At 44.9% G+C, this 57,671-nt stretch carries 55 protein-coding genes (1 of these 55 running past the window's edge); 16 read left to right on the forward strand and 39 right to left on the reverse strand.

Features of this window, described 5'->3' with window-relative positions; genetic code table 11:
- Positions 1-122 precede the first annotated feature (122 nt).
- From K7887_RS20825 to K7887_RS20835, 3 genes are all read left to right on the forward strand, one after another.
- Positions 123-674, forward strand: a complete 552-nt coding sequence (locus K7887_RS20825; protein ID WP_223491511.1) for a DUF2529 domain-containing protein — start codon at positions 123-125, stop codon at positions 672-674.
- 333 nt (positions 675-1,007) lie between these two features.
- Positions 1,008-1,574: a GNAT family N-acetyltransferase gene (locus tag K7887_RS20830; protein WP_223491512.1), complete on the forward strand. Its 567-nt coding sequence runs from the start codon at positions 1,008-1,010 to the stop codon at positions 1,572-1,574.
- Positions 1,555-1,830, forward strand: a complete 276-nt coding sequence (locus K7887_RS20835) for a toxin-antitoxin system YwqK family antitoxin (protein ID WP_223491513.1) — start codon at positions 1,555-1,557, stop codon at positions 1,828-1,830. The genes K7887_RS20830 and K7887_RS20835 overlap by 20 nt, the downstream gene beginning before the upstream one ends.
- Before the next feature lie 52 nt (positions 1,831-1,882).
- Here the strand turns inward: K7887_RS20835 and K7887_RS20840 are convergent, their stop codons facing one another.
- The 9 genes from K7887_RS20840 to K7887_RS20880 form a co-directional block, all read right to left on the reverse strand.
- Positions 1,883-3,496, reverse strand: a complete 1,614-nt coding sequence (locus K7887_RS20840) for a CTP synthase (protein ID WP_223491514.1) — start codon at positions 3,494-3,496, stop codon at positions 1,883-1,885.
- 393 nt (positions 3,497-3,889) lie between these two features.
- Complete coding sequence (gene rpoE, locus K7887_RS20845) at positions 3,890-4,453, reverse strand: DNA-directed RNA polymerase subunit delta (RefSeq protein ID WP_223491515.1); 564 nt, start codon at positions 4,451-4,453, stop codon at positions 3,890-3,892.
- A gap of 275 nt (positions 4,454-4,728) precedes the next feature.
- Entirely contained in the window at positions 4,729-7,992 is a 3,264-nt protein-coding gene (gene icmF, locus K7887_RS20850) for a fused isobutyryl-CoA mutase/GTPase IcmF (protein ID WP_223491516.1), read from the reverse strand.
- Entirely contained in the window at positions 7,970-8,626 is a 657-nt protein-coding gene (locus K7887_RS20855; RefSeq protein WP_223493723.1) for a TetR/AcrR family transcriptional regulator, read from the reverse strand. Before K7887_RS20855 ends, icmF begins: the two co-directional genes overlap by 23 nt.
- A gap of 19 nt (positions 8,627-8,645) precedes the next feature.
- The gene (locus K7887_RS20860) at positions 8,646-9,785 is read right to left on the reverse strand and encodes an acyl-CoA dehydrogenase (RefSeq protein WP_223491517.1); all 1,140 of its coding nucleotides are present in this window, start codon (positions 9,783-9,785) and stop codon (positions 8,646-8,648) included.
- Positions 9,786-9,853: 68 nt separating this feature from the next.
- Complete coding sequence (locus K7887_RS20865; RefSeq protein WP_223491518.1) at positions 9,854-10,990, reverse strand: acyl-CoA dehydrogenase; 1,137 nt, start codon at positions 10,988-10,990, stop codon at positions 9,854-9,856.
- 60 nt (positions 10,991-11,050) lie between these two features.
- Complete coding sequence (locus K7887_RS20870) at positions 11,051-11,905, reverse strand: 3-hydroxybutyryl-CoA dehydrogenase (RefSeq protein ID WP_223491519.1); 855 nt, start codon at positions 11,903-11,905, stop codon at positions 11,051-11,053.
- A 31-nt stretch (positions 11,906-11,936) separates the two neighbouring features.
- Positions 11,937-13,115 (reverse strand): acetyl-CoA C-acetyltransferase, encoded by a 1,179-nt coding sequence (locus K7887_RS20875; RefSeq protein WP_223491520.1) that lies wholly within the window; start codon positions 13,113-13,115, stop codon positions 11,937-11,939.
- A 370-nt stretch (positions 13,116-13,485) separates the two neighbouring features.
- A complete protein-coding gene (locus K7887_RS20880; protein ID WP_223491521.1) occupies positions 13,486-15,603 on the reverse strand; it encodes a (Fe-S)-binding protein in 2,118 nt (705 codons plus the stop codon).
- A gap of 265 nt (positions 15,604-15,868) precedes the next feature.
- Between K7887_RS20880 and cls the strand changes: the two genes are divergently transcribed.
- Together cls and uvsE are read left to right on the forward strand one after the other, a co-directional pair.
- Entirely contained in the window at positions 15,869-17,074 is a 1,206-nt protein-coding gene (gene cls / locus K7887_RS20885) for a cardiolipin synthase (RefSeq protein WP_223491522.1), read from the forward strand.
- A gap of 36 nt (positions 17,075-17,110) precedes the next feature.
- Positions 17,111-18,064 (forward strand): UV DNA damage repair endonuclease UvsE, encoded by a 954-nt coding sequence (gene uvsE, locus K7887_RS20890; protein WP_223491523.1) that lies wholly within the window; start codon positions 17,111-17,113, stop codon positions 18,062-18,064.
- Positions 18,065-18,170: 106 nt separating this feature from the next.
- On the opposite strand, the gene K7887_RS20895 is transcribed toward uvsE, so the two are convergent.
- From K7887_RS20895 to speE, 5 genes are all read right to left on the reverse strand, one after another.
- Positions 18,171-18,347 (reverse strand): XapX domain-containing protein, encoded by a 177-nt coding sequence (locus tag K7887_RS20895; protein ID WP_010197488.1) that lies wholly within the window; start codon positions 18,345-18,347, stop codon positions 18,171-18,173.
- A 94-nt stretch (positions 18,348-18,441) separates the two neighbouring features.
- The gene (gene argS / locus K7887_RS20900; RefSeq protein WP_223491524.1) at positions 18,442-20,112 is read right to left on the reverse strand and encodes an arginine--tRNA ligase; all 1,671 of its coding nucleotides are present in this window, start codon (positions 20,110-20,112) and stop codon (positions 18,442-18,444) included.
- The gene (locus K7887_RS20905) at positions 20,109-20,564 is read right to left on the reverse strand and encodes a YwiB family protein (RefSeq protein WP_223491525.1); all 456 of its coding nucleotides are present in this window, start codon (positions 20,562-20,564) and stop codon (positions 20,109-20,111) included. Before K7887_RS20905 ends, argS begins: the two co-directional genes overlap by 4 nt.
- A 503-nt stretch (positions 20,565-21,067) precedes the next feature.
- Positions 21,068-21,940, reverse strand: a complete 873-nt coding sequence (gene speB / locus K7887_RS20910) for an agmatinase (protein ID WP_223491526.1) — start codon at positions 21,938-21,940, stop codon at positions 21,068-21,070.
- An 87-nt stretch (positions 21,941-22,027) separates the two neighbouring features.
- On the reverse strand, positions 22,028-22,855 hold the full coding sequence (speE, locus tag K7887_RS20915) for a spermidine synthase (RefSeq protein WP_223493724.1): 828 nt from the start codon (positions 22,853-22,855) through the stop codon (positions 22,028-22,030).
- 389 nt (positions 22,856-23,244) lie between these two features.
- Between speE and K7887_RS20920 the strand changes: the two genes are divergently transcribed.
- Complete coding sequence (locus tag K7887_RS20920; RefSeq protein ID WP_223491527.1) at positions 23,245-25,317, forward strand: transglycosylase domain-containing protein; 2,073 nt, start codon at positions 23,245-23,247, stop codon at positions 25,315-25,317.
- Positions 25,318-25,659: 342 nt separating this feature from the next.
- On the opposite strand, the gene K7887_RS20925 is transcribed toward K7887_RS20920, so the two are convergent.
- Entirely contained in the window at positions 25,660-26,175 is a 516-nt protein-coding gene (locus K7887_RS20925) for a YwhD family protein (RefSeq protein ID WP_223491528.1), read from the reverse strand.
- 82 nt (positions 26,176-26,257) lie between these two features.
- Here K7887_RS20925 and K7887_RS20930 point away from each other — a divergent pair, with 82 nt between their 5' ends.
- Positions 26,258-26,485: a 2-hydroxymuconate tautomerase gene (locus K7887_RS20930; protein ID WP_263290360.1), complete on the forward strand. Its 228-nt coding sequence runs from the start codon at positions 26,258-26,260 to the stop codon at positions 26,483-26,485.
- A 38-nt stretch (positions 26,486-26,523) separates the two neighbouring features.
- On the opposite strand, the gene K7887_RS20935 is transcribed toward K7887_RS20930, so the two are convergent.
- The 4 genes from K7887_RS20935 to K7887_RS20950 form a co-directional block, all read right to left on the reverse strand.
- Positions 26,524-27,807 carry a DUF2254 domain-containing protein gene (locus K7887_RS20935; protein WP_223491530.1) on the reverse strand — a complete coding sequence of 428 codons (1,284 nt, stop codon included), beginning with the start codon at positions 27,805-27,807 and terminating at the stop codon, positions 26,524-26,526.
- Positions 27,808-28,064: 257 nt separating this feature from the next.
- Complete coding sequence (locus tag K7887_RS20940; protein WP_223491531.1) at positions 28,065-28,571, reverse strand: YwgA family protein; 507 nt, start codon at positions 28,569-28,571, stop codon at positions 28,065-28,067.
- A 30-nt stretch (positions 28,572-28,601) separates the two neighbouring features.
- Positions 28,602-29,900 carry an HD domain-containing protein gene (locus K7887_RS20945; protein WP_223491532.1) on the reverse strand — a complete coding sequence of 433 codons (1,299 nt, stop codon included), beginning with the start codon at positions 29,898-29,900 and terminating at the stop codon, positions 28,602-28,604.
- Positions 29,901-30,096: 196 nt separating this feature from the next.
- Positions 30,097-30,321, reverse strand: a complete 225-nt coding sequence (locus tag K7887_RS20950; protein WP_010197511.1) for a YuzB family protein — start codon at positions 30,319-30,321, stop codon at positions 30,097-30,099.
- Positions 30,322-30,554: 233 nt separating this feature from the next.
- Between K7887_RS20950 and K7887_RS20955 the strand changes: the two genes are divergently transcribed.
- Entirely contained in the window at positions 30,555-31,316 is a 762-nt protein-coding gene (locus K7887_RS20955) for an RsfA family transcriptional regulator (RefSeq protein ID WP_223491533.1), read from the forward strand.
- Positions 31,317-31,419: 103 nt separating this feature from the next.
- On the opposite strand, the gene K7887_RS20960 is transcribed toward K7887_RS20955, so the two are convergent.
- Entirely contained in the window at positions 31,420-32,292 is an 873-nt protein-coding gene (locus K7887_RS20960; RefSeq protein ID WP_223491534.1) for an octanoyl-[GcvH]:protein N-octanoyltransferase, read from the reverse strand.
- A 144-nt stretch (positions 32,293-32,436) separates the two neighbouring features.
- Entirely contained in the window at positions 32,437-33,411 is a 975-nt protein-coding gene (gene pta / locus K7887_RS20965; protein ID WP_223491535.1) for a phosphate acetyltransferase, read from the reverse strand.
- 278 nt (positions 33,412-33,689) lie between these two features.
- Between pta and hemQ the strand changes: the two genes are divergently transcribed.
- Positions 33,690-34,433, forward strand: a complete 744-nt coding sequence (gene hemQ, locus K7887_RS20970) for a hydrogen peroxide-dependent heme synthase (protein WP_223491536.1) — start codon at positions 33,690-33,692, stop codon at positions 34,431-34,433.
- Between the two features lie 281 nt (positions 34,434-34,714).
- Positions 34,715-35,230, forward strand: a complete 516-nt coding sequence (gene gerQ / locus K7887_RS20975; RefSeq protein WP_317849226.1) for a spore coat protein GerQ — start codon at positions 34,715-34,717, stop codon at positions 35,228-35,230.
- Positions 35,231-35,374: 144 nt separating this feature from the next.
- Here gerQ and K7887_RS20980 read toward each other — a convergent pair whose 3' ends face one another.
- The 8 genes from K7887_RS20980 to K7887_RS21015 form a co-directional block, all read right to left on the reverse strand.
- The gene (locus tag K7887_RS20980; protein WP_223491537.1) at positions 35,375-35,743 is read right to left on the reverse strand and encodes a DUF423 domain-containing protein; all 369 of its coding nucleotides are present in this window, start codon (positions 35,741-35,743) and stop codon (positions 35,375-35,377) included.
- Positions 35,744-35,946: 203 nt separating this feature from the next.
- Entirely contained in the window at positions 35,947-36,246 is a 300-nt protein-coding gene (locus K7887_RS20985; RefSeq protein WP_010197523.1) for a hypothetical protein, read from the reverse strand.
- A 100-nt stretch (positions 36,247-36,346) separates the two neighbouring features.
- On the reverse strand, positions 36,347-36,691 hold the full coding sequence (locus K7887_RS20990) for a YwdI family protein (RefSeq protein WP_223491538.1): 345 nt from the start codon (positions 36,689-36,691) through the stop codon (positions 36,347-36,349).
- Between the two features lie 23 nt (positions 36,692-36,714).
- Positions 36,715-37,236, reverse strand: coding sequence for a DUF420 domain-containing protein (locus K7887_RS20995; protein WP_223491539.1), 522 nt, complete (start codon positions 37,234-37,236; stop codon positions 36,715-36,717).
- A 13-nt stretch (positions 37,237-37,249) separates the two neighbouring features.
- Positions 37,250-37,498, reverse strand: a complete 249-nt coding sequence (locus K7887_RS21000) for a hypothetical protein (RefSeq protein WP_317849227.1) — start codon at positions 37,496-37,498, stop codon at positions 37,250-37,252.
- A gap of 66 nt (positions 37,499-37,564) precedes the next feature.
- The gene (locus K7887_RS21005) at positions 37,565-39,265 is read right to left on the reverse strand and encodes a methyl-accepting chemotaxis protein (protein WP_223491540.1); all 1,701 of its coding nucleotides are present in this window, start codon (positions 39,263-39,265) and stop codon (positions 37,565-37,567) included.
- 178 nt (positions 39,266-39,443) lie between these two features.
- Positions 39,444-40,247: an ion transporter gene (locus K7887_RS21010; protein ID WP_223491541.1), complete on the reverse strand. Its 804-nt coding sequence runs from the start codon at positions 40,245-40,247 to the stop codon at positions 39,444-39,446.
- A gap of 27 nt (positions 40,248-40,274) precedes the next feature.
- Positions 40,275-40,946 carry a uracil-DNA glycosylase gene (locus K7887_RS21015; RefSeq protein WP_223491542.1) on the reverse strand — a complete coding sequence of 224 codons (672 nt, stop codon included), beginning with the start codon at positions 40,944-40,946 and terminating at the stop codon, positions 40,275-40,277.
- 351 nt (positions 40,947-41,297) lie between these two features.
- On the opposite strand from K7887_RS21015, the gene zwf reads away from it, so the two are divergent.
- Positions 41,298-42,779: a glucose-6-phosphate dehydrogenase gene (gene zwf, locus K7887_RS21020; protein ID WP_223491543.1), complete on the forward strand. Its 1,482-nt coding sequence runs from the start codon at positions 41,298-41,300 to the stop codon at positions 42,777-42,779.
- 55 nt (positions 42,780-42,834) lie between these two features.
- Positions 42,835-43,449 carry a cyclase family protein gene (locus K7887_RS21025; protein WP_223491544.1) on the forward strand — a complete coding sequence of 205 codons (615 nt, stop codon included), beginning with the start codon at positions 42,835-42,837 and terminating at the stop codon, positions 43,447-43,449.
- Between the two features lie 418 nt (positions 43,450-43,867).
- Here the strand turns inward: K7887_RS21025 and gndA are convergent, their stop codons facing one another.
- Together gndA and K7887_RS21035 are read right to left on the reverse strand one after the other, a co-directional pair.
- Entirely contained in the window at positions 43,868-45,277 is a 1,410-nt protein-coding gene (gndA, locus tag K7887_RS21030; RefSeq protein WP_223491545.1) for an NADP-dependent phosphogluconate dehydrogenase, read from the reverse strand.
- A gap of 139 nt (positions 45,278-45,416) precedes the next feature.
- Complete coding sequence (locus K7887_RS21035) at positions 45,417-46,061, reverse strand: DUF1836 domain-containing protein (RefSeq protein WP_223491546.1); 645 nt, start codon at positions 46,059-46,061, stop codon at positions 45,417-45,419.
- A 169-nt stretch (positions 46,062-46,230) separates the two neighbouring features.
- Between K7887_RS21035 and htpX the strand changes: the two genes are divergently transcribed.
- Complete coding sequence (htpX, locus tag K7887_RS21040; RefSeq protein WP_088019828.1) at positions 46,231-47,109, forward strand: protease HtpX; 879 nt, start codon at positions 46,231-46,233, stop codon at positions 47,107-47,109.
- A 50-nt stretch (positions 47,110-47,159) separates the two neighbouring features.
- On the opposite strand, the gene K7887_RS21045 is transcribed toward htpX, so the two are convergent.
- Positions 47,160-47,417 (reverse strand): GlsB/YeaQ/YmgE family stress response membrane protein, encoded by a 258-nt coding sequence (locus K7887_RS21045; RefSeq protein ID WP_223491547.1) that lies wholly within the window; start codon positions 47,415-47,417, stop codon positions 47,160-47,162.
- 160 nt (positions 47,418-47,577) lie between these two features.
- Between K7887_RS21045 and K7887_RS21050 the strand changes: the two genes are divergently transcribed.
- Complete coding sequence (locus K7887_RS21050) at positions 47,578-48,048, forward strand: SRPBCC family protein (protein WP_223491548.1); 471 nt, start codon at positions 47,578-47,580, stop codon at positions 48,046-48,048.
- A gap of 49 nt (positions 48,049-48,097) precedes the next feature.
- Complete coding sequence (locus K7887_RS21055) at positions 48,098-48,676, forward strand: VanZ family protein (protein ID WP_223491549.1); 579 nt, start codon at positions 48,098-48,100, stop codon at positions 48,674-48,676.
- 250 nt (positions 48,677-48,926) lie between these two features.
- On the opposite strand, the gene nfsA is transcribed toward K7887_RS21055, so the two are convergent.
- The 4 genes from nfsA to ccmA form a co-directional block, all read right to left on the reverse strand.
- Positions 48,927-49,676 carry an oxygen-insensitive NADPH nitroreductase gene (nfsA, locus tag K7887_RS21060; RefSeq protein ID WP_223491550.1) on the reverse strand — a complete coding sequence of 250 codons (750 nt, stop codon included), beginning with the start codon at positions 49,674-49,676 and terminating at the stop codon, positions 48,927-48,929.
- Between the two features lie 72 nt (positions 49,677-49,748).
- Positions 49,749-50,372: a TetR/AcrR family transcriptional regulator gene (locus K7887_RS21065; protein WP_223491551.1), complete on the reverse strand. Its 624-nt coding sequence runs from the start codon at positions 50,370-50,372 to the stop codon at positions 49,749-49,751.
- 24 nt (positions 50,373-50,396) lie between these two features.
- Positions 50,397-51,407 carry an ABC transporter permease gene (locus tag K7887_RS21070; RefSeq protein WP_223491552.1) on the reverse strand — a complete coding sequence of 337 codons (1,011 nt, stop codon included), beginning with the start codon at positions 51,405-51,407 and terminating at the stop codon, positions 50,397-50,399.
- On the reverse strand, positions 51,404-52,129 hold the full coding sequence (gene ccmA, locus K7887_RS21075; protein ID WP_223491553.1) for a heme ABC exporter ATP-binding protein CcmA: 726 nt from the start codon (positions 52,127-52,129) through the stop codon (positions 51,404-51,406). Before ccmA ends, K7887_RS21070 begins: the two co-directional genes overlap by 4 nt.
- Positions 52,130-52,278: 149 nt before the next feature.
- Between ccmA and K7887_RS21080 the strand changes: the two genes are divergently transcribed.
- Positions 52,279-53,637: a short-chain fatty acid transporter gene (locus K7887_RS21080; protein WP_223491554.1), complete on the forward strand. Its 1,359-nt coding sequence runs from the start codon at positions 52,279-52,281 to the stop codon at positions 53,635-53,637.
- Between the two features lie 131 nt (positions 53,638-53,768).
- Here K7887_RS21080 and K7887_RS21085 read toward each other — a convergent pair whose 3' ends face one another.
- The 3 genes from K7887_RS21085 to K7887_RS21095 all read right to left on the reverse strand — a co-directional run.
- Positions 53,769-55,220, reverse strand: a complete 1,452-nt coding sequence (locus K7887_RS21085; protein ID WP_223491555.1) for a sucrose-6-phosphate hydrolase — start codon at positions 55,218-55,220, stop codon at positions 53,769-53,771.
- Between the two features lie 15 nt (positions 55,221-55,235).
- Entirely contained in the window at positions 55,236-56,180 is a 945-nt protein-coding gene (locus K7887_RS21090; protein ID WP_223491556.1) for an aminoimidazole riboside kinase, read from the reverse strand.
- 180 nt (positions 56,181-56,360) lie between these two features.
- On the reverse strand, positions 56,361-57,671 hold the 3' portion of the coding sequence (locus tag K7887_RS21095) for a sucrose-specific PTS transporter subunit IIBC (RefSeq protein ID WP_223491557.1). The gene runs 75 nt beyond the window's last position; 1,311 of the gene's 1,386 nt are visible here — the last part of the coding sequence; the start codon falls outside the window, past its right edge; its stop codon occupies positions 56,361-56,363.

Raw genomic sequence — 57,671 nt, forward strand, 5'->3', positions numbered from 1 at the left:
AGACCCCCCTAGGATTTTTGCCTTTTGTGTCATACTGTCATTTATTATACTGGAGTTTTGGTGGAATGGAATGAGGCGATGGGTTTTGTTGAATAATTTATGTTATAGGAGTGTGATTTGGGATGTTGAAGATTTTTACGACTCAGTTGCAGGGTGTGTTTAATAGGATTGGTTCGAGTGAGGAGTTTGCATTTGAGGATGCGGCGAGATTGTTGGCGCAGGCGGTTGTCGGGGACGGGCGTGTTTATGTGCATGGTGTGAAGGAGATGAAAGCAGTCGAGGCAGAGGCCACTACTGGTGCGGAGCCGCTTATGAGCGCTACCCTTTTATCGGACCTGGACAGTTATCATGATCTGACAGATACGGACCGGGCATTGATTGTGTCACGCTTTTCCACAGATGAGGAAGCGATCAGTACAGCAAAAGCTTTGAAGGAACTGGGAATTGAGATTGTCGGGATTTCGACGGTGATGGAGCCTGAATTTGGAGGGTTTGCTGATGGGACGGAAACCCTTGTGTCCTTGTCTGATGTACATATCGACATGAAATTAAAGAAACCACTGATTCCCGGTGATGATGGAGAACGCTTTGCCTTCCCTTCCAGCATGGTTGCTCTTTATGTTTATCATGGGTTAGCTTTTACTTTGAAGGAGATTTTGGAAGAGCAGATGTAGGAGGACATATTTTATTTTTTGGGGGATAGCTGGTTTCTAAGATGACAGTATTCTTGTTTGTCCAGCTAATTTGGCGCCGTTCGGCTTCTACGATGACAGTTTCTCTGTTTCTCCAGCTGTTTTGGCGCCGTTCGGCTTCTACGATGACAATTTTCTTGTTTCTCCAGCAGTTTTGGCGCCATTCGGCCTCAACGGTGACAGAACCCCCTGTCCCCTCCCCTACTTTGGCACCGTTCGGCGTTTATAGTGCCCTGTTCCAAGTTAATCTTTGATAAATTTAAAGGATTTTACCCACATTTAGCAAAAGTAATTTTTCATGGGAGGTTTCGACGAGTGTTATATCAGAATTTAAAAATAGAAAAAGCGACAACGGAAGATGGGCCAAGCATAGTAGAGTTGTTGAAGAGCCGTGCTACCCATTTAAAAAGCAAGGGTTCTACGCAGTGGAGCTTCCTCCTTACAGGACAAGAAGATGCGGAAATTTTAGCGCTCGTTTCAAAGGGGTTATTTTATAAGGTGATCTTAAAGAGCAGCCACTTAGATGATGCAGCCCCACCTCTTGCAGCTACCTTTATGCTATCAGACACGCAAGAAGAGTGGGACGTTCACCTCTGGGGACAAGAGGACACCAGCAATACTGTTTATTTACATAAGCTTGCTGTTGCCATGCGGCACAAAGGCGAGGGCCTGGGTGACTATCTGGTGGACTGGATCAAGCAGCATGCAGAAGAGCTGGGCTATACAAAAATCCGGTTGGATTGTGTGGCTAGTGCAAAGCTAAGAAGCTTTTACGACAAGCATGGTTTTACCCTATTAAAAATAGTCGATGACCACTGTTTGTATGAATGGGAAGCTAGTAAAGCGAATAAGGAGGTTCAGGATGGAGAACGAAAAGTGTGATATAAAAGATGGCGTAAAAGAAAAGCCTTTAGAAGTGATTGACGGCTACACGATAAAGTACCATGCAAACGGCAAAACCATTTGGTCCAAGGGGAAAATGTCAGGCGATCAACCTGAAGGGTATTGGGAATGGTATCGTGCCGATGGGACCATCAAGCGGTCCGGGTATTTTGAGAACGGCGAACCTGTCGGGGAATGGATTACGTATGATAGCAAAGGTGAAAAATACAAAACCACTAATCGTGATAAAAAATAATAACCATTAAAAAAGCTCAGAGCCATTAAACTCTGAGCTTTTTTCTATAAAATTAAGCCATTACCTCAGCATTTTTCAAAGATGCTGCCACGAAGTCGCGGAATAGCGGTTGTGGGCGGTTTGGTCTGGAAGTGAATTCTGGGTGGAATTGGGATGCAAGGAACCATGGGTGGTCTTTGATCTCAATCACTTCTACAAGGCGGCCGTCAGGGCTTGTACCGGAGAAGATGAATCCGTGCTCTTCCATTTGTTGACGATATTGGTTGTTGAACTCGTAGCGGTGACGGTGGCGTTCGTAGACCACTTCGTCTGCGTAAGCTTTTTGTGCCAAGGAATCGTCGTTCAGCTTACAAGGGTATAGTCCAAGGCGCAATGTTCCACCAAGGTCCTCGATGTCTTTTTGCTCTGGTAAAAGGTCGATGATTGGGTATGGCGTTTCAGGGTTAAGCTCAGCAGAGTGCGCGCCTTCGAACCCAAGAACGTTACGTGCAAACTCAACAGAAGCAAGCTGCATGCCAAGGCAGATACCGAAGAATGGTACCTTTTTCTCACGCGCATAGCGAATCGCTTCAATCTTTCCTTCAACACCGCGGTCACCGAATCCACCAGGTACAAGGATTCCATCCGCACTTTGCAATAACTCGTCCACGTTTTCAGGTGTAACTTCTTCTGAGTTGATCCAGTTAATTTTTACATCTGCATCGTACTCGTATCCAGCATGACGCAATGCTTCTGCAACAGAAAGGTATGCATCTTGAAGTTCCACATATTTTCCGACAAGGGCGATCGTCGTTTTCTTGGAAAGGTTTTTCACCTTGTTCACAAGTGCCGTCCATTCTGTCATGTCCGCCTCGCCTTTTGTCTCAAGCTTCAGGTGGTCCACAACGATGTTGTCCATGTTTTGCGCTTGATAAGCTAATGGCACTTCGTAAAGCGTGTCCGCATCGATGGATTCGATAACTGCTTTCTCATCGATATCACAGAACAAGGCAATCTTGTCTTTCATATCTTGGGAGATCGGCATTTCGGAACGCAATACGATGATGTTTGGTTGAATTCCAAGACCGCGAAGTTCTTTTACACTGTGCTGTGTCGGCTTTGTTTTTAACTCGCCTGCCACGCGGATGTAAGGAACAAGCGTACAGTGAATGTACATTACATTGTCGCGACCGATGTCACTCTTGATTTGACGAATTGCTTCAAGGTATGGAAGAGACTCGATATCCCCTACTGTTCCACCGATTTCTGTGATAACGACGTCTGCATTTGTCTCACGGCCAGCACGGAAAACGCGCTCTTTGATTTCGTTTGTGATGTGAGGGATAACTTGAACCGTTCCGCCCAAATAGTCGCCGCGACGCTCTTTTTTCAGGACAGTGGAGTAGATTTTCCCTGTTGTCACGTTGGAATATTTGTTCAGGTTGATATCGATGAAACGCTCATAGTGACCTAAGTCCAAATCCGTTTCCGCACCGTCACCTGTTACAAATACCTCACCATGTTGATAAGGACTCATTGTACCCGGGTCCACGTTGATATATGGATCAAACTTCTGGATTGTCACGTCCAACCCACGATTTTTTAACAATCTACCTAAAGATGCAGCCGTAATCCCTTTACCTAAAGACGAAACTACTCCACCTGTTACGAAAATATACTTTGTCATGCTGTCTCCCCCTCGAAATAATTTTATTTGAAAATAATAATAAGTAACGGATATGCTTTTTAAGAGGCATTTAACATTTTTATCATTAGTCAAAAACACGAAATTCATTTACTAAAAAATGAAGCTGCCCCCAATTTCTCAGGTTCAGCATATGAATGTTTATTCACTAATAAAATAAAAAACGCCCCACTTGCCAGCATTTCTAGCAAGGGGAGCGTGTATATGTTCAACAAATTATACGTGTCCTTTTTTAAGGAGCCCAAAAAAGATTCTACCTAGTACAGGGTGAAAAGTCAAGGATTGAATTAACTTACGAATTTTCACTTTTTTTCGGGTATGCGTAAATAAAAAACACTCCCCGTTTATCGTCTGGGGAGTGTTTACTAGGGGCGATCAGAGTTTCTCTTCCTCATCCTCGTCCAATTCTTCGTCTTCTTCTTCATCGTCTTCAAGTTCGTACTCATCGTCTTCGATCAAGTCTTCTTCAAACTCTTCGTCATCATCTTCGTCTGCATCATCATCGGCATCGTCAAAGTCTTCCTCTTCAACTTCATCCTCTTCATAATCATCCAGATCGTCGAATTCTAATTCTTCTTCGTCCAACTCATCGAATTCGTCAGCGTCGATATCGTCCTCATCAACAGCCTTCTTCTTCTTCTTAGCCTTTGTCTTAACCTGAGGAGTTGTTTCTTCTTCTATTTGATCATAAGGATACCATGCACGAAGTCCCCATTGGTTTTCTCCAATACAAATGAAACGGCCGTCAATGTTCAGGTCCGTATAGAACTGAGACAACTTGCCCTTAAGATCTTCATCTGTAAAACCGGTGATTTTCTTGATCTCCGTAATTAATTCGCCAAAAGTCACAGACTGCTTCTGTTCGTTAAATAAAGCAGTAGCGATTTCGATCAATGACATCTCTTGTACTTCTTCTGCCGTTAAATGGTTTAATGCCAATGTCTGCACATCCTTTCTATATATGTAAAAAGACAATATTCATAGCAATTCCTAGAAAAATCCATACCACTCATTATAAACAAAATACCAATGTTTAATCCAGCATAAAATAAATCTTTCCCGCAAAAATAATAAAAAACGGGTGAAAAGGAGAAAAAAACTAAAAAAATTAAAAAAGGGGGTCAGACCCCCAAAGGTATTTCCCTCTCCGCGTCGAACTCTATAAAGTCGGCGGGAAATCTTTGATTCCCCGCCCTTTTCTTTAGCATTTCTTTTTACATGTTTCGTCTGAATTGGCCGCCGACTTCGTAGAGGGCTGTGGTGATTTGGCCGAGGCTTGCGACACGGACGGTTTCCATCAGTTCTTCAAAGATGTTGCCGCCGCTGATGGCCACTTGCTTCAACCTACCCAACGCTTCCTCCACTTCCGCGGAATTCCGCTCTTGGAACGCTGCAAGATTTCGGATCTGCGTTTGCTTCTCCTCTTCTGTCGAACGTGCAAGCTCGATATCATTCAAATCGTCCTCAGAAGGTGGGTTCGGATTTTTATACGTGTTCACTCCAATGATTGGAAGCTCACCTGTATGTTTTTTCATCTCATAATACATGGATTCATCCTGGATTTTCCCGCGCTGATACTGCGTCTCCATCGCACCAAGTACGCCACCGCGGTCATTCAAGCGTTCAAACTCCTGCAGCACCATTTCTTCCACAAGATCTGTCAGCTCCTCCACTACAAAAGCACCCTGCAATGGGTTCTCATTTTTCGCCAAGCCATGCTCTTTTGTGATGATCATCTGAATCGCCATCGCACGGCGCACAGATTCTTCTGTCGGCGTTGTGATCGCCTCATCATACGCATTTGTATGCAACGAGTTACAGTTGTCCTGCAGCGCCATCAAAGCCTGCAGCGTCGTACGGATATCGTTAAAGTCGATTTCCTGTGCGTGCAAGGAACGGCCGGACGTCTGAATATGATACTTCAACTTCTGACTGCGCTCGTTAGCTCCATATTTATTTTTCATGACCGTTGCCCAGATGCGGCGTGCCACACGACCGATCACCGTGTACTCTGCATCCAGTCCGTTACTGAAAAAGAACGACAAGTTCGGCGCAAAGTCATCAATTTTCATGCCGCGGCTCAAGTAGTACTCCACATACGTGAAGCCATTTGCCAGTGTGAACGCCAACTGTGTAATCGGATTCGCGCCCGCTTCGGCAATATGGTACCCAGAAATAGAAACCGAATAGTAGTTGCGCACTTTTTTATCGATAAAGTACTGCTGGATATCCCCCATCACTCTTAAAGCGAACTCCGTCGAGAAGATACACGTATTCTGGCCTTGGTCTTCTTTTAAAATATCCGCTTGCACCGTTCCACGTACCGTCTGCATCGTAACTGCACGAACTTCCGCAAACTCTTCTTCCGATAACATCCGGCCAAGCTCTTCTTCGCGCTTTTGCACTTGCTGATCGATGGCCGTGTTCATGAACATCGCCAAAATAACTGGTGCCGGTCCGTTGATCGTCATTGATACAGACGTGCTTGGTGCACACAAATCAAAACCTGCATATAACTTTTTCATGTCATCAAGGGTACAGATGCTCACGCCGCTGTTCCCGACTTTTCCGTAGATGTCCGGACGCTCTGCTGGATCTTCTCCGTACAATGTAACCGAATCGAACGCCGTACTTAAGCGCTTCGCATCGTCATCCTTACTTAAATAATGGAAGCGGCGGTTTGTGCGCTCAGGCGTCCCTTCCCCCGCGAACTGGCGTTTCGGATCTTCACCCTCACGCTTGAACGGGAACACACCGGCTGTGTAAGGGAATTCCCCTGGCACGTTCTCACGGTACACCCACTTCAAAATCTCCCCATAGTCCACATACTTCGGCAGGACCACTTTTGGAATCTTTAAGCCGGACAGGGTTTTCGTCGTAAGCTTTGTGATGATTTCCTTGTCGCGGATTTTTGTGACAAACTGGTCACCGGAGTATTTCTCTTTCTTCTCTTCCCAGCCTGCTAAAATTTTGCGGGAATCGCTAGTCAATTTTTCTTCGTATTCACGGCGCACCTCGGCAAGTGCCGCCACGAGCTCCTCGCTTAAAGAACCTCCGTTAGACGCACCAGCAGCTTCCATCGCCCCATCCAACTGGAACAATTTCCGCGCCAACTCTACCTGCTCAGCGGCCATCTTATGATAGTTACGGACCGTCTCGCTGATCTCGCGCAAATAATAGCGGCGGTCATTCGGAATGATCACATTCTGCTTTTCCACATCTTTGGACGTCGGCAGGCTGCTAGCGTAAGAAGAACCTGTCTTCTCATTCATCAACTCAAGCAACGCCGCAAAAAGCGTGTTTGTCCCGAGGTCATTGAACTGGCTCGCGATCGTACCGTACACCGGCATTTCATCCAATTCCTTATCCCATAAAAGACGGCTGCGCTGGTACTGCTTTTGCACCTGGCGCTTCGCATCCTCAGAGCCTTTTCGCTCATACTTGTTAATAACGATCAAATCGGCATAATCAATCATATCGATTTTTTCCAACTGAGACGGTGCCCCGAACTCACTTGTCATCACATACATCGAGATGTCACAGATCTCCGTAATCCCGGCATCCCCCTGCCCGATTCCGCTCGTCTCGACGATGATCAAGTCAAAACCAGCCGCCTTCGTGACAGCAATCGCATCTTGGATTGCCAAAGAAAGTTCAGAACGGGAACCACGGGTTGCCAAGGAACGCATATAAACACGAGGGTTGAAAATGGCGTTCATGCGGATTCTGTCACCAAGCAACGCCCCACCTGTCTTCTGCTTCGTCGGATCGATAGAAAGAATCGCCACCTTTTTACCCGGTACTTCGTTTATAAATCTGCGGATCAGTTCATCTGTGAGCGAGCTTTTCCCCGCTCCACCTGTACCCGTAATCCCAAGGACCGGCACAGTTTTCTGCATTTCTTTTACCTTAGCCAAGGCCGTTTGAGCCGTTGCTGCCACCTCTTCATCTGAAGTCACCTGCAGCTCGGATAAGGTGATCAATTTCGCAATTGCCTGATGGTTGTCGGCATCGAGACGCTCCACCTCGTCACCAAGGGATTTGACCGTCACAAAGTCACATTCCTTCAGCATCGAGTTAATCATGCCTTGCAGTCCGTGTTCGCGACCATCCTCCGGTGAAAAGATACGCGCGATCCCGTACGCATGCAGTTCTTTTATCTCAGAAGGAATGATGACTCCGCCGCCACCGCCGTAAATGCGGATGTGAGAGGCACCTTTCTCCTTCAGCAAATCATACATATATTTAAAATATTCGACATGTCCGCCCTGGTAAGAGGAAATCGCGATCCCCTGCACATCCTCCTGAATCGCTGCGTTCACGATTTCCTCAACGGAACGGTTGTGGCCAAGGTGAATGACCTCAGCACCGCTCGCCTGGATGATGCGGCGCATGATGTTGATTGAGGCATCATGCCCGTCAAATAGACTTGAAGCTGTTACAAAACGAATATGGTTAGTTGGACGATAAACTTCCATTTTTCACATTCTCCCCCTTTGTAAGTCCGTGCACTAAAAGTTCAATCTGGCCCTCGATATAGGCATCCAGCTCAAAGTGCCTGTGCAGCACCCAGCGCCGGAATCCCCACATCTGACCCTGTACGAAAATGTTATGGGCAACCAATTGAATCTGCTGTTCTCTCATGTCGATGTCCTCTGCGGTCATGCAGTTACGGATGACCTGCTCAAACATGGCCACCATCGCAAGCTCCTTGTTCAACACGTACGGAAGCGCATCTTTTGATAGGGACTTTGCCTCCTGATACATGACAAGGACCTCATCCTGCATTTCATCCATGACACGGAAGTAGTACCTTATCGCGGATTTCAAACTCTCCAGATTCCCCCGCTTCATGTCGAGTTCCTCCTGCAGGCGCTCCCCCACCTGGTCATAAATCCGGTCACAGACAAGGTAAAGGACATCTTCCTTCGTTCTGATATATTCATAGAGCGTGCCGATGCTGAAGCCGGCCTCTTTCGCAATTTCCCTTGTTGTCGTGCGGTGGAAGCCCTTCTCTTTGAAAAGGCTCACCGCCCCCTTGATCATCTGGTCGCGGCGCTTCTCGATCAGCCGCTCGTCTTTTACGGATGCATGTACTTGACGTTTTTTCATCATCCTGTCGTCCACCTACTTACTTAGTAAGCATTCTGGAGATTACGAGACGTTGAATTTCTTGCGTTCCTTCATAGATTTGCGTAATTTTCGCATCCCTCATATAGCGCTCAACCGGATAGTCCTTCGTGTAGCCGTAGCCACCGAATACTTGAACCGCTTCTGTTGTCACCTTCATCGCCGTGTCGCCCGCGAAAAGTTTGGACATCGCAGACTCCAAGCCATAGCTCAAGCCCTCGGATTCTCTCCACGCAGCCTGATACGTCAGCAATCTTGACGCTTCCACCGTAGTCGCCATATCTGCCAGTTTAAAAGAAACACCCTGCTGCGCCGCGATTGGCTTCCCGAACTGAACGCGCTCTTTTGCGTAAGCTACGGCTGCGTCTAGCGCACCTTGCGCAATCCCGACAGCCTGTGCAGCAATTCCGTTACGCCCGCCATCAAGCGTTGTCATCGCCACTTTGAAGCCTTCACCCTCCGCGCCTAACATGTTTTCTACCGGCACGCGGCAATCTTCAAAAATGATTTCCGTTGTAGGTGAAGAACGAATGCCTAGTTTCTTCTCTTTTTTCCCAACACTGAAACCTGGGAAGTCCGCTTCGACTATGAACGCGCTTGTTCCTTTATGCTTGCTTGTTGCATCTGTTACCGCAAACACCACATAGATGTCCGCAATCCCGCCGTTTGTGATGAAAATTTTAGAGCCGTTCAGGACATAATGGTCGCCGTCCAATTTCGCCGTTGTACGCATGCCGCCCGCATCAGATCCGGATCCTGGTTCAGTCAAGCCGTACCCGCCGATGCTTGTTCCTTGCGCAAGTGGCACCAAGTATTTCTGCTTTTGCTCCTCTGTTCCGTATTTATAGATCGGCCAGCTCGCTAAGGATGTGTGGGCTGAAAGCGTTACCCCTGTGGACGCACATACTCGTGAAAGTTCTTCGACCGCGATGCAATACGCCAAGTAATCACTGCCGATTCCGCCGTACTCTTCTGGAAAAGGAATCCCCGTTAAGCCAAGGTCCGCCATCTTTTTGAAAATTTCCATGTCAAAGCGCTCTTCCTCGTCACGCTCCGCTGCAGTCGGTTCCACTTCGTTCTTGGCAAAATCGCGTACCATTTTGCGAATCATTTCATGCTCTTCTGAAAGTTGAAAGTTCATATTTTTCATCCCCCGATGATTTAGTTTTTTTGTTTACTGTGTGGTTCGGGCAAATTCCAGCCGTCCCATCAATTCATCAAATGCTTCCCGATCACCAATCTCTGAATCTCGCTTGTGCCCTCATAAATCTCACAAACCTTCGCATCGCGGAAATAGCGCTCGACTGGATAATCCTTCGTATAGCCGTAACCGCCGAATACCTGAACCGCTTCAATCGCCACGTTCATCGCCGTCTGAGAGGCAAAAAGCTTCGCCATCGACGCTTCTTTTCCGCAAGGCTTGCCTAAAGCACGCAAGTTTGCCGCGCGGTAAGTCAACAATCTCGCACCTTCCACCGCAGTCGCCATGTCTGCAAGTTTAAAAGAAACACCCTGTTGTGCCGCGATTGGCTTGCCGAACTGGACGCGCTCTTTTGCATAGTTTGTTGCAGCCTGCACTGCCGCTTCCGCAATACCTAAGGACTGCGCCGCAATCCCAATACGGCCGACATCGAGATTCGCCATCGCGATTTTAAAGCCTTCCCCTTCCGCTCCTAGCAGGTTCGCCGCAGGAACCTTCGCATCTTCAAATGTCAGCTGAACTGTTTTTGAGCCGTGCAAGCCCATTTTGTGCTCATCTTTTCCAATGACGAATCCAGGAGTATCCTTTTCCACGATGAATGCGGAAACTCCCTTCGTTCCAAGCTCCGGATTGGTGGATGCGAAAACGATGTATGTGTCTGCTTCCCCGCCGTTTGTGATGAACACCTTCGCACCGTTCAGCACATAGTGGTCACCTTGTTTTACTGCACGCGTTTTCAAGCTTCCTGCATCAGATCCCGCACTCGGCTCCGTCAAACAGAACGCACCAAGATACTCACCAGTTGCAAGCTTTGTAACGTATTTTTGCTTCTGCTCTTCTGTGCCAAAATAAAGAATTGGATTCGTCCCAACGGAGGTGTGAACAGACAGGATCACCCCGACTGTCGCGCTCACGCGGGAAAGCTCATTGATTGCGATGATGTAGGAAGGAAAGTCCATTCCCGCTCCACCGTACTCTTCCGGAATGGTCATCCCCATCAAACCAAGGTCCGCCATTTTGCGCAAAATTTCACGTGGGAACTTTCCCTCTTCCATTTCTTCCACAAAAGGTGCAATTTCCGTTTCCGCGAAATCGCGCACCATTTTCCGGACCATTTCCTGCTCTTCTGTAAAACGTAAATTCATGCCATTTATCCCCTCTCCTGCTGTCGTGAAAAAATACCCCTTGTTGCCATCAGGCTACTCTTACGTCTCGTACGTATAAAATCCGCGGCCCGTTTTACGTCCCAGCCAGCCAGCTTTTACATATTTTCTAAGCAATGGACATGGACGGTATTTGTCATCGCCAAAACCTTCATGCAACGTTTCCATGATGTAAAGGCAAGTATCAAGCCCGATAAAATCGGCAAGCGTCAGCGGCCCCATCGGATGGTTCATGCCAAGCTTCATGACTTCATCAATCGCTTCCGGCGTTGCCACACCCTCGTAAACGGTGAAAATGGCTTCGTTAATCATTGGCATCAACACGCGGTTGGATACGAAGCCTGGGAAGTCGTTCACTTCCACCGGTACCTTGGAAAGCTTTTTCGTCATATCTTCAATCGCACCGTACACTTCGTCAGCCGTTTGCAGGCCGCGAATGATTTCGACAAGTTTCATGACAGGAACAGGATTCATGAAGTGCATCCCGATTACCTTTTCGGGTCTGCCTGTTGCTGCAGCGATTTCCGTGATTGGAAGCGACGATGTATTGGTCGCTAAAATGGTGTGAGCCGGAGCATGCTGGTCAAGCTCTGCGAAAATTTTCTTTTTGATGTCCATGTTTTCGACTGCCGCTTCAATGACGATGTCGACGTGTTTAGCGTCTTCAAGTGCCGTTGTTGTTTGCAGGCGACCAAGTACAGCCGCTTTCTCGTCTTCTGTCATGCGGCCTTTATCCACGGATCTGCCTAAATTTTTCGTAATGCCCGCAAGCCCGCGGTCCAAGAATTCCTGTTTCAAATCGTTCATATATACGTCATAGCCGGCCATCGCACAAACCTGCGCGATGCCTGAGCCCATCTGTCCTGCGCCGATCACCATTACTTTTTGAATTGTCATGTTCTGATTCCTCCTAAAAAGTTTCTCTCGCTTATACTTGGATCAAAATGGCATCGCCCTGTCCGCCGCCTGAGCAGATGGACGCAATGCCAAGACCGCCTCCGCGGCGTTTCAACTCATGAATCAACGACACGATGATACGTGCGCCACTTGCCCCGATCGGATGTCCTAACGCAACTGCCCCGCCGTTTACATTCACTTTTTCCAAATCAAGTCCGGCAAGGTTTGCAGATGCCAACGCAACCGCCGCGAATGCTTCATTTATTTCAAAAAGATCAATCTCTTCAAGCTTTGTTCCTGTTTTCTTTAAAAGTTCTGTGATGACAAGTCCCGGAGTTTTCGGGAAATCCTTTGCTTCCACTGCGATGGAGGCGTGGCCAAGGATAGTTGCGAGCACTTCCTTCCCTTCTTTTTCCGCGCGGTCTTCACTCATCAACACAAGCGCACTTGCTCCGTCATTCACGCCCGGTGCGTTTCCTGCCGTGATGGTCCCGTCATGGTCGAATGCCGGTCGCAAGCTCGCGAGTTTCTCAATGGATGTATCTTTACGTGGAGACTCATCCTTGCTCACGACAATCGGGTCGCCTTTTCGCTTCGGTACGGAAACTGGGACGATTTCTGCGTCAAATGTGCCTTTTTCTGTTGCTTCAATGGCACGCTGATGACTTCTGAATGCCCATGCATCCTGGTCTTCACGAGTGATTTCCATTTCTTTTGCGACGCTGTTTCCGTATGTGCCCATGTGCACGCCTGTGAAGGTGCAAGTGAGGCCGTCATGGACCATCAAGTCCTGAACGGTGCTGTCACCCATGCGAAGGCCCCATCTTGCTTTTGGCAGCATGTATGGCGCGTTGCTCATGGATTCCATTCCGCCTGCTACGATGACTTCTTCTTCACCGGAGCGAATGAGGAGGTCGCCGAGTGTGACGCTGCGCATGCCAGATGCGCATACTTTGTTGATGGTTTCGGTGCGTACTTCCCAAGGCAGGCCTGCTTTTTGGGAGGCTTGGCGGGATGGCAGTTGGCCTTGGCCGCCTTGAAGGACGGTTCCCATGATGACTTCGCCTACTTGGTCACCTGATACGTTTGCTCGTGATAGTGCTTCTTTGATGGCGACTGCTCCTAGGTCTGATGCGGATAGTGAGCTTAGTCCTCCTGCGAAACGACCGATTGGTGTACGTACTCCACTAACGATTACTGTTTTTCCCATAGTTAACATCCTCCTTTTTATTTGAAAAAAATATTGCTTAAACTCCCAGTTGCTTTGCGTTTCAGGTGTTCGCTTTCCGCGGGAAGGTGCTTGAGCCTCCTCACTTCGTTGCGGGGTCTCAACCAACCTTTTCTCCCCCGCAGGACAAGGAAGGCTTCGCAGCGATTCATCGCACGAAGAAAATGCGGTAGCATTTTCGAGGAGTCTCACACCTTGCACTCCAAGCAACTGGGTAAACTAACTCAGCACTAGTTGTTACCGCTTACAATTTCTGTGTTTTAAAAACTGAACGACCGCTCAGTTTTGGTGAAAAGCATATGGTGCACGCAGTAAACTACGTACACCTTGTATGCTGGGTTCTATTATTCTATTAAGATACTAATTCTTGTTTTTCGCCGATGACGGAGCGCTCTAAGAGTTCTGCTACGTCGTAGGTGCCGACGTTTTCTTCTACTTCTTTCGCTTTCGTTCCGTCAGATAGCATCGTCAGGCAGTATGGACAGCCTGAGCTGATGACGCTTGGTGCAACTTCAAGTGCTTGTTCGGTACGGGCGACGTTGACGCGTGTGCCTGTGTCCTCTTCCATCCACATGAGTCCTCCACCTGCTCCACAGCACATTCCCGTTTCGCGGCTGCGGTTCATTTCGACCACTTTTACGCCTGGGATGGCTTTCAGGATGTCACGCGGCGGTTCGTAGACTTCGTTGTATCTTCCGAGGTAGCAAGAATCGTGATATGTGATTGTTTCTTTTACCTCGTGTACTGGTGTGAGTTTGCCTTCTTTCACAAGCTCTGCCAACACTTCTGTATGGTGGAAAACTTCAGCTTCTAAGCCGAAATCAGGGTACTCGTTTTTGAAAATGTTATAAGCATGCGGGTCGATCGTGACGATTTTTTTGACTTCGTTTTTCTCGAATTCCGCAATATTGCTTGTTGCAAGCTCCTGGAATAGGAATTCATTTCCTAGACGGCGCGGCGTATCTCCGGAGTTTTTCTCCTTGTTTCCGAGAATCGCGAATTTCACGCCAGCTTCGTTCATTAATTTTGCAAAAGAGATGGCGATCTTCTGGGAGCGATTATCGAAAGATCCCATGGACCCTACCCAAAACAGATACTCAAACTCTTCGCCAGCTTTTTTCATTTCTTTTACCGTTGGAATACTTACTTCTGGTGCTGCATCGCGCCAGTTTTCACGTTCTTTACGGTTAAGTCCCCAAGGATTTCCTTGGCGTTCGATGTTGGTCATCGCGCGCTGTGCATCGGCATCCATTTTTCCTTCTGTAAGAACCAGGTAACGGCGAAGGTCGATGATTTTATCAACGTGTTCATTCATTACCGGACATTGGTCCTCACAGTTACGACAGGTCGTACATGCCCAAATTTCTTCTTCTGTGATGACATCGCCGATCAGGCTCGGGTTGTATTCAATCGTTGCCGCGCTTTCTTGTGCACCTTTTCCGGCAGCCCCCATCATGGCAAGCTGATTGCCGTGCGTGTTATTGAACGCATAAGTCGGTACCCAAGGTGATTTGGACGTGATGGCCGCTCCCTTGTCTGTTAAGTGGTCACGAATTTTGATAATCAAGTCCATTGGTGAAAGCATTTTTCCTGTACCTGTAGCAGGACACATGTTGGTACAGCGTCCACACTCTACACAGGCGTACATATCGATTAATTGGTATTGGGTGAAGTCTTCCACTTTCCCGACACCAAATGTTTCTTGCGTTTCGTCTTCAAAATCAATTTTCTCTAATTTCCCTGGGTTCGTTGTACGATGGAAAAACACATTCGCAGGTCCAGCAATCAAATGCGCGTGCTTGGATTGCGGTACATACACCAAGAAAGTTAATAAGAATAACAGGTGAATCCACCAGCCGACATAAAATAATGTGATGGCTGCCGTTTCGTTGATCCAACTGAACATGAGTGCGAAGAGTGATGCCACCGGCTCGCTCCATGTTAAGCCATGGTCATGCCAGATAAGCCCCATTCCGTTTGAAAATAAAACAGAAAGCATTAATCCGCCGATGAATAGTAGTACTAAACCGGATTTGAAGCCTCTTTTTAAACGAACCAGCTTTTCTACATAGCGGCGGTAGAAAGCCCAAACAACCGCAACTAAAATCATTAGTGTTACTAGCTCTTGGAAAAACGTAAAGGCTGGATATAATGGTCCAAGCGGCAAATGCGCGTTTGGAGCAAGCCCCTTGATGATCAGATCCAGCGCCCCAAGCTGAACCATAAGAAATCCATAGAAGAACATGACGTGGATAATCCCACTTTTCTTATCCTTCAATAATTTTTTCTGGCCAAATACATTGACCCAGACTTTGTCTAATCGTTCTTTCACTTTGTTGTCGAATTCTACTTTTTTCCCTAATTTGATGAATTGAATTCTTGTTCTGATCAAGTAAACAAATAACGATAATGCGTAAGCGGTTACAATTATCGTTAAAATCCAATTGGCGATTAACAAACCGTTACTCACATCTCCCACTCCTTTCGTGTCCCCTTTTTTCTGTCGGCCGTTTACGTGTTTTTGTAAAGAAAGAGCCTCAATGTTTGGAAAGAATATAATTTTCAGAACTTTAGTAATTTAAGTCTATCTTATAACTGAATGAGCATTCAGTCAACACATTTAGTTGGAAAACTGGCTTTATTTTTCTGTGAATTAGGGTATGGGTAAATAGTTATAGGATAAGAACGATGGATTACGTAAAAACTATATGGACGTGTTTTCGGGAGGGAATAGGATGGAAATTTTTTTGTACATTATAATCGGGGTCGGATTCATTTTTGGGTGGTTGGCACTGGATTTACACCTGGGGAGAAAGAAGCATTTAAAAGAATCCAAACGGTTGAAGTTTCCGAAAAGGCAGAGTGAGATTTTCCTCTACGCTGACGGGAACTTGCTGTATAAGGATTTGTTTCACGATATGCGCCACGCCACCAGCCACATTCATTCCCTCTTTTACATGGTACGTGACGATCACGCAAGCAAAGAATTTCTGACCATTTTAAAAGATAAGGCAGATCAAGGGTTAGAGGTTCGGCTCCTTCTTGATTATTTTGGATCCTTTGATGTAAAAAAAGAAACAATGAAAGAACTCGAGCAGCACGGCATTGAAGTGGAGGTTTATCATAAGCCCGCATTTCCATTCTTTTTTTTCAGCATCAATCAGCGGAATCACCGGAAAATCACGGTGATTGACGGGAAGATCGGATACGTTGGTGGATTCAATATTGGAAAAGAATATTTGGGACAGGATCCCGAGTTTGGGGTTTGGCGAGACTACCATCTCAAGCTAGAGGGTGAAGGCGTGCAGGACCTTCAGTCACAGTTTATCCAGAACTGGGAGCAAGCCGGTGATTTTCCACCTGGCGAGTGGGGCGAAATGTATTATCCGGAATTGGTGAAAGGCCCCATCACGCACAAGCTGGTACCTACGAATGGCGGACATTTGACGGATACCTTTTTAAAGCTGATCCAAAAAGCAGAGAAGTCCATCATCATCTGCACTCCTTATTTTATTCCGAGTGAGCCTTTGCACGAGGAACTACTCTCTGCTCTAGCACGCGGAGTGAAAGTTACTGTTCTTGTCCCCGCCAAGGCAGATCATCCGTTGGTGATGGACGCAGCATTTCCTTATTTTAAAACGATTATTGCTGCCGGTGCAGAAGTATATCGTTTTTATCTGGGATTTTATCATGCAAAAGTCATGGTCATTGATGATCATACTTGTGATATTGGCACAGCTAATTTTGATAAACGCAGCTTGTTTTTAAACAATGAAATAAACTGTTTGATTTTTGATAAGGAATTTGTGCACAATACGGTTCTAGAAATTCATAAAGACATTCATAACTCGGAAAAACTAACATTGGAGTTTATCGAAAAGCGTTCTTTGATGGCAAAAGGTCGAGAACAGCTTTCTAAAATTCTTGCTCCGCTGATGTAAGGGATTTTTATAATTTGTAAAAAAGGAGCCGGTTGCATGAGGATTCGGTTTGGTTTTGTATCCCAATCATGGACGCTCTGGGAAGCCTCCCCTGCCAGAGCACTGACCTATACTCGTTATAAGCAGATGTCTGTCGATGAGGGAAGGGAAAAGTTGCTTTCGGTGACGCGGGAGAATTTAATGAACACGCTGCGGACAATCTACTTTTGCATCGCTCATGAAATTAAAGTATTCCGCTTCTCCTCCTCTATCGTTCCGCTTGCCACCCATCCGGATGTAAAGTGGGACTTTGTTAAGGAGTTTGGCGCTGAATTCAAGGAGATTGGGGATTTAGTGAAAAGGTATGGCATGCGTTCGAGTTTTCACCCCAATCAATTTACTTTGTTTACAAGTGATAAGCCACATATAACGGAGAATGCTGTGATTGATATGGTTTACCACTATGACATGTTGAAGGCGATGGGGCTGGAGGATCAGGGGACGATCAATATCCATGTTGGTGGTGCTTATGGGAACAAGGAGCTTGCGGTGGAGCGGTTCAGGGAAAATATTGTTTCGTTGCCGGATGAGGTTCGGGCACGGATGACACTTGAGAACGATGATAAGACTTACACAACGGAGGAAACGTTGGTGTTGTGCGAGGAGCTTGGGATCCCGCTTGCGTTTGATTACCATCATGAGTACGCCAATCCAAGCTCTGTGTCATGGGAAGAGTTACTGCCACGTGTGTATGCGACGTGGAAGGATATCGGCATCATCCCCAAGATACATATCTCTTCTCCTATTTCAGAAAAGAAATTGCGCCACCATGCGGACTTTGTAGATCTGCAGTTTTTGATGGAGTTTTTAAAAGTGGTCGTCGGACTCGGTCAAGACGTTGACTTTATGGTGGAAGCGAAACGGAAAGATGAAGCCGCACTGCAACTGTGCGAAGACATCGCAAAAATCCGGGGTGTGAAACGGATTAGTGGCGGCGCGGTGGAGTGGTGAAGTGATAAAGAAGTAAAGAGGGGTCTGACCCTCACCGCTCTAATGCGGTGAAGGATCAGCCCCCTCTTTATGTTATTTCAATTAATGTTGCTTACATGTTTACATGTTAGTTGCTTGATTGAAAGATCGGTGCGACCCATGTAAAGAGGCGGTAGCCGAGGTAGATGCCGACGATTCCTACGATGCCGGAGAATACGGGTGGTGCTGGGATTGGCAGGCGGAACAGGGCAAAGAGGAACCCTACGACCATGCCTGTTGCTAGTGCTAATAAACTTTCTTTCATCGTTGAAAACTCCCTTGTTGTTTTTTTCTTATGTTGTTTATTTTGGCCAAAAGAAAGCTCTCTACTCTAATTTCTAGTAGAGAGCTTTTTGCTATTACATTTTCTCTGGTGCAGAAACTCCGATAAGTTTTAATGCGTCCTGCAACGTAATTTGAACAGCTTTCATCAACCCAAGACGTGCTCTGGATTTTTCTTGGTTATCTGCATCAAGCACTTTTTCCGCGTTGTAGAAACTGTGCAGCGCAGATGCCAGTTCAAATGTGTAGTTCGTGATACGGTGAGGGATGCGTTTTTCTGCCGCTTCCGCTACCGCCAGTGGGTATTCACCAAGCTTTTTCAAAAGGTCGATCTCTTTTTCAGAGGAGATGTGCTCAAGCGCGAAGTTTCCTTCTAAGCTTAGGCCTTGCTCTTCTCCTTGGCGAAGCATGCTGCAAATACGAGCATGTGCGTATTGTGCATAGAAAACCGGGTTTTCGTTGGATTGGGATACTGCCAAGTCCATATCGAAATCCAGATGTGTATCACCTGAACGCATTGCGAAGAAGTAACGTACGGCATCCAAGCCTACTTCTTCCATCAAGTCGCGCATTGTTACTGCTTTACCTGTACGCTTGCTCATTTTCATTTTTTCGCCGTTTTGGAAAAGGTGGACAAGCTGGATGATTTCCACTTCCAGTGCGTCTTTTCCGTAACCAAGCGCTTCAATGGCAGCTTTCATACGAGGGATATAACCGTGGTGGTCAGCTCCCCAGATGTTGATTAGCTTGTCATGGCCGCGTTTCAGTTTATCTTGGTGGTACGCGATGTCAGGCGTCAGATATGTGTAAGAACCGTCATTTTTAATTAGGACACGGTTTTTGTCATCGCCGAATTCTGTAGAGCGGAACCAAGTTGCTCCCTCTTCTTCGTAGATGTGGCCCTGTTCGCGAAGGGTCGTTAGTGCCTCGTCGATTTTTCCGTTGTTGTACAGGGAAGTCTCGGAGTACCAAACGTCAAAGCGGACACGGAACTCTTCTAAGTCCTGTTGCAGTTTTTTCATTTCGTATTTTAAGCCGTATTCACGGAAAAAGCTGCGGCGGTCTTCTTCTGATTCGTTGACGAAACGGTCGCCAAACTCATCTGCGATTGCCTGGCCGATTCCGATGATGTCTTTACCATGGTAGCCGTCTTCCGGCATTTCTTTGTCTTGGCCAAGCGCTTGGAAATAGCGTGCCTCAACGGAAAGTGCCAGGTTGTTGATTTGGTTACCCGCGTCATTGATGTAATATTCACGTGTTACCTCATAGCCTGCCTTATCGAGTACATTACATAGGGAATCCCCCACTGCCGCACCACGGGCATGTCCTAGATGAAGGTCGCCTGTAGGGTTTGCGGAAACAAACTCGACATTGATTTTTTCCCCGTTACCAACGTTGGAACGTCCGTAATCGGAACCTGCTTTAAGGATTGTCGGAATTAAGTCTGTAAGATAAGTGTTGTCCATGTAAAAGTTGATGAATCCAGGACCAGCGATATCGATTTTTTCGATGGATGCTTTCGATTGATCAAAATTTTTCACGATTTCTTCGGCAATCATGCGAGGTGCTTTTTTCGCTATGCGTGCAAGCTGCATCGCCATGTTTGTGGAATAGTCCCCGTTCGCTTTATCCTTTGGTGTTTCTAAGACAACGGCTGGAATTTGCTCCTCTGTTGCCAAGCCTGCTTTAAGAACGGAAGCTTTGATCTCTTCTTTCAGGCGTTCTTGTACTTGTTCTACTATATTCATCTTGCCTGTTCCTCCTCGTAGTTGATTGTTATCAAGTATTGACCGGTTATTTGATCTTGAACCTTCAATTTATAGTCAAGCTGCAAACAGCCTCGCTTCTTATCTGGATCCTTCATCATGACCACTTTTTCGGTTTCCGTTTCGAACTCAAACCTTGCCCCACCACCCTGGTAGCTACCGTCTGTCGTTTCACCCGCACGGAAGGATTGCAGCATATTGATGTCACCTGAACGCTTCAGACGTACTTCTTTGTCCGTAATTTTATAAAAACAATCAACCTTCTCCTTGCCTTCGAGCTCTTCTGAGAAGACGATGTATTCTGATTCACCTTTTATGTAGTATTGACCATCTGCTCCAAACACAACAAATTCTCTGTCATTATCCGCATTAATTATTTCCGACTGGAACGTCACCTTTATCGGCTTCTTTAAGTGATTTTGATTGTCTGCCATCTGGCCCCACATCCTTTTATCTTTAACGCTTCCTGTTTCGCGTCGATTTTTCTATAACCTTCATAGTATAAAACAAGTAGGGTGTGTAGTTCAATAGAGGATGTTGGGAGGTTTGGGTAAATTGGTGGTTTTTTGTGGGAGTGGGGTTGATTGGGATTGGGAATTTAGGTTCTATTGGACGCTAGGGTGGTCTTTGATGGCAGTTCGGTAGAATAGAAGCGTTCTATTAGACAGTTTGTGTGAGTTTCCTTGGTCTTCGGGCGTATAGAACCGTTCTATTAGACTTTTCAGCAAGATTTCTTGAGCCTTCGGGCGTATAGAGGTCTTCTATTAGACTTTTCGTACAAGTTTCCTTGGCCTTCGGGCGTATAGAGACGTTCTATTAGACTTTTCAGCGGGATTCCCACTGCCTTCGGGCAAATAAAATCCATTTTTATACAAAAAAGCCCCGTCCCCCAAGCACTTTCACAAGTACTTAGAAAACAGAGCTACATTTTAATAGCTTATTTTACCCAACCTAAAATCATTTCACGGATTAGCTTGCTCGCTGTGTTGGCAGTCTGCTCAGAAGTGTCATAGATTGGTGCCACTTCTACAAGATCGGCCCCAACCACGTTCACATCGGAACCTGCGATGGCATGTATGGATGCAAGTAGCTCACGGGATGTGATGCCGCCACAATCTACTGTTCCTGTGCCTGGTGCATGTGCAGGGTCAAGGACGTCAATGTCGATTGTTACGTATACAGGACGGCCTGCAAGTGTCGGAAGGATTTCTTTTAACGGCTCAAGCACTTCGAATTTGGAGATGTGCATGCCGACTTCCTTCGCCCATTGGAACTCTTCCTTCATGCCGGAACGGATTCCGAATGAGTACACATTCGTCGGGCCTATCAGGTTTGCTGCTTTCTTAATCGGTGTGGAGTGGGAAAGCGGCTCGCCTTCGTAATCGTCACGAAGGTCTGTGTGTGCGTCCATGTGGATGATGGCAAGGTCCGGATACTTTTTGTACATTGCCTTGATGACAGGCCATGATACAAGATGCTCCCCACCCATACCAAGTGGGAATTTTTCCTTTTCTAAAAGTCCGTCAATGTATTCTTCAATTATTTCGATGCTTTTTTGCGGGTTACCGAATGGCAATGGGATGTCGCCTGCATCAAAGTATTTTACTTCTTCTAGCTCGCGGTCAAGATACGGGCTGTATTCTTCCAGTCCAATGGATACTTCGCGGATACGGGACGGGCCGAAGCGGGATCCTGGACGGTAGCTTACTGTCCAGTCCATTGGCATGCCATAAATTACTGCCTGGCTATCATCAAAGCTCGGGTGGCTTTTAATAAACACGTTGCCTGAATATGCTTCATCAAAACGCATGGGTGGTTTCCTCCTTGAATGAAGGGGTCTGACCACTTAGCGCTTTAAAGCGCTGAGGGTCAGACCCCTCTTTAGTTCTTTATCTCTTTACTTCACTAAATCCGCTACGAATTTAGGCAGGGCGAATGCTGCTTTGTGCAGTTCTTTTGTGTAGTATTTTGTGTCGATTTCGTGGAAGCGGTCTTCGCTTACTTCCAGTGGGTCGTGTTTTTTGGATCCGATTGTGAATGTCCACATGCCGCTTGGGTATGTTGGGATGTTTGCGATGTACAGGCGTGTAATCGGGAAGATTTCACGTACGTCGCGTTGTACATTTGTGATCAACTCAGGTGTGAACCATGGGTTGTCCGTTTGTGCTACGAATACGCCGTCTTCTTTTAACGCTTTGGAGATTCCTGCGTAGAAACCTTTTGTGAACAGGTTTACAGCTGGTCCAACGGGCTCCGTGGAGTCTACCATGATGACGTCATATACGTTTTCGCTTTCTGCAATGTGCATGAAGCCGTCGCCGACTTTTACTTCTACGCGCTCGTTTTCAAGTTCTCCTGCAATTTCAGGAAGGTACTTTTTAGAGTACTCGATTACTTTTCCGTCGATTTCAACAAGTGTCGCTTTTTTCACGCTTGGGTGCTTCAGGACTTCACGGATAACTCCGCCGTCTCCTCCGCCTACTACCAACACATTTTCAGGGTTAGGATGCGTGAACAATGGCACGTGTGCCACCATTTCGTGATAAACGAACTCGTCCTTTTGTGTTGTCATGACCATTCCGTCCAAAATAAGCATGTTGCCGAACTCTTCTGTTTCTACCATATCAAGCTTTTGGAATTCCGTCTGCTCTGTATGTAAAGTGCGTTTGATTTTCGCTGTGATTCCGAAGTTTTTTGTTTGATATTCTGTGTACCATAATTCCATTTTGTACAACATTCCCTTCTCACTTTAAATTTACTATCTATCTTGCGGCCATAAGCGTTAGTTTCTATCGTTAAATGCTCGTTTTTATCGTTCCCTATCGATGAAAAATGAAACATTGATTTCTCGGGATTTCTTGCTTCTGCGGCCAACGAACAACCACTTCCACTTTTCTAATCACCAAGAAAAAAGTATAGATGAATCTAGCAAAAATTCAAGTAAAAAATTTATTTTTCTGCAAATGTTTAAAAAGGTTCAAAGAATTTCATACTAGGAAATAAAACCATTTTTTATATAGGGAGATTTCTGTTCGTTAAAACGGTTGACTTACTTCCACAGCACTAAGAAAAAATTCATTAGATAGAGGTCATAGATAAAGGGGGTTTGAGAAAATGGAATTAATCACAAACGACCGGTTTCAACAGGTTATAAAATATATTCGTGCGATGTTTTTTATCGGAATCATCCTATCAATCTCTTTCTTTCTTTTAGTTGGCGGAGTGTGGATTTATGCGAAGTCCAAGGGTGCTCCCCCCCTTTCTGTCACGCAGTCATCGATTTTCTACAGCAAGGATGGTTCCATCATCGGGGAGGCTCATAGTGGCGAGAAGCGGTACTGGGTCGGCCTTGAGGATATCTCCCCTTATTTAGTTGATGCGACGGTGGCGGTGGAAGACAGACGTTTTTTCACCCATCACGGGTTTGATCCGAAGCGAATCGGTGGTGCCATCCTAGCCGACATCAAGGCCCGGGCAAAAGTGCAAGGAGCGAGTACCATTTCCCAGCAGTACGCGCGTAACCTTTTTCTTGTTCACGATAAAACGTGGAAACGAAAGTGGGATGAAGCTCTTTATACCATCAGGATCGAGGCTAATTACTCCAAGGAAGAGATTCTCGAAGGCTATTTGAATACGATCTACTATGGTCATGGCGCTTATGGAATTGAATCGGCGTCCTATTATTATTTTAACAAGCCAGCAAAAGACCTGACATTAGCGGAAGCCAGCATGCTTGCGGGCATTCCGAAAGGTCCGAGCGTCTTTTCGCCCTATACAGATAGCGACCGGGCACGCCAAAGGCAAGAGATTGTCCTCCATTCGATGGTGGAAAACGGCTCCCTTACCAAAAAAGAAGCGGATGAAGCGCTCGCTCAACCGCTGACATACGGAAACCGTGAGCATCTGCCGAAAGAGTTCATGGCGCCATATTTCCAAGATGCCGTACGGGCGGAGATCAGAAATGTTTTGGGTCTGCAGGAAGAGTTAGAAATGGGCGGGCTTCACATTTACACCACCCTGGATCCTACTCTCCAGGCCATTGCGGAAGAAGAAGTCGAGAAGACTTTTGATCCAGCATCTGATATGCAAGTCGGATTCGTCTCGATGGATCCGAAAACAGGACGAGTGCTTGCGCTTGTCGGTGGAAGAGATTATGAAGAAAGCTCATACAACCGGGTCACGCAGGCGGAAAGGCAGCCAGGTTCGACTTTTAAGCCGTTGTTATATTACCGTGCGCTTGAGCAGGGATTCACGCCATCCACCGGTTTCCGCAGTGAAGTGACCACCTTCCAAGTGGATAACGGACGGTCGACATACACGCCGCACAACTTCAACAACTACTATGCCAATGATGTATTGACGATGATGCAGGCCTTGCCATTATCCGATAACGTGTATGCGGTTAAAACACATCTGCTGCTTGGTGAAGAAGAATTGACCAAACAGGCTAAAAAGCTTGGTATTCATTCACAGATTGAAGATGTCCCTTCTCTTGCACTTGGCACGTCCCCTGTTCGAGTAATCGACATGGCCAATGCCTACAGTGTTTTTGCAAATGGAGGTAAAGAAGTGAAGCCTGTTTTTATTGAAAAAGTAGTGAACTATCGTGGAGAAGTTCTTTTTGAGCGGGAAAAAGAAACGAAGCAACTATTGGATCCTGATGTAACATTTGTCCTGAATCATATGATGACGGGAATGTTTGACCCGGCGTTAAACGGCTATATGGCCGTAACCGGGAATGCTATTCTCGACAAACTGACAAGGCCTTATGCCGGAAAGTCTGGATCCACCGAAACGGACAGCTGGATGATTGGATATACGCCGCAATTAGTGAGTGCAGTCTGGACAGGCTATGACCGGGATCAATCGATTACACTCTGGGCGGAAAAGCACTATGCGAAAAATTTATGGGCAGGATTCATGGAGCGCGCGCTCGACAATAAATCGGTTGTGGCATTTGCACCAACAGAAGGAGTTGTCGGGGTGCAGGTCAACCCGCAAAGCGGTCTTCTGGCCACAAGCGACTGCCCGGTCTCGAGGCTGAGCTATTATATTAAAGGAACCGAACCAACCGAATACTGCATGGCGCATCTAGAAGACGTAAAAGAGGAAGAAGCAATCCCTGAGGAACAGCCAAAAGAAGAAGAAAACAAAAAATGGTGGAAACGATTTGTTCCTTGGATGTGATGTTTATGTAACACCGCTGTTGATTTCCGCAAAACGGCTTCGCTTTCCGCGGGGCGACCTTGAGCCTCCTCACTTCGTTGCGGGGTCTCAACAATGTCGCTACTCCCCCGCAGGAGTCTTCGCCTTTTGCTCCAATCAACAGCTATGAGCCTCAAAGGACAAATAGTATCCTAAAAAAGTTAAAACCCCCGGGATGTCTCCCGGGGGTTTTAGGTGTCCTAGCTTTCCATGTGTTCTACACATGTGAGTTAATTTTACTTTTTTTGTCGTAATAACTCAAGTGGGTAGAGTCGAACATTCAAAAAAATGTCACATCTTTATTTTCGATAACCTCTTGACAAACTAGTTTGTTGCTAATTGTTTCTTGAGATCATCAGTTGCTCGTTCCCACATTCCGCTGTCATGTGACTCGAGATAGTTTTGCAAAATAGCTTTAGAACGGTCATCCATGTGCTCCACCATGATGTAGCGTTTCATAGACTTATCCATTTTATTCACATGCTCCGGCAGGGACTTGTAGCCTCGGCGGATTTCTCTGTCCACCGTCATTTCACATGCTGTCACTCCGGCGTAGTAAGGCCCCTCTTGTTTGCGGTCGATGGTTACCCAAACAAGCCAGAAAGGTTTACCGTTCGGTACGTCCTCTTTGTTGGGAAGAAACTTGATCCCACGCTCTACTGTACTGCGGGCATGCATTGCGCCGATGTCAACAAACGCATCCCCACCCTCAACATCTACAAATACAGGTGACACATTATCAAGGCTCAGCGCCCCGATCCCGAATCCGCCGTGCCCGTCTGTCGGGTCATTTTTTATAATATTGAAGCCAATTGGTTTCTTCTTTTTTTCCTGATCCATTTTCTAGCCCCCTTGCTTAATTGGATAGCTGCGGCGGCAAATCCGATCCTGCCGCTTGCGCTTTTCTTTTCATTATACAATAATTTACGGGAGAGTTAAAAACAATCAAAGGAGCGAATCGAAAATGCCATATGTAACAGTGAAAATGCTGGAAGGCCGCAGTGAAGAACAGAAAAAAGCATTGGTGGAAAAAGTGACAGCAGCTGTCAGCGAAACAACCGGTGCCCCGGAAGAAAAGATCGTCGTTTTTATTGAAGAGATGACAAAAGGTCACTATGCTGTTGGCGGCAAGCGCTTAAGCGATCAATAATCGTTCAGGGGGATTCGGACAAGCTTTCGAATCCCTTTCTAGTTCAATAATTCACTTAACTTCTTCTTTTTCTCCTCCACCATTTTTACATCAAGCGGCTCGAAGTAATCCTCTTTGATGCTATCCACCAAAAAGCCCCACATATTCTTAACCTTCTCCTTAATCTCCTGATTGCTTCCCTCAGCGATAAGGATCAGACACTCCAACGTCGTGAGAACAACCGAGATATCCCGTTCTCCGTAAATCCGGATTTGGTAAAAACCTGTGTATAAGATTTCTTCAAAATTACGTTGCGGAATCGTCACTCTTTTTTCCTTATCCTCATCAAGATAGGTAATCGCGTCTGCATCGACCTCACCAAACTCCATTAACAACCTGCTCATGTACCGAATACAGTTGTTGGCAGTATTGGGGTCGTTGATACCAGGTGATATTGCACGCAGGGCCACTTCCGCGAGTTTTTGCAAGGCAAATTCCCCGTCTTGAAGCGGCGTACGCTCCTCCCCAACCTCGATAAAGGCGGTCAGATCGACGTCTTCTGGTTTTTCTTTTTTAAAATAAACGATGGCGATCACGCTGCGTTCGGTTACAAAGTCACCGATGCGTTTATTGAAAACTATATGAAAACCGTGCTCTTTCCCCTTGGCTGCCAAGCCTTCTGTATCAATAACTTGGACGTATCCTGTCGCCTTTGGAGTGAGTTCCATTTTTTCCTGCGAAGCGGACGAAGGAATATCCATCTTTTCAAAAATAATTTTTTCGGCTTTATAGAGGAGTTTCTTCTTTTTCACCGTAACAAGTCCCTCTTTCATGAGCCTTTCTATTAATTTGCTGACCTGGATGGAGCGTGCGACATGGTGAATGAAAAAAACAAAATAACCCACACAGATCACTGCGAGAATGACACCCACACCTGAGGCTAACACCCGCTGCTCATCTAGCCAATCTTTCATGAACAACAAGGACAAGACCGTATAAATAAAGGATCCGACAAACACACCCAGTACTCGCAACGTTGTCTTCTCCGTCATAAAATCCTGAAGCGTCCGAGGAGAAAACTGGCTGGAGTAAGTGGTCAAGACGACCATGATCGTGGAAAAAGAAATGGTGGTCATCGTGAGTATGGCGGTTGCAATCGAGCTCAAGATGGTTGTGCTCAAATCCACATTTGTGAAAAACATTTTAGGAAGATAATTCTGAACAGAATCGGCGAAAACGGTATCTACTGATATGACAATTGCTGTAAGAATGATGCTTGCCAACGCGTACAGGCTCGGCACAAACCAAATTTCCTTTCTTGCTCGCAGTGTCCACTTTTCCATATGTATATTGCTCCTCTTTTTCTCGGCTTTTTATAGGTAGCATTCCCTTTTTTGGGTGGAGGTAAGCCTGTTATCTTGTCACGAAAGGTACCATTCTAGTTATTGTGTCTTTTTGAGCGGTTATTGTAACTTTTTTGAGGAGGATTGTAACTTTTCGGATGATGATTGTAACTTTTTCAGAGGTTATTGCAACTTTTTCAATTTTTCCGTATAGAAAAAGCCCAAAAGGATCCAACCATCCTCTTGGGCTTCTCAATTTATTGTGTGATGCATTCACGAAGACTTTCAATATAGTCGTATGCCTCGTTCACTTCGTCCTCTGTGTAGCGCTGCTTGCTTTTCAGCGTAAAGACTTTTTCCTGGACCTCTTCTTTTGGCAGGTTCTCAAAAAACAGCACGGTGGAAACAAGCTCTAAAAAGCGGGAGCTCTGTTCGTTCATTTTGGTCATGCACTCGTTCAGGTGAGGCATTTCCAAGTCGTAGTGCGTCAAGAATTCCTCTCCGTTTTCCGTCAGTGTATAGCGGTATTGCGAGTAGCCACCCTTGTTCTCTTTTAACTCGCTTAAAAAGCCGAGATTGCAGAGCTCTTCCACTCTCAATGTCACTTCTTCTGAATATGGTCCGTAAAAATGGAAATTGTACTTTTCATAAAATGGGTAGTTCAGCTTTTTAGCGATATACACCATTTTCTGCAGCTTCTTTCTCCCGATGACTTCACCTGCAGATGCAAACACCTTCATTAATTTTGCGTGATCTGTCAACAAACCCTTTCATCTCCTAACCTTAGCCGTTGCCTATATTCCTAGTATCTCTCTGATTTTTTTCTTTGCCGATTTTTTAGTCGATAGATCTTCTAGCATGTCTTGTGGAAAATAAAGCTTGTGGTCGGTTCTTCTTTTGCCGGAAATGGCATCCACGATTTCAGATTCCCTTGAAAGCTCACGCACATCCCCGTTTGGCATAAGCAGGTGAATCGGAAGGCGCTCCTCTTCTTCTCCCGGACGGTAAAAGTCGTACGGCAGGTCGGACGAGGAGTCCACCACTAGATAGTATGCAGGATCGATGCCCGCTTTCTTAAAGAGACTTGTCAGTTCCATCAAGTCCATCATTTGCTTATTAGGATTAAATTCGACGTATTTAAACAAATTCCTGTTCATAAATCGTCGACATAAGTCACTTAATATCGAATCTTCTTCTTCCTGCCAGGATTGGAAATAATACATAATCACCGCTTCATCAAGCTTTATGTAATCCTCTACTGAAATTTCTTCCTCAAAAAGAGAGTAAAAATGAACAGGATGATATTTAAATGTGTAATATTCTTGGTGTAATTGTTTCGCACGGTGCAAAATCTTTGTCAAAATGACTTCCGCACTTCGTGTTACAGGGTGAAAATAAACCTGCCAATACATTTGGTAACGGCTCATAATATAATCTTCCACCGCATGCATCCCGCTCGACTTAATGACAACCTGGTCTTCTCTCGGGCGCATGACGCGAAGAATCCGCTCCATATCGAAATGCCCGTAACTGACTCCGGTAAAGTATGCGTCACGTTGCAAGTAGTCCATTCTGTCAGCATCTATCTGACTAGAAATCATGCTAACCACTAATTTATTTTTATACGTTTTCGCGATGACCTCGGCCACATCTTTCGGAAAATCCTTATGGACTTTTTTAAGGACGGCGTTCACTTCCGTGTCCCCGAGAATGATGGCTTGGGTAAAATCTTCGTGATCTAAGTGGAACACCTTTTCAAAGGAATGCGAAAAAGGTCCGTGTCCCAGGTCATGCAGCAAGGCAGCACTCAGACATAACAGGCGATCATCCGGATTCCAGTCCTGTCTTCCCTCAAATCCGTCATCAATGATGCGGCGGACAATCTCGTATACTCCCAATGAATGGTTAAGTCGGCTATGCTCCGCACCGTGGAACGTTAAATAAGTGGTGCCAAGCTGGCGGATCCGGCGCAAACGCTGAAATTCCCTTGTCCCGATTAAATCCCAAACAACCCTGTCGCGCACATGGACGTATCGGTGCACAGGATCCTTAAATACCTTTTCTTCACTCAGTTTTTCGGTTGCATAACTCATTTCGTTGACCTCTTTATTTTCGGCATAATATTTATCTAACTCTATTATATCGTAAATATTTTACAAGAAAAGGATGGATTATTGGGTGATAGGATGACACCCTCTAAGGGTTTACCCTACTTCGTTTCCGCTTAGTCTTGTTTTTTCTAGAAAAGGCGAATAAAAAATCACCTATGCAGGATACAGAGGCGATTTTTTATTTCTTTAGCTTTTTCTCTATTTTTTCAATTAGTTCATCTTCTGTTGGGGCGGAGACAGGACGGTTGTTTACGAATGCAAACGACTTCTTTCTTCCCGGCCCGCAATAGGATTGACAGCCCACTTCCACACATGCGCCCTCGTCCACTTTTTTCAGTTTCGGAATGAGGGTTTTCACGTTAGTAGCGTCGCAGTCATCACAAATGCGAAACTCATTTGCCATGGTTCTACACAGCCCTTTCTTATTAAAAAGTGATGGGAGTCACTTTATCGTTCGTTAACTAAAAGGTATTTTACAGGGAATCCATGGACAATGCAAGTTCGTTTCCAGGAGATTTTTGGCGAAATACTGACAGATAACAATCTAGTAATTTTTTCTATGAATATGTATAAATATTTTTTTCTCCGTCAAAAATATAGACAGAACGATGATTAGATAAGGGAGTTGGATTATATATGAAAGATCGTCAAGATGCTTGGTCCGAAGAAAATGATTTGTTGTTGGCAGAAACCGTTCTGCGCCATGTCCGTGAAGGAAGCACACAGTTGAATGCATTTGAAGAGGTCGGTGACAAGCTGAACCGCACGTCCGCTGCATGTGGATTCCGCTGGAACGCAGTCGTGCGACATGACTATGAAAAGGCGCTGCAACTTGCGAAAAAGCAACGAAAGCAACGTCAGCGTGCGCTTGGGCAGCCTACGAAGAAGCTATTGTACACGCCGCCTGAGACGGTGGTGAATGAAGAGTTACCGTTTGTTTTGGAGCAGATGGAGGAAAGACCGCTTGATGCAACAGATAGCAAACAACCATTTACCGCTCCACAGACAAGAGTGGAGAGAAGAGCTGCCGAACTGAAAACACAACCTTCTTTTGCAGGCTATGGAAGTGGCAGCATGGGAATGGGATCGTCTTTATCGATGGAGCAAGTGATAAGTTTCTTACAAACCATGAAACACTCAAACGTTCATACTAGTGCTCTACAACAAGAAAATGAGAGATTAGTAAAAGAGAATGCGGAGCTTGCGCGTGCCAACAGCGAACTTGAAAAACGCGTGCAAAAACTGCAAGACGAGCAGGTCACCGTCCAAGAAGACTACGAAACACTCATGAAAATCATGAACCGTGCCCGCAAACTCGTCCTCTTCGACGAAGAAGAACACGTCCCATCCAAATTCATGATGGACCGTAATGGCAATCTGGAGAAACTGGCGGAATAGAGATAAAAAGATGAAGGGGTATCCCTTCACTTACTTTAAAGTGTTAAAGAGGGGTCTGACCCCACTTACGTTAATTCGTTAAAGTGGTGTCAGACCCCTTTTTTTATTTTTCTCCGAGAACTTTTTCGTTCCGTTCTACGATTCTTGCGTAGTATTGTTCGTACAAGTCCAATTCATGGCCTTGTAGTGTGTTGGCGAAGATGGTGCCGCTGATTTCCTTCAATGAGGTCAGAAGGCGCAGCATCACGTCTTGGACTGTTAGGTTCTGGCCAGTGAGCTCTGTAAGGGACGCCATCACGTTTGGGACAATGGTCGGAAAAGCGAACTTGGTCGTTTCACCTTGAAGGGCGCGTTTGTAGAACTCTCCGATCATCTCTGCCCGCTCAGATCCACTACCATCGATGCATAAGTAAATTTGAACAGCCACTCCTCCGCGAATACGGCGCTGAGAGATGCCTGCAAACTTCTTATCTTCTATGCTTAGGTCGTAACTGCCAGGGCAATAGGAACCGACAATTTCCTTCGCCTCCATGTTGTAAGGCATATCGCGGAACAGATGCTTTGTGAGCTCCCACATTGCATCATACCCACGATTGATATCAATTGCCTTCTCTCCTTCCGGAAAAACAAGGGAAATGTTCAGGACACCTTGGTCCAGGACGACAGCAAGTCCACCTGAGTTCCTGACGATTACCTCATAGCCTTGACTGTTCAAATAATCAATTCCTGCTTGTAAGTGCGGAAGGCGGGTATCCTGAATGCCCAATACGACCGTGTTATGGTGCACCCACGTCCGACATGCCGCTCCGCTATCTCCTTTGCCAACAGCGGTGCATAACGTGTCATCCATCGCAAATGATTGCAACGCATGAAAATTTGGCCCTAAAGAAGATTGATCTATAATACGCCAACTCGGCTGCTTCAACAACTGCAACGCAGGCGTGTAAATGGATGTTGGTTCTGTTGGTTCTGCCATAATTATTAATGCTCCTCTTAACTACCGTACTTAAAGGTTCCTTAGCATTATACTACATGGTTTTAGAGAAAAAAATACCCTTTGGGGGTCAGACCCCCAAAGGGTTTTCTCTTTCAACGTCGAATACGTTAAAGTTAGTTTTATTTAGTTAGCCGCTTGGCCTGCTGTAATAAGCGCTAGTTTGTAGACGTCTTCTACGCTGCAGCCGCGGGATAGGTCGTTTACTGGTTTGTTGAGGCCTTGTAGGATTGGTCCTACTGCTTCGAAGTTTCCTAGGCGTTGGGCAATTTTGTAGCCGATGTTTCCAGCTTCTAAGCTTGGAAATACGAATACGTTTGCGTCACCTTGGATTTTTGAGCCTGGTGCTTTCTTTTCCGCAACAGATGGTACGAATGCTGCATCAAATTGGAACTCTCCGTCCACTACAAGTTCTGGAGCACGTTCTGAAGCAATACGGGCCGCTTCTACTACTCGCTCAGTTTCAGGTGATTTTGCAGATCCTTTTGTAGAGAAGCTCAGCATTGCCACTTTCGGCTCGATTCCGAACATGTTCGCTGTTGCCGCACTTTCTACTGCGATTTCTGCAAGGTCGTTGCTGTCTGGAGAAATGTTGATCGCGCAGTCTGCGAATACATACTTCTCGTCGTTACGAACCATGATGAAAACACCAGAAGTTTTGCGTACGCCTTCTTTTGTTTTGATGATTTGTAATGCCGGACGCACTGTGTCAGCCGTAGAATGCGCCGCTCCACTTACAAGTCCTTGCGCACGGTCCACGTGTACAAGCATGGTGCCGAAGTAGTTCGGGTTCAACAAGATTTTGCGTGCATCCTCCTCTGTCGCTTTTCCTTTACGACGCTCCACGAAAGAAGCTACAAGCTCGTCCATGTTTTCGTATGTCTTTGGATCGTAAATTTCTACGCCGTCCAGAGTCAACTTCAACTCGGAAGCAAGTCCGTTGATCTCGTCCAAATCTCCAACCACAATCGGCTTCACCATATTTTCCGCAGCCAAACGTGCAACTGCAGTTAACACACGCTCGTCATTGCCTTCTGGAAATACAATTTTAATATCTTTTCCTGCTACTTTGTCTTTTAATGTTTGAAATAAATCGCTCACAAAGGTCACTCCTTAATCCGCTTTATTTTCGCTTCTATTGTTTAGGATACTCCTTCAACATGGAAAAGCAACCGATACCTTCTATTGTTATCGCTTACAGAAAAAAGTCTTTATTTTCTAAAAAAAGCCCTCCATCTATGCCCTACTATTGTATCTGTGCTGACTTTTCCTATTCATGAAGCTTTCACAATTTCGGAGTTTTACTTACAGGAAGTCATGGCAAAACTGTGATATAGTTAGGAAGGATACATACTCAATCTTTTTAAGGAGTGATTGTAATGAGTGAAGCAGCTCAAACATTGGACGGCTGGTATTGCCTCCATGATTTTCGTACGGTAGATTGGGCCCTTTGGAAGACGCTTTCTAGTGAAGAACGCCAAACGGCTATCAATGAATTCTTGGGCCTTGTAGAGAAATGGAACACGGTTCAGTTAGAAAAGAACGGAAGTCACGCGTTGTACTCGATCGTGGGTCAAAAAGCAGACTTCATGATGATGCTCCTTCGTCCGACGTTGGAGGAATTGAATGAAATCGAGAACGAATTTAATAAAACAACTTTGGCTCAATACACAATCCCTGTGCACTCTTATGTGTCGATTGTAGAGCTCAGCAACTACTTACCTGAAGGCGAGGATCCGTATCAGAACCCGCAAATCCTTGCTAGACTATACCCTGAATTGCCAAAAGCAAAGCATGTCTGCTTCTACCCAATGGACAAGCGCCGCAACGGGGAAGACAACTGGTACATGCTGCCGATGGAAGACCGTCGCCGCATGATGCGCAGCCACGGCATGATTGGCCGCCAATATGCAGGAAAAGTGAAGCAGGTTATCACTGGTTCTGTCGGTTTTGACGACTACGAGTGGGGCGTAACATTGTTTGCTGACGAAGCACTTCAGTTCAAGAAGCTTGTATATGAAATGCGCTTTGACGAAGTTAGTGCACGTTTCGGTGAGTTTGGTGCGTTCTATGTAGGAAACCTGTTAGAAGAAGATCGCGTTTATTCCTTCTTGCACGTGTAAAAATAAAGAATGGTTGTCGACGTCAAGTCACCCTGCTGGATTTCTAGTATGGTGGCTTGGCGTTTTTTATTGTCATAGGTAATTGGCTTTCAACTACTCCCCTTCCACCCCTGTCATATTCCTTCTCCAATTTTCATACAATCAAGTAGTGCGACTTAATCATTTTAATCATTTGAACTTTAGCACCCCTTTTCAGCCCAAGCAATGTGGGTTTGAGGCATGGAAACGGGAGTTATTTCTCACAACGAAGCAGATAAAAGTTTTTGAGGAGGGAATGACAGATGAATCAACAGTTTTCTCAGGCAGCAGGTGCCCCTTATTCTGCGGGGTACGGAGCAGATCCTTACTCATCCTATTACAGAAACTATGGGCAGCAGTGGTATGGCGGCGGTGGAGGTATTCCGATGCAGCAAATGCAACAGATGCAGCAACAACAACCTCAACAGCAGCAAGTTGCAGGGCAGCAAACAGGAATACCGTCTTATCCTGGTCAAGATGTTCCAGGCATGCTTCCGCTAGAGCAATCCTATATTGAAAATATTCTTCGCTTAAATCGCGGCAAGCTGGCAACTGTGTACATGACATTCGAGAACAACCGGGAATGGAATGCCAAAATATTTAAAGGGATCATCGAAGCAGCAGGGCGCGATCACATCATCCTAAGCGACCCGCAAACCGGCAAACGCTATCTGCTCCTGATGGTCTACCTGGACTACATCACATTCGACGAAGAACTCGACTACGAATACCCATTCAACAGCGGCGGCCAAGGCCTAACCCAATACCAACCAAGATAAAAAAGTTAATAACAAGCCTAAAAAAAAGAGGGGCTGACGATGTTGTGTGTTAACGCATTAACGCACAGCGGGTCAGACCCCTCTTTATCTCTTTACCTCTTTATAACTTAAACGCAATAAACCAAACTCTATCTTAAAGCCCTCTTACCCTTTCACTGCCGCAACAATGATGAGCACCCATCCGATAAGGAAGGCTACGCCTCCTAGTGGGGTGATGGCTCCGAGTACTTTGACGCCGGAGAGGGTTAGGATGTACAGGCTTCCGGAGAATAGGATGATTCCGATGAGAAAAGACCAGCCTGCTCCATTCAATAGACCTGTGCTATTGAAGCGTTCCATAAGTAGCGCTACGACGAAAAGTCCGCCTGCATGGAACATTTGATAAGTAACACCGGTTTTCCAGATCTCAATCATTCTTTCGGATACTCTTCCTTCGAGTCCGTGAGCACCAAATGCCCCGAGAGCCACTGCCAAAAACCCGTTTATAGCTGCAAGGATGATAAATAAATTCATGTCCGTTTTCCACCTTTCAAAAGGTCTGTTGTATTTCATCAATATAATGAATTATATAGTATTAGCTTCCCCGGACCAAGCGGTATACCTAAGCTGCCCTCGTTAATTTATCTGCTAGTACACATAATGTTCACTTACTTCCGTAAAAATAAAAACGCCCCCACCGCCTCGTCAATGAAAGCAGTAAGAGCATTTCGTCGAAATTATCTAGAATGAAGATAAATTTGCAGAGCCTGTTTGAGCTCCCTTTCTTTTTTCTCCGTTTGTATATGATAATGATCACCATCTATGTTAGACAAAAAGTCATTATATCCATGTGAATGTAAGAATTCATTGACACTTGTGACGTCTTCTCTAGTGGAGAGCAAGTTCTTCTGCCCAACAAAGTCACCATTTACATACACTTCATAACGATCGTGGGAAAGTTTTGTCGACGAGTCAAAATTAGTGCTTACGTACGCCGCCATTAAACCATACATCGATCCGTCTGTACCACCAGGCATGTAAAACACCTCCATTACTTACTGGGGTGTTTATAGTTTAAGTTACAACGCCGTTTTTAGTATGGTAAGTTGTGGGGAGAATCCACCGTGACCCCTCCTCTTAAAAATCAAACAGCGAGTCCCCATTCGCGTCGTCTTCTTTGATTGGTTTGGATGGGGCGTTTGTGATGGTTGGTGGTTGGGTTGGCGGCGTGTAGATTGGGGCCGCTTGTTCGAATGATACGGGCGCCCTTTGAATGGAGCGGGTGGTAGCAGCCGCAGTTGGTTGTGATGCCGCCCTTGGCGCAGTCCACGCATCCTCTTCCACGTCCGTCTCCAATGCCAATTCACACAGAGATTTTATCGCAGCAAGGTGCTCCCGCTTTTTTTGCACGTTTCCGGTGTCTATGGCACGCTCTAATTCCGACTCTAAGCGCGCAAGAATCTTATCTATCGTGATGCTCATCCTTCTTCCCTCCTTGAAAAATCCTAGTAATAAGGTGAAATCATCAAGTACACAATAACTCCTGTCAGGCTGACATATAACCATAATGGCATCGTCCAGCGTGCAATCTTCCTGTGTCTCTCTTTTTTCATGCTTAATCCTGTCACCAAGGAATACAACGCCAATGGCACGATGACTATGGCCAACACGATATGTGTCAGTAAAATAAAGAAGTAGATGGAACGGATGATTCCTTCCCCGCCAAATGGTGTTGATTCAGTCAGAGCATGATACGTCACATATGTAACTAAAAACAATGTGGTAGACGTAAATGCAGCTAAGATGAAGCGGCGATGAACCGTTATATTTTTCTTCTTAATGGCAATTAAGGCACACACCAAAAAGACAAAAGTGAAACTGTTGAAAATTGCGTTCATCATCGGTAAAAATGTTAAGTCGACATGCGCTAAACCTTCATACTGAGGAAGGAAAAACAGTACGACAACCAGGGCATTTACCGCAATCGAGATTCCGATGATCCATGGAAGATAATTTATTTTTTTCATTGTTGAGCTCCTTTTACACATAATACCCGTTCTGGCCGGGTTTTATTGGCGAATCTTTTGCATCGAACTTCAAACAAGGACTTCCGGAAGAGCGTAAAACGGCAATGGAAGGCATCTGGTTCGTTTTAAAACCGAAAGCCTGGCAGCCTTTTGGGAACTTGGCATCCCAAGTGACATAGTAATGCTTGCATTTCAAGCAATTAATCCGTTTGGCCATGCTCCCCACCCTTTCCCTTCCAATCCTTCTTTGTCCATCCTTCATTCTACCATCTTCCAACTTCCCATAAAATAAAAAACCTGCGGAGAATTAGCTCCACAGGCTTTATGTTCACGATTTATTCATGTTTATGGATGCAATGTTGGCCGCTAAATCTTCGGCGGTCTCTTTTACTGTATCGACCGTTCGCCTCATATTGTTGGAAAGATCCACTTGGTGATCTGCAGCCTTTACGACCTCACCCATCTCCTCTGTCAGCTCAGATGACGATGCTACCAAGTCATTTACAGAGTGCACAATCTCATTTACTCCCTGACTAATTTCTTCCATTGTTACCGTAATATGCGTTCCCTGTTCAAGCAATGTACCGCTGTTCGTGGCGATTTCCTGGAACAACTTGGCGGACGCTTCATTTTTTTCGTTCGTTTGCTCAATCGTTTCTTTGAAAAGTTGGAATTCTTTCAGCACTTCGTTGGTATCTTCCTGAATGCGGCCAGTGATGCCGTTAATTTGTTTAGAAAAGAGATCTGTCTGGCCGGATAGCTTTCTGATTTCATCTGCCACGACCGCAAATCCTTTGCCTGCCTCCCCTGCCCGTGCCGCTTCAATCGAGGCATTTAGGGCTAGCAAGTTCGTCTGTGTGGTGATTTCTGTGATGCCTTTGAGGAAACTGTTCGCTTCATCAATATCTACTTTTATTTTTGTAAATCGATCTACTATCGTTTCCGTTTCCTTGGAAGATTGGTGCATGTCTGCTACCATCTGCTTTAATGATTGAGCCCCTCTTTTAGAAAGGCTCTCCATACCTTCGAGGTTTCGTTTCATTTCATCCACAATGCTGTAAATCTCCTGTGTGCTGGCAGAAGCCTGTTCCGTTACAGCAGAAATGGCTGCTGTCCCTTCATACTGCATGGACACTTTTTCGGTTACCTGTTCAGACCGTTGTTTGATGCCAGCCGATTCCTCTAAATTCTGTTCTGCTGCCACCAACAGTTCTTTCATGACAAGTTGCAAACGTTGATTTGCCCCGAGGCTTCCTTTCATAAGTTGCTCAATATTTTGTCCCATGGTGGTGAGAGACGTCTCGATCTGTCCAAACTCATCTTTTCTAAAAGATTGATCTGCGTTATAAAGAAAGTCCCCCTCTTGATAGGCGTTCACGCGACTAAGAACCTGGTTGACTCCTTTGTTAAAAGCCTTTCTAAACAATAGAAGAGCAAGAATTGGAACCAATACAAGGATTGCTAACGTCACTAAGGTCAAGCGTTCGGTAGAGACTACCTTATCCTGAATGACCTGCCTGTTTTCCTCATTAAAAGTTTGCAAAAACTCCATGCCACTATCATTTGCGCGTTCTATTTGATTTCGTGCTTTTGCTAAATCTTCCGAGGTTGTAATTCGAACTCGATCCATGTTGGCGGCATTCGAAACATCGCTGATGATGTCGAATTGTTTTGACAATGTTTCATGTGAAACAACAAAATACTGTTTCAGCTGACCAAATTCCTCAAATTCCGTAAAATAAGGCTCGAAATCTTGCAGCTTCTTTTCGGTTTGCGTTAAATTTTCTTCTATTTTTTGAACATGTGTTTTGGAATACCCGCTTGATACCACAAAATACATATCTGCCAACGTACTTTGATAAGATTGCACCAAATCAAAATAACTTTCATTGATCTTAGTAATCTCGTCTAATTCATTGACCCCTTTTTGCACCTGCATGCTGTTCACCCAAATGACAAGGGACGCTGCCAGGCCGATACTCCCTATTAATAGAGTCAAAACTAAAAGCCTCTTTCTCATACTCCCCATTTTTCTTCCCCCCACAATTAACTCACCCTCAAAGATGAAACCGTTTGCACAAAATATCATAAATGTTTTCTCTCTTTTATATATTTTCGGCAGGAAGCAGCTGGGTCTTTAGTATCATTCCAAAAATATTTATAAAAAAGGACGCCAAGAGTACTAACACTCCTGCGCGTCCTTCGACTTACATCTTTTCTTTGTTTTGTAAAAGTTGCTTAAGCTCTGCAATCTCATTCGTAATTTTCGCCAGCTCTTTTTTGCTGACCTCTATTTTCTCTTCTTTTAATTCCTCTTCCTTTGCTTCCTGAATATTGTTCAAGATCTCCCCGACAATCAGGTTCAAGACGATAAACGTTCCAACTAGGATGAAGGAAACGAAATATACCCAAGAAAGTGGGCTCTCTGCGAAAATGGGACGGAAGACGCCGCTTGCCCACGACTCCAATGTGATGACCTGGAACAGTGTCACAAGTGCTAAATGTAGGGATCCGAAATATTCCGGTGAAATATCTCCATACAGCAGGACTCCCAATACCGCGTAAACATAAAAGACAAGAGATAATAACATCATGATCGTTCCAAGTGACGGAATGGTTTTTAGAAAAGCAGTCACAAGGCGGTTCAAGGATGGAACGACCGTAATGGCGCGCAGTACCCTTAGAACACGTAAAATCCGGATGGCAGATATAAAATACGTTCCACTAAAGAAAAGGACTCCTGCCACAATGACAAAGTCAAACACATTCCATCTGCTTTTAAAGAAATGGTGAAGTTTCTTCTCAGCAAGCATCCTTAAAATAATTTCAATCGTAAAAAACCATAAGAAAAACACTTCAAAGCCATGAATCAGCCCTGCATATTCCGCTCTTAAGTCAGGATATGTCTCAATCCCAATCAAGATTGCATTCAAGAGGATGACAAACATGACCGTATTCATAAAAAAGCGGTGCCCTACTATTTGTTGTATCGTTTTTTTCAAATTTTGCATTCGTGCACTTCCTCGTTCTATTCTATTTTAGGGCGTTAACCGCCAATCGATGGCTTCTTCACCAATCTCCTCTAAGATGGCATTCACCTTTGAGAAAGGCCTGCTACCAAAAAAGCCTTTGCGGGCCGAAAACGGACTCGGATGCGGACTTTTCAGGATATAATGATGACTATTTGTTATCAGTGCTTCCTTTTGTTCCGCATGTTTTCCCCACAGGATAAAAATGACTGGTTTCTCACGCTCATTTAACGCTCGGATCACTTCATCGGTAAAAAGCTCCCAGCCCTTCCCCTTATGGGAGTTGGGATTGCTTTCTCTCACGGTTAAAACCGTATTTAATAATAACACACCTTGCTCTGCCCACTCCATCAAAAAGCCATGGTCTACAGGCTCGAAACCTTGGTCCTCATAAAGCTCACGGTAAATATTTTTTAGTGAAGGCGGGACTCGCACCCCTTTTTGGACAGAAAAACTCATGCCGTGCGCCTGTCCTTTCCCGTGGTAAGGGTCTTGTCCAAGTATGACGACTTTTACATCTTCATAACTTGTTGCCTGGAATGCTGAGAAGATGGCTTCCTTTTCTGGATAGACTGTTTGCTTTGTATATTCCTCTTCTAGGAAGTCCATCAGATCCCTAAAGTACTTTTGGGATGCCTCTTTTTCCAACAAATCTTTCCACGTTCCGCTTACGTTCTCCACAGTCTGTACCTCCGTTCATTCCTGTCTTTCTTACTTTATCATATAGATGAATTTATTGGTCCCGGAAGTTTTCCGTATGAATGGTTTTGCCCTAATTTTTTCATACTAAGACGAGGCCTATCATTCTGAGAAACAACTTCAGATGTGATATAGTGATTGGTAAGCAAATAAGGCTTAATAAAGATTGAAATCCTTCCCAGTAACAGATAAAATAAAATACTTGGGTAGGTTATTTTTTCAATGTTTCATACTTATTTTTGAAATTGTTACATTTTTACATAATTAATCAGCCTAATCAACGGTAATGTTATAACACATATTTTGAAGAATAGTACATAAAGCGAGGTTCTTATGGTGAGTAAAAAAGAAAATCCGACATCTTTAATTGTCATTTTTGGTGCAACGGGAGATCTAGCGAAACGAAAGCTGTATCCTTCCATCTATCGTCTTTATAAAAATGGTAGCATCTCTAAAAACTTTGCTGTTGTCGGCGTTGCAAGACGTCCGCTCACAAATGAAGAGTTCCGTTCTAATGTGTCTAATTCTGTCAGCAGCGTGGCAAATGGCGACGGAAACGTAGAGGAATTCAGCTCTCACTTCTATTATCATCCATTTGATGTGACAAGTAGCGAATCCTATCAACAACTAAAAGGATTATTGGGTGATTTGGATTCCGACTATGAAACGAATGGTAATAGAATTTTCTATCTTGCCATGGCTCCTGAGTTCTTCGGCACGATTGCGACGAACCTGAAGTCAGAAGGATTGACCGAAACTGACGGCTGGAAGCGTCTTGTTATTGAAAAACCGTTCGGACACAATCTTCCATCTGCTAAAGATTTGAACGCTGAAATTCGTCAAGCATTTGATGAATCTGAAATCTACCGTATCGATCATTATCTTGGAAAAGAAATGGTCCAAAATATTGAAGTAATACGTTTTGCCAACGCTCTTTTCGAGCCACTGTGGAACAACCGTTACATCTCTAACATCCAAATCACCTCGAGTGAAGTGCTTGGTGTGGAAGATCGCGGACGTTACTACGAAAACTCTGGTGCCCTGCGAGACATGGTGCAAAACCACATGCTTCAGATGGTCGCGCTTCTTGCAATGGAGCCGCCAATCAAGCTGAATCCAGAAGAGATTCGCAGTGAAAAAGTAAAAGTCTTGCGTGCGATGAGAAAGATTGAACAAGATGATGTCGAGGATTATTTTGTACGCGGGCAGTACGGCGCGGGGAATGTCGATGGCAACCAAGTCCAAGGCTATCGAGAGGAAAATTCCGTGGATCCAAACTCCAATACGGAAACGTATGTGGCGGGTAAACTGTTAATTGACAACTTCCGCTGGGCCGGTGTTCCAATCTATATCCGTACAGGAAAAAGAATGAGTGAAAAGTCCACAAAGATTATCGTTCAATTCAAGGATATTCCGATGAATTTATACTATAATCGCGGGGAAAAGGTAGATCCTAACCTTCTTGTCATCAACATTCAACCAGAAGAAGGTATCACCTTGCATTTGAATGCGAAAAAATCGGGTAAGGATGTAACAACCACTCCTATCAGACTTGATTATACAAACAACTGCATCGACGGCATCAACACACCAGAAGCTTATGAACGCTTGATCTTTGACGCAATGCGCGGTGATATGACGAACTTCACTCACTGGGATGAAGTGGCTCTGTCTTGGAGCTTTATCGATGAGATCTCCAAAGCGTGGGAAAACACGAGAGCATTTGACTTTCCGAACTACGAATCTGGTTCCATGGGTCCAAAGCTTGCCGACGGATTATTGGAAAAAGACGGCTTCCACTGGTGGCCATTATAAACACTTGAATACTACTTGAACCTTGTGCTTGAAAATAGAAGGGAGACTTTAACACATGAAAGTTTACGACGTATCATCCCCTATTTACACGGGAATGCCAGTATATAAAAATAAACCGGAAAAGCAACCAAAACAAACGACCAACACAAACGGTTATGTAACCGAAACCCGCCTGGAGCTGGATGTCCACACGGGAACACATGTGGATGCCCCGCTTCACATGGTGGTAGACGGAGAAACAATCGAAACCTTGCCATTGGACAAGCTTGTTGGTCCTTGTAAAGTGTTTGACTTGACTGGAGTTGAGGACCGCATCACGGTGAAGGATATTGAAGGGCTGGACATTCAAAAGGACGATTTCCTTTTATTCAAAACGAAAAACTCTTTTGATGAAGAGTTCAACTTTGACTTTGTGTTTGTAGCAGAGGACGCAGCGGCGTACTTGGCTGAAATCGGCGTAAGCGGCGTTGGTGTCGATGCACTTGGCATCGAGCGCAGCCAGGAAGGCCACCCGACACACAAAACGCTTTTCGCAAATGACGTCATCATCATTGAAGGCTTGCGTTTGAAGGATATCGCAGAAGGCGAGTACATCATGTGCGCGGCGCCGTTAAAGCTGAGCGGTGTGGATGCATCACCGGCACGTATTGTATTGATGGATATGAAGTAAGATTGGTGAGTTTAAGCCACTCTGCCCCGAGAATTTTGGGGGCAGGGTGGTTTTTTTGTAGATTGGTGGGATTTCGGGGGCTGGGTCTCGGTAAATCAGGGGCTATTTTCGGGATATCAATAATTTTGGGATTATATCGAGAAATTTTGGCATATATCAAGAAATTTTGAGATATATCAAGAAAACTTGGGTGGATATCAATAAAAAAACAAATATATCAAGAAATAGCTGGATAAACAAGGGAACATCGCGTGAGATCGGTAACCACGCACCCGATTTTTTAACTAAGACTTCGTTTTATCAACCAACTCGTCCCATTAACCTCAACCTCTCCGGCTCCACCCCACAAAAAAACCAACCCAACAGCCCCCGCATCATGCGGGAACCATGGATTTGTCCAATTTCAATCAATCAATTCTTACTTCATCCACTCCGTATGGAAGATCCCTTCCTTGTCCACACGTTGATACGTATGAGCACCGAAGTAGTCACGCTGCGCTTGGATCAAGTTTGCAGGCAACGTCTCAGAGCGGTAGCTGTCATAGTATGCAAGCGCGCTTGAGAAGGATGGTACAGGTACGCCGTGCTGGATTGCAACGCCAAGGATTTCGCGAAGGCCGCCTTGGTAGCTTTCCACGATTTCTTTGAAGTATGGGTCAAGCAATAGGTTTGCAAGGCCCGCTTCACGGTCGTAAGCTTCTTTAATTTTTTGCAAGAATTGCGCACGGATGATGCAACCGCCGCGGAAGATCATGGCGATCTCGCCGTATTTCAGGTCCCAACCGTACTCTTCAGATGCTGCACGCAATTGTGCAAATCCTTGAGCGTAAGAGCAGATCTTGCTCATGTAAAGTGCTTTACGCACGCTCTCGATGAACGCTTCTTTGTCACCAGTAAAGCCGACTGCTTCTGGCCCACGAAGAATGCCGCTTGCTTTCACGCGCTCTTCTTTCATAGCAGAGATAAAGCGTGCGAATACGGATTCTGTGATGATTGGAAGTGGAACACCAAGATCTAATGCGCTCTTGCTTGTCCATTTACCAGTTCCTTTTTGTCCAGCTGTATCAAGAATAACATCTACAAGCGGCTTGCCTGTTTCGTCGTCCACTTTTGTAAAGATGTCTGCTGTGATTTCGATCAGGTAGCTGTCAAGCTCACCTTTGTTCCACTCGGAGAACACTTCGTGAAGCTCTTGAGCAGAAAGACCAAGTACATTCTTCAATAAGAAATACGCTTCACTAATAAGTTGCATGTCACCGTACTCAATTCCGTTATGCACCATTTTCACATAATGTCCGGCACCGTCTGGACCGATGTATGTGCAGCAAGCGTCGCCTTCCACTTTTGCGGAAATGCTTTTCAGGATATCTTCTACAAGTTCGTATGCTTCTTTTTGTCCACCAGGCATGATGGAAGGACCTTTTAGCGCTCCCTCTTCCCCACCGGAAACGCCTGTCCCGATGAAGTTCAAGCCAAGCTCGCCAAGTTCTTTGTTACGGCGAATGGTATCTGTGTAAAGTGTGTTTCCACCATCAATCAGGATGTCACCTTTATCAAGATACGGTTTTAACGAGTCAATTGTTGCATCCGTCGGGCCGCCTGCTTTTACCATAAGTAAAATTTTGCGAGGGGACTCTAGAGATTGAACAAATTCTTCGATGCTGTATGTACCTTTAAAGTTTCTTCCTTCTGTTTCTTGAAGGAATTCTTCTGTCTTTTCCGGGGAACGGTTAAAAACGGAAACGGAATAACCTCTGCTCTCAATGTTCATTGCCAGGTTTTTTCCCATAACCGCTAAACCGATTACGCCGATTTGTTGCTTTGCCATAATATAAAAACTTCCCTTCTTCAAGGTAATTTATTTCGCGATAGTCCGCATTGAAAATACCATATTAAGCCCAGTCAAATCAAGCTTTAAACCTATTATAACCTAACTTCGACAAGTGAAGCGTTTACATGCAATAAACTTATTCTTTTCCGTTTTCCCCCATCACATACCGTTGGGCCCAAGCTTTCAAAAAATTAGTTCGAACAGCAAGAGTTGCCACCATTAATGCATCAAAAACCTTCCCCTTATCTTCTACTGTAAATCCATCTTCGGCTATCAAAAATTGCTCGATTTCGCTTTTGATGTTGCTCTCTGTGAGTAGATTTGTCTTTTGCATCAATTGCTCATACAAACAAGCATATCCTTGATAAAACTTTAAAGGACTGATGATATCATCTGCCCGCTCCACAGGGTTATTGAAAATGGAACCGAGCACCTTCCTGATCGCTTCAAAATCAAGTAGCACTTTAAGGTCTTTGACAATAAAAAGCAGTGCGGTCTGCTGGATGGAGTATTTGCGACCAACTTGAGGGGCCCCTATGTACTCTTTTATTTCTCGTTTTACCCAATTTTTCAAAGCCGGTTCTGTATAATTGGCGCTTTCCAACTGATTGCCGAGCCAAACGATATTGGACATCGTTAAACCAACTTCCTCTTTCCCTTTTTTAAAAGAAAGATTTTGGAAACTTTTCGGCATGTCCTGCCTCATTTCAACAGAAAGCGTCCCTTGTTCCAATTTCACCAGAAACTGCGCCAACTCCATTCTGTTCCACTCTTTTCCCATACCCTAACACACCCTCTTCATCCGACATTCCTGCATTTATAGTAAAATGGCCAGCCGGTTTCGTCAAATAATGTCAGACACTTTCGTTGAAAAATAAAACATTTCAATCTATAATATAGACAAGAGAGATAGAGGTTCAAAAGACCTCAAAACAATCAGGAGGAGAAACATGGCAAAACGTATATTCTTTTTTATCCTTACGAACGTACTTGTCTTAACAACGATTTCCATCATCTTTATGGTGACTGGTGCTGGAAACTATATTGAAGATGGCGGAATAAATTTCGGAGCACTTCTTGTATTTAGTGCCATCGTCGGTTTCACAGGTTCCTTCATTTCCTTATTGATGTCCCGTTGGATGGCTAAGAAAATGATGAATGTGAAAGTCATCGATCCAGATGGTCCGATGAACTCACAAGAACGTCAAATTGTTGAAATGGTTCACCGTATGTCCCGTGCAGCTGGTATCACGAAAATGCCGGAAGTTGGAATTTACTACTCTCCAGAGGTTAACGCATTTGCTACAGGTCCTTCCAAGAACCGTTCATTAGTAGCTGTTTCTTCTGGTCTATTAGATGAAATGGACGAAGCCGCTGTTGAAGGGGTTATCGCCCATGAGGTTGCCCACATCGCCAATGGTGATATGGTAACGATGACGTTATTGCAAGGTGTTGTGAATACATTCGTAGTATTCTTGGCTCGTATCGCAGCTTTCATCGCGTCTCGTTTTGTAAAAGAAGAAATGGCACCGATCGTACATTTCATTGCCATTATCGTATTCCAAATCGCATTCTCGATCCTTGGAAGCATCGTCGTATTTGCCTTCTCCCGTTACCGTGAGTTCCACGCAGACCGTGGAGGCGCAGACCTTGCAGGTAAAGACAAAATGGTGCATGCATTGCGTTCCCTTCAAGCTTACACAAACCGTGTGACAGAAGAGAAAGATACTGCGATTGCATCTCTTAAAATCAACGGAAAGAGAAAGAGTTCTTTATTCTCTACTCACCCTGATTTAAATGAGCGTATCCGTCGTTTAGAAGCGAAATAAGCATTAAAAAGAGGCAGCCGGATGGTTGCCTCTTTTTTATTATCCTACTATTATGTTGCACTTCTTAGTCCTCTTGAGATTAATGTTAATAAGAATACGAAGATTGCGGCACCGATGATGGCTGGGATGATGGCAAAGTCAGCGATAACAGGTCCTAAAGAACCGAATAACCCGTGACCAATCCAAGCTCCCACTAAACCTGCAAGCATAGCTCCCAAGATTCCCCCAGGCATTCTACCAGGTGCGATGGCACTTCCGATCATTCCAATAACGATTGCTATAATAAGAGTAATTAATAATCCTAACATAATGATTTCCTCCTCTAATTTTTAATAATTCAGCTTGTTACTGTGTATATTTCCGTCCGGAGAACTTTTTAAACTTCCCTGTTTCAAATTCCCGCTAGTCCTTCCTTTTTCTGTGCTATTATTAAAGCATTAGATATGGTTTTTGAGAGGAGAGATCACCTTGCCAGATATTCAGGATTCCGTCATTATTTCCAAGCCCGTGGAAGAGGTATTTTCTTATGCGGCCAATATGGACAACTCTTCCAAAATAATGCAAAATGTCGTTGCTATTGAAAAGCTGACAGAAGGCCCAATACAGGTTGGTACGAAGTTTAAAGAAACCCGTGAAATCCGTGGACGACAAGCATCTTCTATTATTGAATTTATCGAATTCTTACCGAATGAACGTTATGTGGTCAAGAGCGAGGCAAATGGGCTGAAGGTTATTTATCACTATGACTTTAAGCCAACAGTGGATGGTGGTACGAAGGTTCATTTTCAAGGGGACATTCATACTTCAGGCATCGTTATGAAGCTCACCAAGCCCATCATCCGAAAGATTTTGAAAAAAGAAGACGGCGACCATCTTTCCCAATTGAAGAAATTATTAGAAGGTACTGCCGAGGAAGAAGAAACGGAAACAGAAGAGTAATCGGGCGGTATACGACCCGGTTTTTTCTTTGAGCGGAGGTAGCACTTTTTTGAAAAAAATACTTATTCCCATCCTGATGAGCATCATCATTTTCACGATCTTCATTCCCATCACAAGCACTCTCACTTCCTACCTGCATCCTGTTGTGTTGGTTGTGCTCTTTTTTTGTATATTTGTTGTTAACCTAGCCATCTATTTATTTGTAACGAAGCAGCAATTGGTGGTAAGACGCCCTTTTCTAATCGGCGCCTTCATTCTTTATACCCTTTCCCTGCTGGTTCTTCTATTCATGAGGCCCAGTGAGCCGGCCTATGATAACAGCAATCTTGTACCTTTTAAAACTATTTCACTTTACCTTTCTGGCAATGCAGATTGGTTCGTTTCTTTTTATAACCTGGCTGCTAATGTAGGGTTGTTTGTACCCTTTGGGGTTTTACTGGCATTTTGGACTAGACGTTTTTTAATCAGAGTGTTCCTTCCTTTTGCACTAGTTTCCTGCATTGAAATTACCCAATTGCTTACGAATAGAGGAAGCTTAGATATTGATGATCTAATTTTAAATGTACTGGGGTTTTATATCGGGTACGCATTGGTTCCTTTAGTGAGGAGAATTGTAGAAATTAAGTGAATTAAGAATATCAGGAAAATAAAACCGCCCTGTGAATGATGTAACCTTGTTGATTGGAGTGGAAGGCGCGCAGACGCCCGCGGGAGGAAGGGACAGGTGAGACCCCGCAACGAAGTGAGGAGGCTCACGGACCGCCCGCAGGCAAGCGAAGCGCTTGGAACGGAAATCAACGGTTTTATATACTTTCTTCTCTTTTTAAAAAGGCAACCCCGTTAACCATAACGGGGTTGCCTTTTTAATTTTGTATAGGTTATTTCTTCGCAAATCCCTGCTTTTCCACAAACCCCTTCATATGCATCCGCTTCGGTTCTTTCAACATCCCGGCCATTTGACTTGTCCATGTGTCCGAACGTTTTCCCTGAGTGCGTTCATGATAGTAGCCGGAAATCTCCTGATTATAGTCTTCCAATTGCTCTTTAAAGACCTTTTCATCCTGTTGATATTCCTCTTCGTGGTACACATTCTCCATAGGCAAACGAGGTTTCACTCCGGTGTCCTGTGCCGGATAGCCCACTGCAAGGCCAAATAAAGGAATAGTATTTGCCGGCATTTTCAAAAGCTCTGCCACTTCTGCAATATTCGTACGAAGTCCCCCGATATAACAGATGCCAAGGCCCATGGACTCTGCAGCAACAGTAGCGTTCTGTGCGGCAAGCGACGCATCTATTACTGCCACCATGAACTTTTCCGTACTCTCAATGGATGATGTGACATCTGTATCTTCCAATTTACCAATTAGTGCATGGCGGTGGAAATCAGCGCAAAAGACGAAGAAATGCCCATTATTCTCTACATATGATTGGTTTCCGGCAAGCTCAGCCAAGCGTTTTTTCTTCGCCTTATCTTTTACCCCGATAATCGAGTAGGCTTGAACAAAGCTTGACGTAGAAGCTGCTTGAGCGCTTTTGACGATCGTTTTTATCTGTTCCTCTGTTAAGCTTTTATCTTCAAATTTTCGAACGGAGCGATGCGAAAGTATGGTTTCAATAGTTTGATTCACGATGTTCCCTCCTGTGGTCTTTTTTTCATTGTACACATGGAGAATAAACATTTTCCACTTTGACCGCTCTGTTTATTTTTGACCGGGATTTAGCCCATCCATTAAAAAGGAAATAGCCTCTTCTAATTCTTGATTAAAATCCTGTTTTTGATCAAGAAATCGTTGAGTAAATATTGTTCCGGCAATAGTTGATATAGTAAAGCGGATAATTGTTTCAGGAGGAAGCTTTTTCAACTCCCCCTTATCTTGGAAATGCACGACTACATTTGTAAAGTTTGGAAGAATGACTTCTTTGAAGAGATTAAAATATGGCTTTTGAAACTCTTCATGGAACGCGACTTCCTGGATGAAAATTTTTAGAATCGGGAAATTCTGTTTAATAAATTCATAACGATTGTATGCCAGTTTTCGGAGGAACTCCTCATAGCTGTCATACTCTCCCTCCAATACTTCCTTGGAGAAAGATTTAGCGAAATGCGGTGCGACAAACTTGGCAACCGTTGGAGAAACGATGGAAAGGAGCAACTCCTTCTTCGTTTTGTAATGTCTGAATATTGTCCCCTCTGCAACTCCGGCCTTTTTTGCTATTTCATTGGTGGAAGTAGCCGCATACCCTTTCTCTGCAAAAGTATCAATGGCTGCCTCCAGTATTTTACGGTGTTTTTCGCTCATTTTTTTCTCTTCTTGATTGCCCATGCTTGCTCCTTTCCTTATTAAGCCTTATGTCGGTCGATATTTTTTCAAAGCTTTAATGTTTAATAAGATAAATAAAAGAGAGAAACCAAATAACAATAGAATATAACTATAAATCTCTTCTATTCCTTTCCCTCTAATCATAATATCCTTCATCGCTTCTCCTGCATAGGTTAAAGGCATCACCAAACTTAATTTTTGAAGCCAAGTAGGCATAGCTTCAATGGAAAACAAGCCGGAAAAGAACACTTGTGGAACAACAACAAGTGGAATGAATTGAATCATTTGTAATTCATTCTTTGCAAATGCAGACAACAAGGTTCCGAGTGTCAACGCCGTAATGGCGACAGTAAAGGTAACAAAAAGAATGGACAGTATATTTCCTGCCATTTGGATATCTAACATGTAAATAGTAAAAAAGACAATGATGCTTGATTGGATGAGCGTAAATATCCCAAAACCCGCTACATACCCCATCACAAGCTCCCATCTTTTAATTGGTGTGGCCATCAGCCTTTCCAAAGTTCCACTAGTCCGTTCGCGAAGAAAAGATACACCCGTAATCAAAAAGACGAAAAAGAAAACGAAAAAGACGATAAGAAAAGGACCGATATTATCAAACATCTCCATTGTATCCGATCCATATGCATACTCTATGTCAAATGGCAGTTCCTTGTTTTGATCAGGCTGGTTCAACTTTTGCAGCTTGAGCAGGATCGCTTTATTCACAGATGGATCGCTTCCCTCTAACACTATTTTCCCCTTCGTAAGAAGCGCATCGATTTCCGATTCTGCTATTCTATCCCTGCCCTCCTCTTCACTCTCGACTACTATTAATTTCATATTTTCATCTTCAAAATGTTGCACGAGTGATTGAACCTCTCCCACCACTCCAATTTCCATATTCGGTTCCTGGTCTGCAAATACCGCATTCATTAGAGCTAAAATAAGCATTGGCGCAATAATCATTAAACCCAACGTTCTTTTATCTCGGAAAAACTGGCGTAAAATCCGAATGATCACCGCAGTTATTCTCATACAGTCGCACCTCCAAAAGTTAAAAATGCATCTTCCATGCTAGTTGTACCCGTCTTTCTTTGCAGTTCCTCTGTACTTCCTACCGCGAGCAGGCTTCCCTCTCTTATCATTGCCAGGCGATCACACTTTTGGGCTTCATCCATCACATGTGTGGTAACAAGTACGGTGGTACCTGCTTTGCTTAGCGCCTTAAGTTCCTGCCAAATAGATTTCCTAAGGAGAGGATCAATCCCTACAGTAGGCTCATCCAATATCAGTAATTCCGGGTTGTGAATTAGTGATATTGCAAGAGACAGTCTCCGTTTCATCCCGCCTGAAAATTGCTGCACAGGCTTATGGAGGTGCTCACTGAGGTTCACAAGCTCCATCACTTCGTGGATTCGTTTTTTCCTATCGATTCTTTTTAAATTATATAGAGAGGAGAAAAATTGGAGGTTCTCCTGGGCAGTCAAATCTTGATACAAGGCATCTGACTGGGCCATATAACCAATTTTCTCAGAGAGTGATAAAGTAGGCATCTTACGTGTAAGCACCTCTACCTCCCCATTATTTATAGGCTGAAGGCCAGCGATTGCTTTCACTAGTGTTGTCTTACCTGCTCCTGACGGGCCTAAAAAACCAAAGACTTCCCCTTTATTAATGGATAAATTGATGTCTTTCAACACTTCTTGCTTTCCAAAAGAAATAGATAGATTAGAAACTCTGCAAACTTCATTGTTCATTGATTTACCCCTCCTATAAAAAATGAGTGATTACTCACTTTTTATTAAACCATACTGGAAACACAACCTCTCTGTCAAGAAAAATTGTAAATTGGACTACCACTAAAAAAGAAGGAATATATCTGTTAGTAGAGAAATGTAAAGGAGGGATGGGATTAATTTTCGACAAAAAATTTATTGGGGGGATATGCGTGATTTCATTTTTTAATCGATTAATGCAACGTTATTTGCCGGATCCGTTCTTATTCGTTATTATCTTAACGCTTGTGGTATTCGGACTTGGACTCATTTTTACTGACAGCAGTCCTGCCGATATGGTACAGCATTGGGGCGGCGGGTTCTGGGGATTGCTAGCCTTCTCAATGCAAATGGTACTTGTTTTGGTAACAGGACATGTATTGGCAAGCAGCCCAATTTTCAAAAGATTTCTTGGTGCTTTGGCTTCAACGGCTAAATCTCCGGGAAGTGCCATCATTATCGTTACTGTCGTCTCCATTATTGCCAGCTGGATTAACTGGGGCTTCGGATTGGTTATTGGGGCTTTATTTGCAAAAGAGCTTGCAAAAAGGGTTCAGAACGTGGATTATAGGCTCTTAATTGCAAGCGCTTACAGCGGGTTCATTGTTTGGCACGGGGGTTTCTCTGGTTCCATTCCACTTACCATTGCGACAGAAGGACATTTTGCAGAGGACATGATTGGTGTCATCTCAACCGATCAGACCATCTTTGCACCATTTAACCTAATCATTCTTGCTGCACTTTTTGTGACACTACCATTATTAAACCGTTTGATGATGCCTTCAAAGGACGAAACGATTACAGTCGATCCTGCGATATTGGAGGACGCATCAAGCCTTCAGGCAGCTACGTTAGAGAAATCAGCTATGACCCCTGCTGAGCGTCTTGAAAACAGCTGGGTTCTCTCACTGGTAGTCTCTGTTCTGGGGCTAGTATTCTTGTTTTACTATTTTGCTGGAAACGGTTTTAAATTAAATTTGGATATTGTTAATTTCCTATTCCTGTTCTTAGGAATCTTGTTCCACTGGCGTCCGAAGTATTTCCTTGAGGCTGTTACAAATGCGGTAAAAGGTGCTAGCGGCATTATCATCCAATTCCCTTTCTATGCGGGAATAATGGGAATGATGACCTTGTCCGGCCTCGCTGCCGTCATGTCAGAAGCATTCGTTAACATATCGAATGAACACACCTTCCATTTCTTCGCTTTCCTTAGTGCCGGAATCGTGAACTTTTTTGTTCCATCCGGTGGAGGACAATGGGCGGTTCAAGCTCCTGTCATGTTAGATGCAGCGCAAACTATGGATGTATCCGTCGCAAGAACTGCTCTTGCAGTTGCTTGGGGAGATGCATGGACGAATCTGATTCAACCGTTCTGGGCATTGCCGGCACTTGCCATCGCAGGTTTAAAGGCGAAAGACATCATGGGCTTTTGTGTGATTGTTCTGTTCGTCAGCGGAACCATTATCTCCTTGGCTTTCCTGCTTCTCTAAAAGACCGGGTATATGCCGGGCACAAAAAATCCCCTCTACACTTAGGTCATTGGTGTGGAGGGGATTTTTCTGGGAGCTTTGTGATTTTCATGATATAGAGATACAGGATGAGTGTAATCGTTATAGTTTTTTTATTCAGGTTCTATTTCCCAAACTTTCATCTCTCCAACCGTTCCTTCACCGAACAACGTTAACATCCCGGCCGCATTTGCATCCGGGAATATCCGGGCAGTAAACACTTCTTCCCCACCGTTCAAGAACACTTCTATAGAGGACGAATCCATGTAAGCACGCAGCTCAGCCAAGACCTGCAACCTGCAGCTTCTACTTTCCCATTCCCCTGTGACAAAGCTCTTACGACGAAGGGAGAAAACACTCTCGGAGGCGTCAAAAGTCAACTGGACTGTCTCACTTAATTCCAACTCAAATGACGCTACATCCTTTTCAAAAGAAAGGCTCATCTCTAATGCTTTACTCTTCCTAATATCAAGTCCAACTCCGTCATCAGAAAGCTGCAAATCACTTTTTTCTATAAGCTGATCTTTTCTAATAAGAGCCAACTCTTCCACAGGAACTTGCAACAGCTTCCCATCGGCCCATTTCAATTCACGAGGTAAAGTCAGTGCATGAATCCACCTATGCTTAATCGTCGGATGCTTGTCCTCGTCTTGCTCAGGTACGCCCATCCAGCCGACCATCAGGCGGCGGCCTTTTTCGTCCAAGGTCGTCTGAGGTGCGTAGAATTCAAATCCCCTGTCCAACTCGACAAAATCACCGTGTTCGAATGTAGCGTTTTCGTAATCAAGTTTTCCGATAAAATAGCCCGCCTGGTATATGTTTTGGTACTTCATACCGTCCGCTTCCAAGCCTTGAGGTGACGCGATAAGTACATCGGCACCGTCAAGCTTAAACAGGTCAGGGCACTCCCACATATATCCGAAATCCCCTAAACCGTTCATACCGGAACCGGCAATGGCACCAAGGTGCTCCCATTTTACTAAATCAGCAGATTTTAAAAGAGCCACCTTCCCTGTCAGGTCGTCACTTTGTGCACCAACAACCATGTACCAGTCCGAACCTTTTTTCCATACCTTTGGATCACGGAAATGGGCAGTATATCCTTCAGGCAACTCCACTACCGGCCCTTTTTTATCAAATGTCACGCCATCTTCGGAAACGGCCATGCACTGATAGGTTTCACGGGTTCCATCGGCATCTTTCACATTTCCTGTGTAAAAGAGGATCATCTTTCCGTCATGCTCGACCGCACTTCCAGAGTAGCATCCATTCTTCTCAAACCATTCGCTTGGGGCCAAGGCAATCGGCTCATGCTTCCAAGTCACGAGATTTTTAGAAGAATAATGCCCCCAAAATTTAGCTCCATGGCCTGTTTTAAACGGCATCCATTGATAGAAAAGATGATAAGTACCATTCCACTGGATAAAGCCGTTCGGGTCATTCAACAAGCCGACAGGTGGCATAAGGTGATAGCGTAATCGATAAGGGTCGCGCTCGACGTCCTCTTTATTTTTTTCCACTTCTTCCTCTGCAAGTCTAATAAGCTCTTGCTCTCTTTCTGTCATAAAAGAAAAACTCCTTTATTTTGCTAAGATTGACTGAACCTGCTCTAATGAAGGAAGGGCTGTCATCGCCCCTTTTTCTGAGGCAGCGAGCGATCCGGAAACACTTGCGAAAGTCGCCAATTCCACAGCTTTTTCAAGTGTAATGGCGGAGATTTCCCCATCCCACTCGTTTGCCATATAGAGAATTCCCGAGACAAATGCATCCCCCGCTCCTGTTGTATCCACTGTTGTCACCTTTCGTGCCGGCACGTGTTGATGTCCTTCACGGGTAAAGATATAACTACCTTCAGATCCAAGCGTTACAAGGACAAGCGGAATTTCGTAGGCAGCGAGCTTTTCCGCTCCTTTTTCAATATCTTTTTCACCTGTAATGAACTCCAACTCTTCCTCTGATATTTTTAAAATATCGGCATATGGAAGCATGGAAATAATCTGCTCTTTTGCCGCTTCTTCACTGTCCCAAAGGCCAAGGCGTAGATTGGGGTCATAAGAAACTGTCAGTCCTTTTTCTTTAGCAAGCTTCACCGCTTTGATGGTAGCACTTCTTGTTGGCTCGCTTATTAGGGAAATGGAGCCGAAATGTAGTATTTTATTTTCGTCAAAAAGCTTCTCATCGATCTCTTCTTCCGTTAAAAAGCGATCGGCACTTGGATTAATGTAAAAGTCAAAACTGCGTTCTCCATTTTCCAATGTAACGAATACGACACCTGTGCGGATATCGTCTGTTAACAGCATCGAGCTTGTGTTGACTCCGTAGTCTGACAATGTCTTTTGCAAGAATCTTCCGAGCACATCGTTTCCGACTTTTCCGATAAAAGTAGATTTTGCCTGAAGTCGTGCAACCCCGACTGCTACGTTTGCCGGAGCTCCACCAGGACTTTTTTGATAGCTGATATTGTCTGAGTCAAGCGGGATGAAATCTATTAACGCTTCTCCTAGCGAGATAATTCCTTTTTTCATTGGGTTGCCCCTCCTTTTCCAATACGTATTGGGTATACTCCCTGTTTCCTTTCGTTCCGGGAGTTCGCTTTCCGCGGGGCGTGTGCTTGAGCCTCCTCGCTGCGCTGTGGGGTCTCAACCTACCGCTACCTCCCGCCGGAGTCTCACTCCCTGCACTTCAGTCATCAGGGGAAATCCTTCTTATTTTACGTCTTCTTCCTTAATGCCCATGAACCAGGTTGCGATAAAGGCACCTACGACCGCAATCGCAAAACCGATTAGGTAGTTCACGACATTGACGGTTCCAAATTCCACAAGAATGGCGATCATCGGAATCCCTGTCAGCCCGTAAGCGTTGGCTACAACATTGGTAAACACCACATAAGCTCCACCTAACGCGCCACCAATGGCAGCTCCGATAAATGGCTTACGATATCTCAAGTTAACCCCGAAAATTACTGGTTCTGTAATTCCTAAAAAGGCGGAAAGTGCTGCCGGCAATGCTAGCTCTTTCGTTTTCGCACGTTTTGCTAAGAAGTAAACAGCAAGCCCTGCTCCACCTTGCGCCACATTGGCCATGGACCAGATTGGCAAAAGATAGTTAAAGCCTAATTCTGCAAGAAGTCCTGCTTCGATAGCATGGAAACTGTGGTGAACACCAGTGATTACAATCAGGGAGTACAATCCGCCAAAAATAAGGCCGGCAAAGACACTTCCATAGTCATACACAAAGTTCAGCACAACCGTGATACCTGAACCGATTGCATTTCCTAACGGCCCGATTGCAAGTAGCGTGATAAATCCAGTCAAGATAACAGTCACAAATGGTGTTACAAGTAAATCTACTGCGCTTGGCACGATTTTACGCAGATTCTTTTCAATAAAGCTCATGACAAAAACGGCAAGAAGCACCGGTACGACGGTCCCTTGGTATCCGATTAAAGCGACATCAAGGCCCATGAAATCCATGTATTCTGGGTTTGCTTCTGCAAGACCCCAAGGATTTAGCAGATCAGGATGTGTCATGATTCCACCAACAACTGCTCCAAGGAACGGATTTCCACCGAATTCTTTTGCGGCACTATAACCAAGCAAAATTGGAAGGATGATGAATGCGGCGCTTGAGAACATATTAAGCATTTTTACAAGGGAGCTGTCATCAGCAACCCAGCCGAATGTCGTCACCATTCCTAGCAGCCCCATTAATAGACCGCTTGCCACGATGGCAGGAATGATTGGAACGAAAATGTTAGATAACGTTCTTGCGAAACGCGCGAACGGATTCATCTTCTTTTTCGCTGCTTCTGCGTGGTCTTGGGTGTCTTTTTCTTTAAGCCCTACCTCTTCTGCAAATTCCCCGTACACTTTATTAACGATTCCTGTGCCAAAAATAACTTGGAACTGGCCTGAGCTAGCAAAGGCCCCTTTTACTCCGTCAAGCTCTTCTATTTGGTCACGATTTGCCGTTGCTTTTTCATCATCTTTTAATACAAGTCTTAAGCGAGTGGCACA

The organism is Sutcliffiella horikoshii (assembly GCF_019931755.1).
Classification (GTDB): Bacteria; Bacillota; Bacilli; order Bacillales; family Bacillaceae_I; genus Sutcliffiella_A; species Sutcliffiella_A horikoshii_E.

Coding starts and splice junctions, on each gene's coding strand:
- K7887_RS20995 (WP_223491539.1), bottom strand. CDS start 37,236: ATGAAAAAAATAAATTATCTTCCATGGATCATCGGAATCTCGATTGCG.
- K7887_RS20875 (WP_223491520.1), bottom strand. CDS start 13,115: ATGGGAAAAACAGTAATCGTTAGTGGAGTACGTACACCAATCGGTCGT.
- K7887_RS21025 (WP_223491544.1), top strand. CDS start 42,835: ATGAAAGTTTACGACGTATCATCCCCTATTTACACGGGAATGCCAGTA.
- speE (WP_223493724.1), bottom strand. CDS start 22,855: ATGGAATTATGGTACACAGAATATCAAACAAAAAACTTCGGAATCACA.
- K7887_RS21035 (WP_223491546.1), bottom strand. CDS start 46,061: ATGGGAAAAGAGTGGAACAGAATGGAGTTGGCGCAGTTTCTGGTGAAA.
- K7887_RS20990 (WP_223491538.1), bottom strand. CDS start 36,691: ATGAGCATCACGATAGATAAGATTCTTGCGCGCTTAGAGTCGGAATTA.
- htpX (WP_088019828.1), top strand. CDS start 46,231: ATGGCAAAACGTATATTCTTTTTTATCCTTACGAACGTACTTGTCTTA.
- K7887_RS20860 (WP_223491517.1), bottom strand. CDS start 9,785: ATGAACTTTCAACTTTCAGAAGAGCATGAAATGATTCGCAAAATGGTA.
- gerQ (WP_317849226.1), top strand. CDS start 34,715: ATGAATCAACAGTTTTCTCAGGCAGCAGGTGCCCCTTATTCTGCGGGG.
- K7887_RS21085 (WP_223491555.1), bottom strand. CDS start 55,220: ATGACAGAAAGAGAGCAAGAGCTTATTAGACTTGCAGAGGAAGAAGTG.
- K7887_RS20950 (WP_010197511.1), bottom strand. CDS start 30,321: ATGGCAAATGAGTTTCGCATTTGTGATGACTGCGACGCTACTAACGTG.
- K7887_RS20855 (WP_223493723.1), bottom strand. CDS start 8,626: ATGAAAAAACGTCAAGTACATGCATCCGTAAAAGACGAGCGGCTGATC.
- K7887_RS20835 (WP_223491513.1), top strand. CDS start 1,555: ATGGAGAACGAAAAGTGTGATATAAAAGATGGCGTAAAAGAAAAGCCT.
- K7887_RS21065 (WP_223491551.1), bottom strand. CDS start 50,372: ATGGGCAATCAAGAAGAGAAAAAAATGAGCGAAAAACACCGTAAAATA.
- K7887_RS20955 (WP_223491533.1), top strand. CDS start 30,555: ATGAAAGATCGTCAAGATGCTTGGTCCGAAGAAAATGATTTGTTGTTG.
- K7887_RS20985 (WP_010197523.1), bottom strand. CDS start 36,246: ATGCCTGGTGGTACAGACGGATCGATGTATGGTTTAATGGCGGCGTAC.
- K7887_RS21000 (WP_317849227.1), bottom strand. CDS start 37,498: ATGAAGGATGGACAAAGAAGGATTGGAAGGGAAAGGGTGGGGAGCATG.
- K7887_RS20895 (WP_010197488.1), bottom strand. CDS start 18,347: ATGAAAGAAAGTTTATTAGCACTAGCAACAGGCATGGTCGTAGGGTTC.
- ccmA (WP_223491553.1), bottom strand. CDS start 52,129: ATGAACAATGAAGTTTGCAGAGTTTCTAATCTATCTATTTCTTTTGGA.
- K7887_RS21005 (WP_223491540.1), bottom strand. CDS start 39,265: ATGGGGAGTATGAGAAAGAGGCTTTTAGTTTTGACTCTATTAATAGGG.
- argS (WP_223491524.1), bottom strand. CDS start 20,112: ATGAATATAGTAGAACAAGTACAAGAACGCCTGAAAGAAGAGATCAAA.
- K7887_RS21080 (WP_223491554.1), top strand. CDS start 52,279: ATGGGATTAATTTTCGACAAAAAATTTATTGGGGGGATATGCGTGATT.
- K7887_RS20865 (WP_223491518.1), bottom strand. CDS start 10,990: ATGAATTTACGTTTTACAGAAGAGCAGGAAATGGTCCGGAAAATGGTG.
- hemQ (WP_223491536.1), top strand. CDS start 33,690: ATGAGTGAAGCAGCTCAAACATTGGACGGCTGGTATTGCCTCCATGAT.
- uvsE (WP_223491523.1), top strand. CDS start 17,111: ATGAGGATTCGGTTTGGTTTTGTATCCCAATCATGGACGCTCTGGGAA.
- icmF (WP_223491516.1), bottom strand. CDS start 7,992: ATGGAAGTTTATCGTCCAACTAACCATATTCGTTTTGTAACAGCTTCA.
- K7887_RS20905 (WP_223491525.1), bottom strand. CDS start 20,564: ATGGCAGACAATCAAAATCACTTAAAGAAGCCGATAAAGGTGACGTTC.
- K7887_RS21090 (WP_223491556.1), bottom strand. CDS start 56,180: ATGAAAAAAGGAATTATCTCGCTAGGAGAAGCGTTAATAGATTTCATC.
- K7887_RS20925 (WP_223491528.1), bottom strand. CDS start 26,175: ATGGATCAGGAAAAAAAGAAGAAACCAATTGGCTTCAATATTATAAAA.
- K7887_RS20870 (WP_223491519.1), bottom strand. CDS start 11,905: ATGACAATTCAAAAAGTAATGGTGATCGGCGCAGGACAGATGGGCTCA.
- K7887_RS21045 (WP_223491547.1), bottom strand. CDS start 47,417: ATGTTAGGATTATTAATTACTCTTATTATAGCAATCGTTATTGGAATG.
- zwf (WP_223491543.1), top strand. CDS start 41,298: ATGGTGAGTAAAAAAGAAAATCCGACATCTTTAATTGTCATTTTTGGT.
- speB (WP_223491526.1), bottom strand. CDS start 21,940: ATGCGTTTTGATGAAGCATATTCAGGCAACGTGTTTATTAAAAGCCAC.
- K7887_RS20840 (WP_223491514.1), bottom strand. CDS start 3,496: ATGACAAAGTATATTTTCGTAACAGGTGGAGTAGTTTCGTCTTTAGGT.
- gndA (WP_223491545.1), bottom strand. CDS start 45,277: ATGGCAAAGCAACAAATCGGCGTAATCGGTTTAGCGGTTATGGGAAAA.
- K7887_RS20935 (WP_223491530.1), bottom strand. CDS start 27,807: ATGGAAAAGTGGACACTGCGAGCAAGAAAGGAAATTTGGTTTGTGCCG.
- K7887_RS20980 (WP_223491537.1), bottom strand. CDS start 35,743: ATGAATTTATTTATCATCCTTGCAGCTATAAACGGGTTTTTGGCAGTG.
- K7887_RS20920 (WP_223491527.1), top strand. CDS start 23,245: ATGGAATTAATCACAAACGACCGGTTTCAACAGGTTATAAAATATATT.
- K7887_RS21070 (WP_223491552.1), bottom strand. CDS start 51,407: ATGAGAATAACTGCGGTGATCATTCGGATTTTACGCCAGTTTTTCCGA.
- cls (WP_223491522.1), top strand. CDS start 15,869: ATGGAAATTTTTTTGTACATTATAATCGGGGTCGGATTCATTTTTGGG.
- K7887_RS20960 (WP_223491534.1), bottom strand. CDS start 32,292: ATGGCAGAACCAACAGAACCAACATCCATTTACACGCCTGCGTTGCAG.
- K7887_RS21010 (WP_223491541.1), bottom strand. CDS start 40,247: ATGCAAAATTTGAAAAAAACGATACAACAAATAGTAGGGCACCGCTTT.
- K7887_RS20825 (WP_223491511.1), top strand. CDS start 123: ATGTTGAAGATTTTTACGACTCAGTTGCAGGGTGTGTTTAATAGGATT.
- K7887_RS20945 (WP_223491532.1), bottom strand. CDS start 29,900: ATGAGTTATGCAACCGAAAAACTGAGTGAAGAAAAGGTATTTAAGGAT.